The 56404-nt window shown below is 50.7% G+C and carries 58 protein-coding genes (2 of these 58 cut by a window edge); 29 read left to right on the top strand and 29 right to left on the bottom strand.

Features of this window, described 5'->3' with window-relative positions; genetic code table 11:
* On the bottom strand, positions 1-399 hold the start of the coding sequence (locus tag ACO0LD_RS20805; RefSeq protein WP_423010087.1) for a saccharopine dehydrogenase family protein. 624 nt of this gene lie to the left of the window's left edge; only the first 399 of its 1023 coding nucleotides appear in the window; the start codon lies at positions 397-399; its stop codon lies off the left edge, out of view.
* 107 nt (positions 400-506) lie between these two features.
* Between ACO0LD_RS20805 and ACO0LD_RS20800 the strand changes: the two genes are divergently transcribed.
* The 3 genes from ACO0LD_RS20800 to ACO0LD_RS20790 all read left to right on the top strand — a co-directional run bounded on the left by ACO0LD_RS20800 (position 507) and on the right by ACO0LD_RS20790 (position 2186).
* The gene (locus ACO0LD_RS20800) at positions 507-1100 is read left to right on the top strand and encodes a TetR/AcrR family transcriptional regulator (protein ID WP_423010086.1); all 594 of its coding nucleotides are present in this window, start codon (positions 507-509) and stop codon (positions 1098-1100) included.
* A gap of 38 nt (positions 1101-1138) precedes the next feature.
* Positions 1139-1597: a hypothetical protein gene (locus ACO0LD_RS20795; RefSeq protein ID WP_423010085.1), complete on the top strand. Its 459-nt coding sequence runs from the start codon at positions 1139-1141 to the stop codon at positions 1595-1597.
* A 142-nt stretch (positions 1598-1739) separates the two neighbouring features.
* Complete coding sequence (locus ACO0LD_RS20790) at positions 1740-2186, top strand: NIF family HAD-type phosphatase (RefSeq protein ID WP_423010084.1); 447 nt, start codon at positions 1740-1742, stop codon at positions 2184-2186.
* A gap of 27 nt (positions 2187-2213) precedes the next feature.
* On the opposite strand, the gene ACO0LD_RS20785 is transcribed toward ACO0LD_RS20790, so the two are convergent.
* From ACO0LD_RS20785 to ACO0LD_RS20765, 5 genes are all read right to left on the bottom strand, one after another.
* On the bottom strand, positions 2214-2879 hold the full coding sequence (locus ACO0LD_RS20785) for a YdcF family protein (RefSeq protein WP_423010083.1): 666 nt from the start codon (positions 2877-2879) through the stop codon (positions 2214-2216).
* A 6-nt stretch (positions 2880-2885) separates the two neighbouring features.
* The gene (locus tag ACO0LD_RS20780; protein WP_423010082.1) at positions 2886-3584 is read right to left on the bottom strand and encodes a hypothetical protein; all 699 of its coding nucleotides are present in this window, start codon (positions 3582-3584) and stop codon (positions 2886-2888) included.
* A complete protein-coding gene (locus ACO0LD_RS20775; RefSeq protein ID WP_423010081.1) occupies positions 3581-4078 on the bottom strand; it encodes a hypothetical protein in 498 nt (165 codons plus the stop codon). The genes ACO0LD_RS20780 and ACO0LD_RS20775 overlap by 4 nt, the downstream gene beginning before the upstream one ends.
* Before the next feature lie 79 nt (positions 4079-4157).
* Entirely contained in the window at positions 4158-5441 is a 1284-nt protein-coding gene (locus ACO0LD_RS20770; RefSeq protein WP_423010080.1) for a M56 family metallopeptidase, read from the bottom strand.
* Positions 5434-5808 (bottom strand): BlaI/MecI/CopY family transcriptional regulator, encoded by a 375-nt coding sequence (locus ACO0LD_RS20765; protein ID WP_423010079.1) that lies wholly within the window; start codon positions 5806-5808, stop codon positions 5434-5436. The genes ACO0LD_RS20770 and ACO0LD_RS20765 overlap by 8 nt, the downstream gene beginning before the upstream one ends.
* A 231-nt stretch (positions 5809-6039) precedes the next feature.
* Here ACO0LD_RS20765 and ACO0LD_RS20760 point away from each other — a divergent pair, with 231 nt between their 5' ends.
* The 6 genes from ACO0LD_RS20760 (at position 6040) to ACO0LD_RS20735 (ending at position 13643) form a co-directional block, all read left to right on the top strand.
* The gene (locus tag ACO0LD_RS20760; protein ID WP_423010078.1) at positions 6040-7680 is read left to right on the top strand and encodes a glycoside hydrolase 43 family protein; all 1641 of its coding nucleotides are present in this window, start codon (positions 6040-6042) and stop codon (positions 7678-7680) included.
* Positions 7681-8459: 779 nt separating this feature from the next.
* Entirely contained in the window at positions 8460-9191 is a 732-nt protein-coding gene (locus ACO0LD_RS20755) for a response regulator (protein WP_423010077.1), read from the top strand.
* Complete coding sequence (locus tag ACO0LD_RS20750; protein ID WP_423010076.1) at positions 9188-10732, top strand: sensor histidine kinase N-terminal domain-containing protein; 1545 nt, start codon at positions 9188-9190, stop codon at positions 10730-10732. Before ACO0LD_RS20755 ends, ACO0LD_RS20750 begins: the two co-directional genes overlap by 4 nt.
* Positions 10729-10995: a DUF4212 domain-containing protein gene (locus ACO0LD_RS20745; RefSeq protein WP_423010075.1), complete on the top strand. Its 267-nt coding sequence runs from the start codon at positions 10729-10731 to the stop codon at positions 10993-10995. Before ACO0LD_RS20750 ends, ACO0LD_RS20745 begins: the two co-directional genes overlap by 4 nt.
* 4 nt (positions 10996-10999) lie before the next feature.
* Entirely contained in the window at positions 11000-13036 is a 2037-nt protein-coding gene (locus ACO0LD_RS20740; protein ID WP_423010074.1) for a sodium:solute symporter family protein, read from the top strand.
* A gap of 373 nt (positions 13037-13409) precedes the next feature.
* On the top strand, positions 13410-13643 hold the full coding sequence (locus ACO0LD_RS20735; RefSeq protein ID WP_423010073.1) for an SHOCT domain-containing protein: 234 nt from the start codon (positions 13410-13412) through the stop codon (positions 13641-13643).
* Positions 13644-13749: 106 nt separating this feature from the next.
* Here ACO0LD_RS20735 and ACO0LD_RS20730 read toward each other — a convergent pair whose 3' ends face one another.
* Complete coding sequence (locus ACO0LD_RS20730; protein WP_423010072.1) at positions 13750-14751, bottom strand: GlxA family transcriptional regulator; 1002 nt, start codon at positions 14749-14751, stop codon at positions 13750-13752.
* Between the two features lie 94 nt (positions 14752-14845).
* Here ACO0LD_RS20730 and ACO0LD_RS20725 point away from each other — a divergent pair, with 94 nt between their 5' ends.
* Positions 14846-15457 (top strand): LysE family translocator, encoded by a 612-nt coding sequence (locus ACO0LD_RS20725; RefSeq protein WP_423010071.1) that lies wholly within the window; start codon positions 14846-14848, stop codon positions 15455-15457.
* A 96-nt stretch (positions 15458-15553) separates the two neighbouring features.
* Here the strand turns inward: ACO0LD_RS20725 and ACO0LD_RS20720 are convergent, their stop codons facing one another.
* On the bottom strand, positions 15554-16684 hold the full coding sequence (locus ACO0LD_RS20720; RefSeq protein WP_423010070.1) for an MBL fold metallo-hydrolase: 1131 nt from the start codon (positions 16682-16684) through the stop codon (positions 15554-15556).
* A gap of 203 nt (positions 16685-16887) precedes the next feature.
* Between ACO0LD_RS20720 and ACO0LD_RS20715 the strand changes: the two genes are divergently transcribed.
* Positions 16888-17499 (top strand): TetR/AcrR family transcriptional regulator, encoded by a 612-nt coding sequence (locus ACO0LD_RS20715; RefSeq protein WP_423010069.1) that lies wholly within the window; start codon positions 16888-16890, stop codon positions 17497-17499.
* A 226-nt stretch (positions 17500-17725) separates the two neighbouring features.
* Positions 17726-18082, top strand: a complete 357-nt coding sequence (locus ACO0LD_RS20710; protein ID WP_423010068.1) for a carboxypeptidase-like regulatory domain-containing protein — start codon at positions 17726-17728, stop codon at positions 18080-18082.
* A gap of 362 nt (positions 18083-18444) precedes the next feature.
* On the opposite strand, the gene ACO0LD_RS20705 is transcribed toward ACO0LD_RS20710, so the two are convergent.
* Entirely contained in the window at positions 18445-19011 is a 567-nt protein-coding gene (locus tag ACO0LD_RS20705) for an SMI1/KNR4 family protein (RefSeq protein WP_423010067.1), read from the bottom strand.
* 128 nt (positions 19012-19139) lie between these two features.
* Positions 19140-19631, bottom strand: coding sequence for a MarR family winged helix-turn-helix transcriptional regulator (locus ACO0LD_RS20700; protein WP_423010066.1), 492 nt, complete (start codon positions 19629-19631; stop codon positions 19140-19142).
* A gap of 201 nt (positions 19632-19832) precedes the next feature.
* Here ACO0LD_RS20700 and ACO0LD_RS20695 point away from each other — a divergent pair, with 201 nt between their 5' ends.
* A complete protein-coding gene (locus ACO0LD_RS20695) occupies positions 19833-20723 on the top strand; it encodes an EamA family transporter (RefSeq protein WP_423010065.1) in 891 nt (296 codons plus the stop codon).
* A 36-nt stretch (positions 20724-20759) separates the two neighbouring features.
* On the top strand, positions 20760-21377 hold the full coding sequence (locus ACO0LD_RS20690; RefSeq protein WP_423010064.1) for a nitroreductase family protein: 618 nt from the start codon (positions 20760-20762) through the stop codon (positions 21375-21377).
* 17 nt (positions 21378-21394) lie between these two features.
* Here ACO0LD_RS20690 and ACO0LD_RS20685 read toward each other — a convergent pair whose 3' ends face one another.
* From ACO0LD_RS20685 to can, 5 genes are all read right to left on the bottom strand, one after another.
* Positions 21395-22105 (bottom strand): SDR family NAD(P)-dependent oxidoreductase, encoded by a 711-nt coding sequence (locus ACO0LD_RS20685; protein WP_423010063.1) that lies wholly within the window; start codon positions 22103-22105, stop codon positions 21395-21397.
* Positions 22105-22344 (bottom strand): TIGR02450 family Trp-rich protein, encoded by a 240-nt coding sequence (locus ACO0LD_RS20680; RefSeq protein ID WP_423010062.1) that lies wholly within the window; start codon positions 22342-22344, stop codon positions 22105-22107. The genes ACO0LD_RS20685 and ACO0LD_RS20680 overlap by 1 nt, the downstream gene beginning before the upstream one ends.
* A gap of 53 nt (positions 22345-22397) precedes the next feature.
* Complete coding sequence (locus ACO0LD_RS20675) at positions 22398-23972, bottom strand: cryptochrome/photolyase family protein (RefSeq protein WP_423010061.1); 1575 nt, start codon at positions 23970-23972, stop codon at positions 22398-22400.
* 26 nt (positions 23973-23998) lie between these two features.
* Positions 23999-24154 (bottom strand): DUF2256 domain-containing protein, encoded by a 156-nt coding sequence (locus ACO0LD_RS20670; protein ID WP_423010060.1) that lies wholly within the window; start codon positions 24152-24154, stop codon positions 23999-24001.
* 83 nt (positions 24155-24237) lie between these two features.
* Positions 24238-24915, bottom strand: a complete 678-nt coding sequence (gene can, locus ACO0LD_RS20665) for a carbonate dehydratase (RefSeq protein WP_110256100.1) — start codon at positions 24913-24915, stop codon at positions 24238-24240.
* 189 nt (positions 24916-25104) lie between these two features.
* On the opposite strand from can, the gene ACO0LD_RS20660 reads away from it, so the two are divergent.
* A complete protein-coding gene (locus tag ACO0LD_RS20660; protein WP_423010059.1) occupies positions 25105-25800 on the top strand; it encodes a substrate-binding periplasmic protein in 696 nt (231 codons plus the stop codon).
* 268 nt (positions 25801-26068) lie between these two features.
* On the opposite strand, the gene ACO0LD_RS20655 is transcribed toward ACO0LD_RS20660, so the two are convergent.
* The 3 genes from ACO0LD_RS20655 to ACO0LD_RS20645 all read right to left on the bottom strand — a co-directional run bounded on the left by ACO0LD_RS20655 (position 26069) and on the right by ACO0LD_RS20645 (position 28589).
* Positions 26069-27349 (bottom strand): RNA polymerase sigma factor, encoded by a 1281-nt coding sequence (locus tag ACO0LD_RS20655; RefSeq protein WP_423010058.1) that lies wholly within the window; start codon positions 27347-27349, stop codon positions 26069-26071.
* Positions 27331-27714, bottom strand: a complete 384-nt coding sequence (locus ACO0LD_RS20650; protein ID WP_423010057.1) for a YciI family protein — start codon at positions 27712-27714, stop codon at positions 27331-27333. The genes ACO0LD_RS20655 and ACO0LD_RS20650 overlap by 19 nt, the downstream gene beginning before the upstream one ends.
* Positions 27715-27878: 164 nt before the next feature.
* The gene (locus ACO0LD_RS20645) at positions 27879-28589 is read right to left on the bottom strand and encodes a glutathione S-transferase N-terminal domain-containing protein (protein WP_423010056.1); all 711 of its coding nucleotides are present in this window, start codon (positions 28587-28589) and stop codon (positions 27879-27881) included.
* Between the two features lie 238 nt (positions 28590-28827).
* Here ACO0LD_RS20645 and ACO0LD_RS20640 point away from each other — a divergent pair, with 238 nt between their 5' ends.
* The gene (locus tag ACO0LD_RS20640) at positions 28828-30915 is read left to right on the top strand and encodes a gluconolaconase (protein WP_423010055.1); all 2088 of its coding nucleotides are present in this window, start codon (positions 28828-28830) and stop codon (positions 30913-30915) included.
* 250 nt (positions 30916-31165) lie between these two features.
* Complete coding sequence (locus ACO0LD_RS20635; protein ID WP_423010054.1) at positions 31166-31879, top strand: hypothetical protein; 714 nt, start codon at positions 31166-31168, stop codon at positions 31877-31879.
* Between the two features lie 37 nt (positions 31880-31916).
* Here ACO0LD_RS20635 and ACO0LD_RS20630 read toward each other — a convergent pair whose 3' ends face one another.
* The 11 genes from ACO0LD_RS20630 to grpE form a co-directional block, all read right to left on the bottom strand.
* On the bottom strand, positions 31917-32729 hold the full coding sequence (locus ACO0LD_RS20630; protein WP_423010053.1) for a TOBE domain-containing protein: 813 nt from the start codon (positions 32727-32729) through the stop codon (positions 31917-31919).
* Positions 32730-32751: 22 nt separating this feature from the next.
* Complete coding sequence (locus tag ACO0LD_RS20625) at positions 32752-33435, bottom strand: ABC transporter ATP-binding protein (protein ID WP_423010052.1); 684 nt, start codon at positions 33433-33435, stop codon at positions 32752-32754.
* Positions 33436-33459: 24 nt separating this feature from the next.
* A complete protein-coding gene (modB, locus tag ACO0LD_RS20620; RefSeq protein ID WP_423010051.1) occupies positions 33460-34134 on the bottom strand; it encodes a molybdate ABC transporter permease subunit in 675 nt (224 codons plus the stop codon).
* A gap of 18 nt (positions 34135-34152) precedes the next feature.
* The gene (gene modA, locus ACO0LD_RS20615) at positions 34153-34911 is read right to left on the bottom strand and encodes a molybdate ABC transporter substrate-binding protein (RefSeq protein ID WP_423010050.1); all 759 of its coding nucleotides are present in this window, start codon (positions 34909-34911) and stop codon (positions 34153-34155) included.
* Between the two features lie 199 nt (positions 34912-35110).
* On the bottom strand, positions 35111-35458 hold the full coding sequence (locus ACO0LD_RS20610; protein WP_423010049.1) for a hypothetical protein: 348 nt from the start codon (positions 35456-35458) through the stop codon (positions 35111-35113).
* Positions 35459-35861: 403 nt separating this feature from the next.
* Positions 35862-36206, bottom strand: a complete 345-nt coding sequence (locus ACO0LD_RS20605; RefSeq protein WP_423010048.1) for a hypothetical protein — start codon at positions 36204-36206, stop codon at positions 35862-35864.
* A 136-nt stretch (positions 36207-36342) separates the two neighbouring features.
* Complete coding sequence (locus ACO0LD_RS20600) at positions 36343-36945, bottom strand: chalcone isomerase family protein (protein WP_423010047.1); 603 nt, start codon at positions 36943-36945, stop codon at positions 36343-36345.
* Between the two features lie 70 nt (positions 36946-37015).
* Positions 37016-39994, bottom strand: a complete 2979-nt coding sequence (locus ACO0LD_RS20595; protein WP_423010046.1) for an EAL domain-containing protein — start codon at positions 39992-39994, stop codon at positions 37016-37018.
* 286 nt (positions 39995-40280) lie between these two features.
* Positions 40281-41399 carry a molecular chaperone DnaJ gene (dnaJ, locus tag ACO0LD_RS20590; protein ID WP_423010045.1) on the bottom strand — a complete coding sequence of 373 codons (1119 nt, stop codon included), beginning with the start codon at positions 41397-41399 and terminating at the stop codon, positions 40281-40283.
* Between the two features lie 133 nt (positions 41400-41532).
* Positions 41533-43476, bottom strand: a complete 1944-nt coding sequence (gene dnaK, locus ACO0LD_RS20585) for a molecular chaperone DnaK (protein WP_186953290.1) — start codon at positions 43474-43476, stop codon at positions 41533-41535.
* A gap of 150 nt (positions 43477-43626) precedes the next feature.
* On the bottom strand, positions 43627-44226 hold the full coding sequence (gene grpE / locus ACO0LD_RS20580; protein WP_423010044.1) for a nucleotide exchange factor GrpE: 600 nt from the start codon (positions 44224-44226) through the stop codon (positions 43627-43629).
* A gap of 592 nt (positions 44227-44818) precedes the next feature.
* Here grpE and rfbB point away from each other — a divergent pair.
* From rfbB to ACO0LD_RS20520, 12 genes are all read left to right on the top strand, one after another.
* Complete coding sequence (gene rfbB / locus ACO0LD_RS20575; protein ID WP_423010043.1) at positions 44819-45895, top strand: dTDP-glucose 4,6-dehydratase; 1077 nt, start codon at positions 44819-44821, stop codon at positions 45893-45895.
* The gene (gene rfbA, locus ACO0LD_RS20570) at positions 45892-46815 is read left to right on the top strand and encodes a glucose-1-phosphate thymidylyltransferase RfbA (protein WP_423010042.1); all 924 of its coding nucleotides are present in this window, start codon (positions 45892-45894) and stop codon (positions 46813-46815) included. Before rfbB ends, rfbA begins: the two co-directional genes overlap by 4 nt.
* Positions 46816-46832: 17 nt before the next feature.
* Positions 46833-47378 carry a dTDP-4-dehydrorhamnose 3,5-epimerase gene (gene rfbC / locus ACO0LD_RS20565; protein ID WP_423010041.1) on the top strand — a complete coding sequence of 182 codons (546 nt, stop codon included), beginning with the start codon at positions 46833-46835 and terminating at the stop codon, positions 47376-47378.
* Positions 47375-48343, top strand: a complete 969-nt coding sequence (gene rfbD / locus ACO0LD_RS20560) for a dTDP-4-dehydrorhamnose reductase (RefSeq protein ID WP_423010040.1) — start codon at positions 47375-47377, stop codon at positions 48341-48343. Before rfbC ends, rfbD begins: the two co-directional genes overlap by 4 nt.
* Positions 48340-48741, top strand: a complete 402-nt coding sequence (locus ACO0LD_RS20555) for a sugar 3,4-ketoisomerase (RefSeq protein WP_423010039.1) — start codon at positions 48340-48342, stop codon at positions 48739-48741. Before rfbD ends, ACO0LD_RS20555 begins: the two co-directional genes overlap by 4 nt.
* 184 nt (positions 48742-48925) lie before the next feature.
* On the top strand, positions 48926-50050 hold the full coding sequence (locus ACO0LD_RS20550) for a DegT/DnrJ/EryC1/StrS family aminotransferase (protein ID WP_423010038.1): 1125 nt from the start codon (positions 48926-48928) through the stop codon (positions 50048-50050).
* A gap of 2 nt (positions 50051-50052) precedes the next feature.
* On the top strand, positions 50053-51300 hold the full coding sequence (locus ACO0LD_RS20545) for an O-antigen translocase (protein ID WP_423010092.1): 1248 nt from the start codon (positions 50053-50055) through the stop codon (positions 51298-51300).
* Positions 51287-52738: a hypothetical protein gene (locus ACO0LD_RS20540; protein ID WP_423010037.1), complete on the top strand. Its 1452-nt coding sequence runs from the start codon at positions 51287-51289 to the stop codon at positions 52736-52738. The genes ACO0LD_RS20545 and ACO0LD_RS20540 overlap by 14 nt, the downstream gene beginning before the upstream one ends.
* Before the next feature lie 70 nt (positions 52739-52808).
* Positions 52809-53600 carry a hypothetical protein gene (locus ACO0LD_RS20535; RefSeq protein ID WP_423010036.1) on the top strand — a complete coding sequence of 264 codons (792 nt, stop codon included), beginning with the start codon at positions 52809-52811 and terminating at the stop codon, positions 53598-53600.
* 3 nt (positions 53601-53603) lie between these two features.
* Positions 53604-54560 (top strand): UDP-glucose 4-epimerase family protein, encoded by a 957-nt coding sequence (locus ACO0LD_RS20530; RefSeq protein WP_423010035.1) that lies wholly within the window; start codon positions 53604-53606, stop codon positions 54558-54560.
* An 8-nt stretch (positions 54561-54568) separates the two neighbouring features.
* Positions 54569-55129: a sugar transferase gene (locus ACO0LD_RS20525; protein WP_423010091.1), complete on the top strand. Its 561-nt coding sequence runs from the start codon at positions 54569-54571 to the stop codon at positions 55127-55129.
* 18 nt (positions 55130-55147) lie between these two features.
* Positions 55148-56404: the 5' portion of a polysaccharide biosynthesis protein gene (locus ACO0LD_RS20520; protein ID WP_423010090.1), read on the top strand. The gene runs 681 nt beyond the window's last position; 1257 of the gene's 1938 nt are visible here — the first part of the coding sequence; the start codon lies at positions 55148-55150; its stop codon lies off the right edge, out of view.

Raw genomic sequence — 56404 nt, 5'->3', positions numbered from 1 at the left:
CCCCATGGCAGGGAGAATCAGCACGCCCGCTTCGCGTGCCGGGCTGTCAAATTTATTCAAGGTGTCGTGGGCGCTCATCTGTTCTGCGCTGACATCCAGATAATGCACACCATTGCGCACAGCAGCTGCAGCAAGCTGGTCGGCAGTTTCCAGGAAGGGGCCAGCGCAATTGATCAGGGCGACCACACCGTGCAAGGCATGGTCGAGTGCTGCGTTATTGTCTATGGAAACGCACCTGGTCTGGATGCCTCGCTCTACAAAGCCAGCAGCAGCCAGCTTGCCGCTATCGCGGGCCAGGGCTACTGGCACCATGCCGCGTCGTATAAGTTCATCCACCACAAAGCGCCCTGTATGTCCGGTGGCACCAAAAACAGCAACTTTATTTAGCGAGGCATTCATAGTTTGACTCCATTTTATTATTACATCAATACGATACAGACCGGTATGTTTTATAAGATACATACAGGTCTGTAGCATGTCAAGCAATTATGCTATAATTTTTTTCCATGAATACTTCAAAGACCGCTAACGCATCTGCTACCCCAGAGGTAAAGGAGCGCATACTTGAAACAGCATCCCGGCTTTTCTATAGCCAGGGCGTAAGAGCGGTGGGCGTGGATTTGGTGGCTGAGCAAGCTGATGTGGCAAAAACCAGCATCTATCGTCATTTCGGTACCAAAGATGATCTCATTGCCGCTTTTTTGCAGCGCGAAGACGAAGACTTCTGGCAATGCTGGGGGGATGTTCACAATCGCCATGCAGATGATGCTGCCGCCGAACTTGATGCGCATTTCCAGTGGATAGGTGAAAGGGTGGCACGCCCCAACTACCGCGGTTGCCCGCAAATCAATGTCGCGGCTGAATTTCCTGACCAGGATCACCCTGCCCGCAAGGTCGCATACAAGCATAAACATGAACTGCGGCACAGACTCAAAGATATCGCCGTGCGCCTGGACGCAAAACGCCCCGATGAGCTGGCTGGCCAATTGGCGGTGCTGATCAACGGTGCCTTTGTCAGCTCGCAGATGTTTTTTGATGGTGAAGCCACGGCACTATTGACAGTAACGGCACATGCACTGCTTGCAGCGGCTAAAGCGTAAAGCCTGGAAAATATCTGGACATGTGCATTGCAGACGACATGAACCCGACACACAATTCGCCCACACAAGCTGCGATAAAGACTTACCAGAATTTTTATCAGCACTGGATGCAAAACGCCGGGCTGGAAATGTCAGCCCTGCCGGATGCAACCAGCAAATTGCAGGCAGTTGCGCAGCCGCTGCCACTTGCTCTGATAGCCTACTATCATTGCGCTGGCACCAGCCCCATCAACACCGCATATAACGAACTCTTGTTACCCGGAGATTTATATGTGGAGCAAGAACACCTGATCTTCATGCATGAAAACCAGGGCGTTGTCGATTGGGGCATACATCTGCAAGACCTGGATCAAGATGATCCCATCGTCTGGCAAAGAAATAATGATGACGGGGCATGGTACGCAGAAGATCATCATCTCAGCAGTTTCTTGATGGCTTGCTGGTATTGGGCAGAATTTGGCGAAGATAAGACTGAGGATTTTTTTAAACTCGGATAACGCATACTGTAGGGTGCGCCATGCGCACCATCAATGGGCATCGTTGGCCACAGCTACTAATACAACGGTGCGCACGGCGCACCCTACAAAAATTACGCTGACTCATTATCTCACTGTCTCATCATCCATCATCTTGCATCAAATGAAAAAAATACTGCCTACCGTACTCGCACTCGATCTTGAAGGTACCCTGATCTCCAACGCCATGAGCCAGATTCCACGCCCTGGCTTGCATGAATTCTTGACACGCTGCGCTGTACTTTTCCCGCGCCTGGTCATGTTCACGACAGTAAGCGAAGACAAATTCAGGCAAATCGCCCGCTTGCTGGTGGAAGAAGGCATGGCACCGGACTGGTTTGCCGGTATCGAATATGTGAACTGGCAAGGCGAAACCAAGAATCTGGAATTTGTACCTGATGCGGCAGTCAGCGATATTATCCTGGTTGATGACTTTGAAATCTATGTCCATCCTGGCCAGGCCACGCAATGGATGCAGATAGAGTATTTTGATTATCCCTACTCTGAAGACGATAGGGGTTTATTTACTATGCTGGAAAAACTGGAAATGCTGATCAGTGACTCAATATAACAAATCATTCAACACCACCATTATTCTTTAGGACTTATCAGATCTACACGGGATATTCGCTTCACCAGCTAATTCATGCTTCACATAAAAGAAGCTCTCATACAACAGTGACTGTCCTTTTGCGCGCCAACTGATATAGCGACTGGTCGGCGTGGCGGCAGAAATGGCATTGATGTGCAATTCATCGGCCATCGTCATCGCCCGCTTCATGTGCAAAGGATCACTGACTATCATTACCTTGTGGAGTTGATGCGCCTGCATGAGCTTGCAAGCCTGTACCAGGTTTTGATAGGTATTTGTTGATACCTCTTCTATCAATATCTTTTCTGCGGGAATACCCTGGCCAAGCGCATACTGACGGGCTGCGGCAGATTCTGACAGTATGTCACCCTCACTCAAGCCGCCGGTGAAGATGAGATAATCCACCTGGCCATTTTTGTATAACCGTATGCCATGTTTGATGCGTTCTGCAAATACTGGCGATGGCTTGTCTTTCCAGACCGATGCTCCCAGAACTATCGCTGCATCAGCCCTGATTTTTTCAGGCCTGGGATTTTTCTGGTCGAGCAGTGCTGGATATAAAGCGATGCTCAGCATGGTCCAGACAAACCCTGCCAGCAAGATGGCCAATACCAGCAGCAGAATATATTTAATGCGGAAGTAGCGTCGCACGTCAGAAAAATGAAGCTTCACGCTGGCCTACTGCTTTCTTAACACGCGCCAGGGCTTGCTGGTCTTGGGATCGACGGGTACACGTTTTTCATTACTCGCATAATCGTCTTCAAATATTAACCAGGCATCACCGCGCTTGACCAGGTACCAGAATGGCAGCTTGCGCCCCTCAACGCGTAGCGGGGTGCCATACAAATCCAGTTCAGACAAATCGCGTGACAAACTGGCTTTGGCCAGTTTGCCATCTATGCTGAGTTTGCCACCTTGAAAGCACCATTGCTCTTTTTCTTCGCTAGCAAAGCAGCCTTGTATGATGCGCGCCAGATACAGGTCAGCCTCGTTCCGATCAAGTTTTCCCAGGCGTTGATACGGGCCTTGCTCCATCCTGTTTTTGCCGTCCGCCAGTAGCCAGATTTTATCGCCTTGCTGACGCAGGCAATATTCAGTCTCGTCACCTTCATGCCATGCCAGGTTTTGTTTGATCAGGCCGTCCTTGATGATCAGGGCAACTTGCTGGCTGTCGGTGGCTGTCATGGCACCAGTCCAATTACCATGGATTTTCAACAGTTTCAGGAAATGACTGCTACTCCAGTAACCATCCAGCTTGTGCAAGACGGCATCGCCAGTGCAGACTTTGCCGGATGCAGCCATGGCGGTGGAAGCAGATAACATCAACAAGGCGGCAGCCAGTTTGATACAGGTGGTATGCATGGTAAGCGAATTCATTTCATCTCATTGAGATACTTTATCCAGAGTTCAAAATAACGTTTCAACTCTGCCCTGCGCTGATGTGTATCAGCATGATGCATCAAGAAATCTACCTGATTCTGCAGCTTGTCGGCCATCAGCATCTTGCGCACTTCAGGAAGTATCCAGCCTACATACAAGGCAAGATCAGCCATGTCCCATGCATCAGTATGTGGCTTGCATAAATAGGCGTTGGCAGCACGGCGATATTCCATGACCAGCATCATCACCTCTGCTTGAAAGGCTGACGCCATGGGTGCGTAAACAGCCAGCTCCTGATCTGCCTGGAACAGAGGATGGATGCAAAATGCCTTCAAGGCATCCAGGCTGGCGTTAAGACGGATCATGATTTGCAGACCGTCATCGATATGCTTGATCAGTAATTCCTGGCTGCGTCCGGCACGGCGATCACCGTACACTTTGCTGATCTCCTGATACTCTCTGGTTTCTGCGATTGCCTGCCTGACGACCATGTTCTTTCCTGTTTTTGCTACATGTATTCAACAATTTTAACAGAATGAATAGCCAGGCAGAGACCATCGCCCGTTTCACTTACTCCGCTTTTTTAAGCAAATTGGTCGTCATTGAAATATCAAAGTCTTGCTGTTTATCCGGCGTCTCTTTTTGCAATCTTGCCTTCTGGTTCAAGCCTGCGACGAGTTTGGGTTTGGCTATCACCTCATCACCTTTCTTGACTACCATGTCGATAGTTACAGCATCTTTGTACTGATCTGCAGGTGCAGGAACTAGCGTGAAAGTGAAATTCCAAATGCCGCCTTGTCCATCCAGGCGTCTGACGACACTTGTGGGGTAACCAGGGATAATAGTTAAATCATGGTTTGTCTTTTCTCCACCCAGGTCGACGGTCATTGAAACTTTGTACCTGTCGGAACTAACTCCATCCTCAATAGCTTCGGTGCCTTTCACTTTTGTTTCCATAGTCAGGGTACTGACAGGTGTTGCTGCCCATGCACTATAGGCGCTTACACCACACAGGCAACTCAATACCACATAGGCGCTGATACGCTTCAATTTGCCGGGACTATTCTGTTGCAATTGCATGATTCTCTCCTTTAAGGGATGACGGGAAGGCCAATGACAGGCCAGGGCACTGGGGGTAACACTTAACTGTGTCTTCAGCATGGCTTCAGCATAGACGCGCCTGGCTTGCGGCTCTTGCGCAATCACGCTGGCATCGCAGGCAAGTTCCTGATCGAGACGAAAACATCTGGCGGCAACATGCACGAATGGGTTAAACCAGAACAGGCATTGCAGCAGCGCGAACAAGGTATTGGCGATGACATCGCCACGGCGTTTATGCACCAGTTCGTGGAGAATGATAAGTGCCTGTTCTGCGGCGCTATAGCGTTCAAAAAAATCAGCGGGCACTATGATTTTTGGCCTGAAACAGCCTGCCAAAGCAGGTCCAGTATCCACATCGCTGGCCAGATATATGCCATCAGCCCTGGTGAGTTTGCCCAGCCTGCGCAAGAAATGCAGATGCTGCATCCCAAACAGTGCCAGCATGGCCAGGCTACCGATCAGCCATGCACTGACAAGGATTACTGGCCAAACACTGGCTGACTGAATTTCCAGCAAAGTTGTACCGCCAATGAGTTGATTTACAGGCGTATTCAAATCTACTGTCATGTCCAGATATTGATGATGCGGGAAAAACATCGCAATCAAGCTCAATGGCAAGATGGCCCAAAGCTGATAGCCGATACCGGCACCCACCAGTTTGCGCAAGGGCTGCCTGATCAGCAGGATAAGAACAATAAGGCTGCTGATGACCAGGCAGACCAGCAAGCCTGTCTGCAAAAGAATATTACTCATCACCCAGCTCCTTGATCAGGCGTTTCAGCTCAGCGATATCCTGTTTGGATAATTTCTTTTGTTCGCTGAAGTGCGCTACCAGCGGTGCAATACGGCCATTGAACATGCGGTCGAGAAAGCCCTTGCTCTCTGACATCAGCCATTGTTCGCGCTTGAGTATGGGGGAATATAAAAAGCGCCTGCCATCCTTCTCGGCGGCTATTGCCCCCTTTTTGAGCAGACGGTTTAGCAGGGTTTTGACGGTGGCTTCTTGCCAGTCTTGTTGCTGCGCCAGAGCAGCGCTGACTTCTTCGGCTGCCTGTGGATGTTGTTTCCACAGGGTTTCCATGACTAGCGATTCTGCCTCGCTGATGGCGATGTTTTTCATTATTGGCTCCAGACATAATTTAAGCTTCAATCATTTACACATGTAATCGATGAGGAATGATTACATGCGTAATCAATGAAGTCAACAAAATAATTCATGTAATTTTTACGTGAGCAAGCGCTTGATTTTTATCATTCACCTGAAAACTGCGCTTGCATGCTTTGATATTGCCTTGCATAATTGGCCTTACCAATTTTGCACTGGTCAACCAAGCACTGATTAGGGATGTATATGAAGCGAATACCAGGAATGATGAACCAGCTAGTAGCTGCCTGCCTGTTGCTGTCCAGTCTGAGTGCACACACCCACGCCGCTGATGCTGGCAGTGGCAAGGCGCAATACCAAAATCCCATCATTCATGCCGATTATTCAGATCCCGATGTAATACGCGTTGGCAATCGCTATTACATGACGGCATCCAGCTTCAATAGCGCCCCTGGCCTGCCACTGCTGGAATCAGCAGACATGGTGCACTGGCAATTAACAGGCCATGCCCTGCCCCAGCAATTACCATTGGCGGATTTTGCCAGGCCACAGCACGGCAAGGGCGTGTGGGCACCCTGCCTGCGCTATCACGATAATCGTTTCTGGATTTTTTATCCTGATCCGGATCAGGGCATCTACGTGATGACTGCGGAAAAATTCAGCGGCCCATGGACTGCGCCACATTTGCTGCTGGCAGGCAAAGGCATCATTGACCCTACACCATTGTGGGATGATGATGGCAAGGCTTATCTCTTGCATGCCTGGGCCAAGAGCCGGGCCGGCATCAATAATGTGCTGAGCCTGCGCCGCATGAACAATGAGGCGACGCAATTGCTGGATACTGAAGGCAAGGTCGTCATCGATGGCAACAAGCTGCCTAACTACAAGACGCTGGAAGGACCAAAGATCTACAAACATCAGGGTTATTACTATGTATTCGCCCCTGCGGGTGGTGTTGAAGAAGGCTGGCAATCGGTATTCCGTTCGCGCAATATCGAAGGCCCGTATGAAGACAAGATCGTCATGGCGCAAGGCAAGTCGTCCACCAATGGCCCGCACCAGGGGGCCTGGGTACAGACCCCGCAAGGTACAGACTGGTTTTATCACTTCCAGGACAAGCGCGCCTATGGCCGTATCGTGCACCTGCAACCCATGCAATGGAAAGATGGCTGGCCCGTCATCGGTGACGATACCAACTACGCTGGCACAGGCGAACCGGTACTCAGCCACGCCATGCCAGTACCAGGCAAATTCCCATCAGTACAACCAGCGAGCACGGATGAATTCAAGAGCAACAAACTGGGCCTGCAATGGCAGTGGAATGCCAACTGGAAACCTGCATGGTTTTCACTGACAGCCAGGCCACAGCACCTGCGCCTGCTGACACAATCTGACGCCAGCTATGCCGAACGCAAAAACCTGTGGGATGTGCCTTCGCTGTTATTGCAAAAACTGCCTGCCGAACAATTCACGGTAGATACCAAACTGGATGTCAGTCATCTGAAAGACGGCAGCAGCGCTGGCCTGGTCATGTATGGCTTTAACTATGCCTGGCTGGGTGTACGCCAGCAAGACAAGGAAAAACAATTGCTCTTGTCCACTTGCGACAAGACAGAATCGAAATGCGAAGAAATCACCCGTGCCAGCCTGCCATTGAACAGCAGCATCGTGTACTTGCGCATGGTGGTACAGGCAGGTGGTAAAACCCGTTTCTATTACAGTACGGATAATCGACATTTCACGGTAATTGGTGACATCTTTACCGCCACCATGGGGCGCTGGGTTGGCGCGCAGATGGGCTTGTTCAGCGTACGGTCAGGTGCTCCATCTGCAGTTGGGGATGATTACGTGGATGTGGATTATTTCAGAGTGACGATAAATAATTAATCGCCAAAATCAAAACGCCCCGGTTTGGGTTTGGGTTTGGGTTTGGGTTTGGGTTTGGGTTTTTGCCGTTGTTTTTGCCGTTGCTTTTGACTTTTGCAATTCCCATGTGTCGACGCCGTTTGTGCAGTACAGAAAATGGAAAAAGAAGGACCGCTATTTGAGGTGTAGCAGGGGTTTCGTGCAGCATGCTGCACGCCTGCGTAACGGCATGCGCTTGCAAGCGCATGTTCCTAAAGCAAGGCCGCAGGCGAGTTTCGGGCCTTCCCATTTTTTGTACTGCACAAACGGGAACCCCGCAGGGGCGACGACGCCTGGGTCGCCTTTCTTTGAATACGTTCTTTGGCGACGCAAAGAAAGTATTTCGGCTGCCGGGCCGAGACCCGGCTTGGTTCGACGAAGCGCAATCGTTTTAATCAAAGTACAGCAAAACAACCAGCGCCACTAGAACGCCAGCCCGGTAGCCTCCTGCCAAAAGCACGCAGGAATGACGTTACCAAGATGACGGATTAATTTACAAGCCTGGCTCCGATGACAGCCAGCCAACAAAACTACGTATCAAACTCTCCCTCTTGATGCCCGTCAACGACAATTCCTTGTCCTGGCACAAATATATCCCCGCCCAATTTCAGAAAACCCCCGATATTGGGTTAAAGTTGCTCCTGTATGCAGCGCAAATCTCAGCAGCGTGCCAAAATAGAAAGAGATGCAGTCGGGTAAAGTCAATTCCCTGTATGCTGACATCCGATAACAGAGACAAATCACCGTAAAACGAATTCATCATGCGTATTTTGCTAGCAGAAGACGATAGTGTCCTGGCCGACGGTCTGACCCGTTCGCTCAGGCAATCCGGCTATGCCACTGACTGTGTCAATGACGGGGAAGCGGCTGATACTGCGCTGACCACCCAGGATTTTGATTTGCTGATCCTCGACCTGGGCCTGCCCAAATTGAGTGGGCCAGAAGTCTTGCGTCGCCTGCGGGCGCGTAATTCGCGTTTGCCGGTCTTGATTTTGACAGCGGCAGATTCTGTCGAACAAAGGGTCAAGGGCCTGGATCTGGGAGCCGATGATTACATGGCCAAACCCTTTGCCCTGTCCGAACTGGAAGCGCGTGTGCGGGCGCTGACACGACGTGGTGCTGGTGGCGGGCCGACAGTGATCAAGCATGGGCCACTGACGTATGACCAGGTCGGGCGCATCGCCTATATCCATGAACAGATGCTGGATTTGTCAGCACGTGAACTGGGCTTGCTGGAAGTACTGTTGCAGCGTACCGGGCGGCTGGTATCGAAAGAACAGTTGGTCGATCACCTGTGCGAATGGGGTGAAGAAGTCAGCAACAATGCCATTGAAGTGTATGTACACCGCTTGCGCAAAAAAATAGAAATTGATGGTGTGCGCATCGCTACTGTGCGCGGACTGGGTTATTGCCTGGAAAAATTCTTTGTTCCAGTGGTACCTGTAGCGCCAGCGGCAACGACTGCAAACCCCGCAAACCCTGAACAAAAATGAGTCAACAGCCAGGCAGTGCCGACAGCGACGCAACAGCGCCTGACAGCACGGCAGGCAAGCAGCCTGAAGAAAAAGTTCAGCGCTCATTGTTTGGTGAGATCCTTGACTGGATGCTTGCCCCACTCTTGCTCTTATGGCCGATGAGCATTGCCATTACTTATCTGGTGGCCAAGTCGATTGCCAACCAGCCGTTTGACCGGGCACTGGAAGACAATGTGCTGGTGCTGTCGCAGCAAGTCAAAGAAGTAGACGGCAAAGTCATCACCCAGCTAAGTAACCCGGCACGCGATATTTTGCGTGCTGATGATCTCGACAATATCTATTTCCAGATAAAAATAGGCAAGGACCAGGTGATAGACGGTGACCGTGATTTGCCCATGCCTGTGGATGAAGAAAGGCCGCCAATCGGCACCGTGCAATTCAGAAATGCGGTCTTGCGTGGCATCGACATACGCATTGCCTACAGTTATATCGATCTCAACAAAACTGGTAAGCGCAGCCCCGATAAATATCAGCACCAAGACCCGCACCTGGCGCTGGTGCAGGTAGCCGAGACGCTGGAAAAACGCGCCCTGCTGGCGAATGAAATCATCAAGGGTGTGATCCTGCCCCAATTCATCATCTTGCCTATTGCCCTGGCACTGGTCTGGTTTGCCCTGACCCGTGGCTTGTCCCCATTGGTGGAACTGCAGCAAAGAATACGCGCACGCAGGCCAGATGATCTTAGCCCCATCGATTCGCGCCATGTGCCGGAAGAAATCACGCCCCTGGTTAAATCACTCAATGAAATGCTGGAGCGACTGGCGCAAACCATCGCCATCCAGAAACGCTTTATCGCCGATGCTGCGCACCAGATGAAGACACCCCTGGCTGGTATGCGCATGCAGTCAGAACTGGCCTTGCGCCAGACTGACCAGAAAGAGATACATCAATCATTGACGCAACTGGCCACCAGTTCAGAAGCAGCCACGCACCTGGTCAACCAGTTGCTGACACTGGCCCGCGCAGAAAACCTGGCACCGGCCAATCAACCACGTGAACAGATAGACTTGAACATATTGGCACGCAATGTGATGCAAGACTGGATACAGGCTTCCTTCAGTAAAAAAATAGACCTGGGGTTTGAGCAGGATAAAAATGCCGTACTGATTTTTGGCAGCCCGCTGATGCTGCGCGAAATGCTCAGCAACCTGATCGACAATGCCTTGCGCTACACCCCGCAAGACCATAGCGTGACGGTGCGAGTGCGCATAGACTACGACCAGGCACTGGCAATACTGGAAGTGGAAGACAATGGCCCCGGCATACCAAAGGCAGAAAGAGAGCGCGTGTTTGAACGCTTTTACCGCATACTGGGCACTAATGTGCAGGGTAGTGGCCTGGGTCTGGCCATCGTGCGTGAAATCGCCAGCCAGCATGACGCCAGGATAGACATACTCGACAATCCACAACCGCAAGACCCGGCTTATGCTGGCTGCGTATTCCGCATTTCTTTCCAGCTAAATCCTTTTGATGAGCTTGCCATGGAGGATTTGTCATGAACAATGCACCTGAGTTGGCTGGCAGTGTCAGCAAACAATACTGGCGTCATACCAAAAGACTGACAGTGAGCCTGCTCTGTTGCTGGGGTGCGCTGTGTTTCAGTATGCTGTTCTTTGCACGTGAATTGTCGACCCTGGTTTTTTTTGGCTGGCCATTTTCTTTCTACATGGCAGCGCAAGGCCTGACGCTGAGCTTTGTCCTGATACTGGCCATCTATTCTTTAGGCATGCGCTGGATAAGCCGCAAGCAGACAGGGAGCTGATCACATGCCACAAAAACGCTTTACCCAAAAACTGACGGTGTACTACCTGTGGTACACCCTGCTGTTTTTCATCTTCCTGATCAGCCTGGCGATACTGGAAAAAGAAGGTGTGCCACGCGTCTGGATAGGTTATCTGTTCATGTTCGCCACCATCGTGCTGTATGCAGGCATAGGTGTGGTCAGCCGCACCTCAGATATCAGCGAATACTATGTCGCAGGGCGACGCGTACCGGCCGTCTTCAATGGTATGGCAACCGCTGCAGACTGGATGTCTGCAGCCAGCTTTTTAAGCCTGGCGGGTGGTCTGTATTTACAAGGCTTTGACGGTCTTGCCTACATCATAGGCTGGACCGGTGGCTTTTGCCTGGTGGCCATGCTGATTGCACCCTATCTGCGCAAGTTTGGTCAATACACGATTCCTGATTTTTTGGGCGCACGCTTTGCCGGCGCACCAGAGAATAATGCAGTCAGGATATTGGCCGTCATTGCCACCGTCTTCATCTCTTTCATTTATGTGGTGGCACAAATTTATGGCGTGGGCCTGATCACTTCTCGCTTCACTGGCGTGGATTTTTCTGTTGGCATCTTCCTGGGCCTGGCCAGCATATTGGTATGTTCTTTCCTTGGCGGCATGCGTGCGGTGACCTGGACCCAGGTGGCACAATACATCATTATCATCATCGCGTTTTTGATTCCTGTGGCATGGTTGTCTGTCAAACATACCAATAACCCGATTGCGCCACTGTCGTATGGTTCAGTATTGCCTGAGCTGGTCAACAAGGAAAAAAGTTTTGAGTCAGATCCAAGAGAAAAAGAAGTCCGGGCAATTTACCGCCAGCGTGCCGACGAGTTGCAAAAGAAAATACAGCAATTGCCACTATCATGGGAAGAAGGCCGTTTTGAATTGCAGCAAAAGCTGGAAGAATTAAAGTCAGGTAATGCCTCGCTGCTGGATATCAAAGCCGCCAGCCGGGTGCTGGCGAATTATCCCAAAACGCCGCAAGAGGCACAAAACCGCTGGAACGACATACGCAATAACTACCTGAGTAAATCGCAACCCGGCTTCTCCAAGTACACACCCTACGCTGCCAAAGACAAGAATGAGTCGGACAACAAGCGCAATAATTTCATGGCACTGGTACTGTGCCTGATGATGGGCACCGCAGCCCTGCCCCATGTGCTGGTGCGTTATTACACCACGCCCTCGGTCAAGGAAAGCCGCGATTCAGTATTCTGGTCGCTGTTCTTTATCATGCTGCTCTACATCACGATCCCGGCGCTGGCGATACTGGTCAAGTACGATATTTATAATTCCCTGGTCGGCACAGAATTCTCCAAGCTACCTGCCTGGGTCACTTATTGGGCAAACATAGACCGCAATAATCCTCTGGTAAATATCACCGACATCAACCATGACGGCATAGTCCAGTTGGCCGAGATCGTGCTGGATGGTGATATCGTAGTCCTGGCTACACCAGAGATTGCCGGGCTGCCTTACGTGGTATCGGCCCTGGTGGCCGCTGGCGGCCTGGCGGCAGCGCTTTCCACCGCTGACGGCTTGCTGCTGACAATTTCCAATTCACTGTCGCACGACATCTATTACAAAATCATAGACCCGCAAGCTTCCACGCAAAAACGGGTGACCATATCCAAGTTATTATTACTAGTAGTGGCGCTGGTGGCGGCCTACGTGGCTTCACTCAAGCCTGCCGATATCTTGTCACTGGTGGGTGCCGCGTTTTCAGTCGCAGCATCAGCTTTGTTCCCCTGCCTGGTGCTGGGCATATTCTGGAAGCGAGCCAACCGCCAGGGAGCCATCTGCGGCATGATCACCGGCTTTGTGGTTTGCGTGTTTTACATGTTGTCTACCCACCCCTTATTCGGCGGCAACCCTGCTAACCAGTGGTTCAACATCGCCCCTATATCCGCAGGTGTATTCGGCGTACCGGCAGGTTTTATTACCATGCTGGTGGTGAGCTTTTTTACACCTAAGCCGGATCAGAAGACACTCGAACTGGTGGATTTTATACGGCAACCGTGAGAACAGGGAATGCTTGGCGATGGGAGAAAACAGATCATGTAGTGCGCCGCATGCAAACGATGCGCACGGCACAGATTATTTTTCCGGCATGCAATGCCTCCACACGGCGCAACAAGAATTATCGGTTTCAAAAAATATTTATCGAATTAGGTTTGCCGACTCCGATACAATACCTGGGTTGCGATATATATTCTAATCCAGATACATTTCGATCATTATCATCACCATCTTGAATACAACAATGAGAAAAATTACACCTCTAATTTCTGCCTTGGCTTTCTTGCTGTCAGCTTGCGTTGGCGCACCCAAAGTTGATTTTGCAAACATTGATAGTACGTGTGCGCAGCAATGCTCGGCCAATCACACGACTTGTATGAGCGGCTTCAAGCTGTTTCCTTTGGCGAATGAAGCATCTTGCAAGACAGCGATGGAAACCTGCGCGCAAGCCTGCCCGTCGAAGATGGAAGCAGCAAATTCTGCCAAGGCAAAACTTGCACCGGTATCGACTGCTGATAAACTGAAAGAAATTGATGCGCTTCTTAAGGATGGATTGATCAGCAAAACTGAATACGAAGCAAAGAGACAGGAAATTCTCAAGGCGATGTAAACCAGGTCAGGGATTGGGAAAGTGCTTAATGTAGGGCGCATTACAATGCGCCCTACGTCACGGTTCCCTTGGACATGTATCTGTTAATCATCATCCACCCGCATGCTTAGCGAGTTGGAAGAACACTTGGTAATGTTTTTCGAAATTGAGCTGGCGTTTCCCCAAAACGTTTACGAAATATCTTCCCCAAATAACTGACATCTGCAATCCCTGCCTCATCTGCAATTGTGGCAAGGCTGTGATCAGAATTCAGCAGACGCCATTTCACATGCTCCAGACGTACTTCGTTCCAGTAATTTTTCGCAGTCATGCCGTGGCTGGCCAGAAACAGGCGATCCAGTTGCCGCCTGCTGATTCCAACCATGCTGGCAAGTTCATCTGTCGTTTTGCTGGAGCTGAGCAGGCTGCGCATCAGGGCTATGGCGCGACCTGTGTGGCGGCCAGTGGTTACCTCAATATCCAGTGAACGCAGTTGATGGCCGCTGCTGCGCGCCTCATCGACCAGCATGTCAGCCAGTCCTTTCAGGGCGCGGGTGCGACCACAGACGCGTGCCAGTATTTCTACGGCAAGATCTATCGCTGCCGTGCCACCGGCACATGAAATGCGGTCACCATCAAAACAATACATCTGGTCGCTCACGACTTCTATGCGAGGGAATGAAGCGCGAAATTCTGCTTCATGCCGCCAGTGCAGTGCGACCTTGCGGCCAGACAGCAAGCCACAGGCTGCCAGCAGAAAACATGCGTTGTCGATACAAACCAGCTTCACTCCATGCCCTGCCGCCTTGCGCAGAATGTTTTTATAGCGTGGTGCCAGTGCCTGTGTCGCCTTGGCATTTCTCCCGCCAAATGCCACCAGATAATCAAAATCAGCATAATTAATTTCTGCAGGTGTGATCTGGACTTGTATATCAATTCCGCTGCTTGATTTGATACTGCCAGCATCAAGGCCCAGGACATGCCATGTGCAATACCGCTGGCGGCTATAGTCTGCTTCGTCTGCGGTAAAACGCAACTTGTCCAGAAATCCACCAAAAGGCAGTAGTGCAAATTCTGGTAATGGCATTAACAGTATGCGTATGTCTGCCACGGTGGTTTCAGTCTGCATATCAATGTCCAGAATTTATCTATAAACGTCTAAATCATACCATTGAAGAGTCATCGATTTCTTTAGACTATGTCGAAAGAACTGGAGGAAGCACATGGCTTTGCACACCTGGATTATTTACGCTATTGCGGTATTGGGGTTATCGATTACGCCGGGACCTAATGGTTTGCTCGCCATGACGCATGGGGCATTGTATGGGGTAAAGAAAGCAGTATGGACAGTGACAGGTGGCGTCATAGGCTTTACCTGCCTGATTGCCTTGTCCATGTTTGGCCTGGGTGCCTTGTTGCAAGCCTCGTCACATGCTTTGCTGGTATTGAAAATAGCGGGAGGAATTTACCTGGTGTGGCTGGGGATACAATTATGGCGAGCACCTGCGCTTCGTCTTACGCTCAACAGCAGTACAGAAGCGCCGCATGGCCTCAACCTGTTCCGCATTGGTTTGTTGACTGCTATCGCAAACCCAAAGGTGCTGTTATTTTACGGTGCTTTCCTGCCGCAGTTTATTGACATGCAGCAGCCATTGTTCCCACAGTTCGTGATCATGACCGCGACATTTGCCATCATGGAATTTGTGGTCGAATATCTTTTGGCAAGGCTGGCACATCAGATCCGCCCCTGGCTAGAACGTGGTGAGAAACGTTTCAATCGTGCTTGCGGGACGCTGTTTGTCTTTATTGGCGCGGCCTTGCCACTGGTGAAGTAAGGCCGAGCGCCCCACAAACTGACTATCCAAAGACCAGGTCATAAGGGCGGAACTGCATGCCGAAAAACCTGGCCAAATGTCTCTCATTTCACCAACTCAGTCAGCAAGCACAGACTGCAAAGACACGGGCTTGCTGGCCTGCGCCATGGGGAACAACCACCAGCGCTTGCCGGTTTGCGGTTCAGCGATATCAACCTCTTCACCCATCTGCGGCGTACTGATACGCACATCATGCTGTTTGGCCAGCGCGACGATGCGCTCAAACGGCTCGAACCAGCTATGCAGGGACAAATCAAAAGTACCGTTATGGATGGGCAGCATGGTCTTGCCACGTAAATCGATGTGTGCCTGCAGCGATTGCTCTGGCTGCATGTGGACGTCAGGCCACATCTTGTTATAGGCACCGGTTTCTATCATGGTCAGATCAAAGGGACCGTATTTGTCGCCTATCTCTTTAAAGCCCTTGAAGTAACCAGTGTCACCACTGAAAAAGATTTTCAGTTCAGGCGTCAGTATGCTCCACGATGCCCACAAGGTCTGGTCACGGTCATGCAAGCCACGGCCAGAAAAATGCTGGGCAGGCGTGGCGACAAACTGCGTGCCATTGATCCAGGTACTTTGCCACCAGCCAAGTTGCTGGATTTTGTCTGCATCTATACCCCATTTGATGAGGCGATCACCAACACCTGTCGGCGTCAGGATATGCTCAGTCTTTTTCGCCAATTGCAGGATAGCGGCGTAATCAAGGTGATCATAATGATCATGCGAAAGGATGATGCCCTTGAGAGGCGGCAGGTCCGCAATGCTGATCGGTGGCTGGTGAAAGCGCTTGGGGCCCATCCACTGGAATGGAGACGCACGTTCAGAAAATACCGGGTCAGTCAGCCAGAATTCACCTTGCAATTTCATCAGCATGGTCGAATGACCAAGGCGGTAGAGGCTATTGTCTGGCGCGGCCATCAACTGCTCTTTCGTCAATTCAAATACGGGAATACTGCCACCAGGCACCGTGTCCTTAGGCTTGTCGAAGAAGAACTTCCACATGATTTTCAGGTTGCCCAAGAAACCGGGCTCGCGCATCTCCTTGTCATTGACAAAACCACCTGCTGAAGTGGGCGCTTGCATATCAGTCTGAGCTGCAGGCACAACAGTAGATATAACTACAGGCAAATTCTGGGTATTGCCGGGGTAAGAAACATAGGCCATGATGATCAACACTCCTGTCATGAAGAGACTGAATACAAACCGCGAAAGTCGGGGCATAGGGTTATAAACTGCATACAAAACTGATTACTGCGTTGAAGTACTGTGCAGCATTATTACACTACACAGTGTAGTTTCTAATTCTGAAAAAGTAAACTACTTAGTGTAAAATTCTTTTATCGCAGCCAGACAGGCTCAACCAGCACATCAGATAATAAAATTACAAAATGTCAGAACCCGTACGCCAGACCGACCGCAAGCGCGAAGCCATATTGCAGGCAGCTATCCATGAATTCCGCCTCAATGGTTTCGATGCAACCAGCATGGACAAGATCGCCGCCACAGCCATCGTCTCCAAACGCACGGTGTACAACCACTTCCCTAGTAAAGACGATTTGTTCGCCGCAATATTGTTAAAATTGTGGCAAAGCGCAGTTTCTCAGGATGATTTTCGCTATCAGGCCGATAAAAACCTGCGCGAGCAGCTGGAAACTTTCCTTGGCAACAAGATGCGCCTGATGTCCGACACCAATTTCATCGACCTCGTCCGCGTCGCCGTCGCCGCCACCATCCACACCCCGGACCGCGCCCGTGACATGGTCGAACGCATGAGCAAGCGCGAAGAAGGCATCGTCGCCTGGATCAGGGCGGCACAGGCCGATGGCAAGTTAAAAGCTGGTGACCCCTATTTCATGGGCGACATGCTGCAAGGACAACTCAAGTCCCTGGCTTTCTGGCCGCAGGTGGCGATGGGACAGCCTATGCTGGAAGAGTCGCAGCAAAAGGTATTGATAGCACTGACGGCGGGGATGTTTTTGGGGTATTACGGGGTGGCTTGATGCAAGGAACAACCGCCTGTGCAGAAACGTAGGCCCGATTAGCTGTGCGTGATCGGACGCATGTAAATCGCTGCTGACAATTCAATAAAACATCATATCAAGCTAAGACAAATGCATTTTTTTGAGCTTGCGTTTAGCGATGTGAGGTACTTATCTGACTTTATATTATTATTTTGATGCAACATTCGTACGATTACGCGTCGCATCTACTGGTTAAATATCTCATATGAAATTAATCAAACAACTCATCGTCTGTCCGATATTTTTCTTTACCTTATCCGCCTGCGATTCGCATATGAGGGTATCTGGAAAAGTCGTGGATGAGAATGGAGCACCCGTTGAAGGAGCAAAGGTATGGCTGATCTTTGTAAATTGGGTTAGTGATTCTGTAACTGACAAAAACGGAGAATTCTTCAATGCAAGAACGCATGGCGGCAGTCAAAATGTCAGCTTGCTCGTCTCAAAAGAAGGTAAGCAGTTGTACTATGAATCGCTAGACAGCGACAAATCAAAAGTGAACAAAACCATAGTCTTAATCAAAGGAAAGCAAGACATCCTAAATACACCTGATCACAAACCTTAGGTAGGTACATAACTGCAAGCTCATTGTGCGTCCTCAAGCGACCATCAAAGTAGGCCCGATTAGCTGCGCATGATCGGGCGCATGTAAATCACTGCTGACAATTCAATAAAACATCATATCAAGCTAAGACAAATGCATTTTTTTGAGCTTGCGTGTAGCGATGTGAGGTACTTATCTGACTTTATATTATTATTTTGATGCACAACATGCGTACGATTACGCGTCGCTAATCGTACCTACTGGCTGAACTTGAGTATCCAATCAGAAGCGCAACGTGCTTGCCATTATTTTTATTTACACGGGCTTCGAACTGCTTTAGTCAGCAATAGTACAAATGCGTATGCGGTTACCCGTCAACACACTTATTCCATTGAATCAAAGTCCGGCGGCCAATATTCTCTTGTTGGTGGGCGCACTGAAAAGCGAGTACCTAAGCGCGTCTCATATTGATTCAGAATGAATGCATGCGCAATCAGGCGAGCAAGGAATTGCTCCAGAAAATCAGTAACACTGTCGGCAACCGGTGTTATGGCAGGTTCATCACCAGGAATATAGTAGAGCCTGCAGCCATCTTTATTTTGGCGAAAACAAAGAAAGTCCGTACCATTGTATTGAAATATTGGCACAAGTGATTTACACTCTTCTCCTAGGCAAGCAGATTCAAGAGATATTTGCAGTTCTTCCACACAGTTCTCAATCAAATTCAGCTCAAGCCATACCCAACCACCAAAAATCCCGTCCTCTTGGCTACATCCATCTGCCAATCCATAAAGTTCGCGTATGGAATCAGGCAATTGTATTTGTGTTTCTTGTTCAAACTTCTCAATCTTTTCTGCGCTTGCTGCACTGTTCAATCGCCCTGGCAGGTCAGGATGAAGTAGTACAAGCGCCAGTTTAACCGCTGCAAAGGTCTGTTCTAATTTTCTCATTATGTATGTTGTTAGCTCAAGAGTTCAGGTAATCATGCGGATGATTTGACTACTATTTTAAAGGGGCTCTAACAGCCTGTCCTACTGAATTCCTGAAATGATTTTGAGATCAGGAACACGTCATTTTTTCATTCTGTATTTTCCAACACCGCCAACATCGCCCTCAACCCCTCATTCAAACGCTTCAAATCCCCAGCGTTCAAACCTGACATGATGCGTCTCTCATTCTCTACGTGAGCAACCACCGCACGGTCTACCAGGTCTTTGCCGACGTCCGTCAATTGCACCAGCATGCTGCGGGCGTCGTCGGGGTTTTGCAGGCGTAGTATCCAGCCGCTGGCTTCGAGTTTTTGCAATCGATGGGTCATGGTGCCTGAGGTAACCATGAGTTTGGAGAACAGGTCGGTCGGGCTCATGCAGAAGGTGGCGCTGGAGCGTCGCAATGTGGCCAGCATGTCGAATTCCCAGGCGCTCATGCCGAAGCTGTTGAAGGTAGCCTCAAGTTCGCGCCCCAGCAGGTCACTGCAACGGCGCAGGCGGCCTATGTTTTCCATGGGGCTGCAATCGAGGTCTGGCCTGGCATTGCGCCACTGTTCCATGATCTTGTCGACTGCATCCATCGTCTTTTCCCCCATCTCGCTCACTCCCTGATTATTTATTCTTTGCAAGTTTCCATTATATGCGCTGTCTCTGACGATTCAGGCATTTGGCTGCTGCGGCTCTCGTTCACACCTTGAAAGGCCACACGACACATGTGGAATTTATCTTGATATCAAGACAGTTTGTGATACCATTATTTATCTTGAACTCAAGACATTATCATGAAAACCGCAAATACCCCTCCCAGCCTCGCCCGCCTCAGCTTTTGGCTGGATACTTTACTGACCGCCCTGGCACCTGCTATCTGGGGTTCGACTTATATCGTCACTACGCAATTCTTGCCGCCAGACCGCCCATTTACTGCCGCCCTGCTGCGCTGCCTGCCCAGCGGGATTTTGCTGGTGCTGTTTTGCAAGCGTCTGCCTTTATCACGCGAATGGGGTCGTTTGCTGGTCTTGGCTGCTTTAAACATAGGGTTCTTCCAGGCGTTGTTATTCATTGCGGCTTACCGCCTGCCGGGTGGCATGGCAGCTGTGATTGGCTCCATACAGCCTTTGCTGATCATGTCTATGGTCTGGTTAATGGATAGACGCAGGCCAGCAACAGTGGCGATCACAGCCAGTGTCTTTGCGGTACTGGGCATGGCGGCTTTGCTGCTGTCGGCGACTGCAGTCATGGATGCCGTGGGCCTGGCTGCCGCTGCCGCAGGAGCGATTTGCATGGCGGGCGGCACGTATTTATCACGACGCTGGCAAAGCAGTTTGCCGGTATTGGCTTTCACTGGCTGGCAACTGCTATTGGGTGGTTTGATCCTGCTGCCTTTGAGCCTGTTGATGGATGCCCCGCTGCCTGCACTGAACCTGACGCAAATATTGGCTTATGCCTACCTGTCCATCGTCGGCGCCTTGCTGGCCTACAGTCTGTGGTTTCGCGGCATAGCGCGGTTATCGCCAGTTGCAGTGTCTTCACTCGGTTTGTTAAGCCCCATCACTGCCGTCATCCTGGGCTGGATAGTACTGGACCAAAGCATGCGGGGACTCTCGCTGGCAGGTTTATTGATCGTCCTGGCCAGTGTCATCGTCGTGCAAAAAAGCATGCGTAGCCAGGCCTGAATTTTTATCACCCACACCTTCGTCAAGGAAAACAAAATGCACGCATCCATACAAGAAATTATTGAATCCCGCGTCTCTGCGAATAACTATGACAGCAGCCGCAAACTTAGCCACACCGAGATCAGCGAACTGGTGCGACTGGCGACGCTGGCACCCTCTGCCTATAACTTCCAAAACTGGAAATTTTTGGCTGTCGTCAGCGACGAGGCCAAGCAACGTTTGCAGGCGACAGCGTTTAATCAGCAAAAAGTCAGCGATGCTGCCGTGACTTTCATTATTTGCGGCACGCTCAATGCCCACACGCAACTGGAACCCGCTTTGCGCCCCGCTGTTGATGCCGGGATCATCGATGACAAGATGCTGACCACCTGGGTAGGCATGGCAGAACAGAGCCACACTAATAATGCGGTGCTGCAAAGGGATGAAGCCTTGCGCTCAGCTTCACTGGCAGCAATGACGCTGATGCTGGCTGCACAGGGCATGGGGCTGGCATCATGCGCCATGAGTGGCTTTGATGCAGATGCGGTGTCACGTGAGTTTGATTTGCACGAAACAGAAATCCCGGTCATGCTGATCACGGTGGGCTATGCAGCGGCAGGCAACTGGCCACAAAAACCGCGCAAGCAGGTGCACGAAGTGATGCAACTGGTCTGAGAGCCAGTTCTGGGAGCTTACCAGGGCAGCGTCTCACCTGCATAGGTATAAAACTCGCCCGATTGTGCAGGCTGCATGCTGTTGATCACAGCCAGCATTTCACTGGCTGCCTGCGTTACAGGGCGGCCTATGCTGGCACCGCGAAAGGGTTGTGACAATGCAGTGTTGACCGTGCCGGGGTGGAGGGCAAATAAAACTGCATTTGGCTGGGTACGTTTGAGTTCTATGGCTGCAGTCTTGATCATCATATTCAACGCTGCCTTGGATGCGCGATAGCTATACCAGCCACCCAATCGATTATCTTGTATACTACCGACCTTGGCAGATAGCATGGCCATGACACCACGTTGTTTGTCGAGCAGGGGTGAGAAGTGACGCAAAAGCACGGCCGGACCAAAGGTATTGACGAGAAAAGTCGCCTGCATTTGTGCATACTGCAAATCGGCCAGTTTTTTCTCTGGCATGAAATCTCCAGTATGCAGCAGGCCGGTGGCGTTGATGATGAGATGAAAAGGACCGCGCTGTTTCATTACAGAAGCCGCTTCAGCGATGCTGTCTTCATGGGCAAAGTCCAGTGCTGGCTGGCTTTGGCGATGCAGGCATTCAACGACAGCGCAATTACTTTGCTCACGCAATACTCCGACAAACGCTGCACCTATGCCGCCAGATGCACCGATGACAAGCGCCCTGAAATCCTGCGGGAAAGAACTTAGTAGCAGATCTGGCATCACAGCCACCCTTGCTTCCACAATGTCGTGTCAGCCAGTTCCCGCCAGGCGATCTTGCGTTTGGCCTTGGTATACACGGCTTCAAGCTCTACAAATTCTACCTGGGCATTAATGACGACCTGCCCTTCTTGCAGCTCAGGCATATAGACTTTACTGACCAGAAAATGCTTTTGTTTGGCAACGACCTGCACCGCAGTCCATTTGGATAGCATGAGCTTGTTTGGCTGAATGGGATTCATTTTCTGGCTTTCAAATGCAAGGTACTAAGTACAAGGTAGTAAATAAAAGGTACTTACAGCTCATCCAGTCTGGCGCGTATATCTGTAGCCCTGTCGCGCAAAGCCTGCAAGACATCTTTATCCATTTTCCTGAGTTGCGGGTACACCATGCCTATGCGCGGGTTGCTGGATAATTTGTCTTCGTTACGGGCAAAAAAGTCCCAGTACAGGGCATTGTAGGGGCAAGCACTATCACCTGTGCGTTGCTTTTTATCGTAGTGGCAGCCCTTGCAGTAATCGCTCATCTTGTCGATATAGGCAGCGGCTGACACATAAGGCTTGGTCGCCAGCTTGCCTCCATCAGCAAACTGGCTCATGCCGAGAGTGTTGGGTAGTTCTACCCATTCAAATGCATCGATATAAATACCCAGATACCAGCGATGTACCTGTTGTGGCTGCAAGCCAGCCAGCAAGGCAAAATTACCTATGACCATCAGTCTTTGTATGTGGTGGGCGTGGGCATGTTCCAGTGATTGCGTGATGGCGCTGGAGAGGCAGCGCATTTTTGTTTTACCGGTCCAGAACCATGCTGGCAATTCTGCCTCATGCGCAAAGAAATTATGTTCTTCATAGCCGGGCATTTGCGCCCAGTAGATGCCGCGTACATATTCGCGCCAACCAAGTATCTGCCGTATGTAGCCTTCTACCGCTGGCAATGCGGCATGACCTGCCCAGAGTGCCGCCTCAACCTTGCTGACCACTTCTTGTGGTCGCAGCATTTTGACATTCAGGGCAAAAGAAATCAGCGAGTGAAACAAGCGCCATGACTTGCTGCTCATGGCATCCTGGAATTCGCCAAAATGCGGCAAGGCATGCTGGATGAAGGCGTCAAGTTGCGCCAGTGCTTCTGCCCGGTTCAGCGGCCAGGAAAAATTAGCCGCATTTGCCTCGCCAAAACTATTGATGCCTGCCTGTTGTATGGTTTTCCACAAGGCTGAATGATCATGCCGTGGCCGGAAGTCTGCAGGTTCCCAGGGTATGCCTGGCCAGGCTTTGCGATTGTCGTGATCATAATTCCATTGCCCGCCGACTGGTTTGTTGGCCTCTTCCAGCAAGACCTGGTGCTTGACGCGCATGTGGCGATAGAAATTTTCCATCAGCCATTTCTTGCGACCTTCAAACAAGATGGCGGCTTCATCACGGCGGGTAAAAAAATGTTCACTGCTGCGCATGCAGCAGTTGATCTTGCTGGCGTCGCTGTAAGCTGCAAGTTGTGCATCAAGCCTGAATTCGTCAGGCTCCTGGTATTCAAACTGGCTAGCCTCATAGTGTGCCAGCAGCCAGTCAAGATTGCCTGTTAGTGATTGCGTATTGTCGGCATCATCTATCGCCAGGTAATGCAGGCGATGGCCAGCAGCCCGGAGTTGCGCAGCCAGTTCACGCATGGCGGCAAAGATGGCGATAATTTTTTGCGCATGATGGAGGACGTAATCTGTCTCCTGCCGGATTTCCATCATGACGTAAATTACATCGTCAGATGTTTGGCTAAACCAGCTATGCGCAGGATTGAGCTGATCACCCAGGATCAGACGCAAAGTCGTCGCGGCTGTAGTGGGGGTATTGGGTGCGGTGGGTGCAGTGGATTGCATGGCGTATTCCAATTTGGTAGTAGCGTTCAAGCCTCAGGCTTGCTATTACCATTGCTGCGGCAACGCTGGGAGCAATACTTGACCTCGTCCCAGACTTTTTCCCATTTCTTGCGCCAGTTGAAAGGCAGGCCGCAAGTCTGGCAAAGCTTGCTGGGCAAGTCTGATTTTTTTCGCATTTTCATTTGGATAGCCTCAGCAAGAAGATACCTTGATCATGCAAATGTACAGATGGTTGCATTATGCAGCCATCTGTACTGCTTACCGCTTATTTTGCCACTTCATCATAACGCGCCAGGCTGGATTCCAGGTGCGGGGCCAGTTCGTCAGCAGAACTGACCGTCATACCCAACTCGCTGAGCAAACCGTCACGCAAGCCATATACCCAGCCATGTACGGTGACTGGCTGGCCACGGTCCCAGGCATCTTGCACGATGGTGGTCTGGCACAGGTTGACAACTTGTTCTATGACATTCAATTCGCACAGGCGTTCGCTTTGTTGTTGCAAAGACAGGGCTTCACCCAGGTATTTTTCATGCTTTTGATGCACGTCCTGCACATGGCGCAACCAGTTGTCAGCCAGGCCGACACGGCGTTTGGTCAATGCAGCATGTACACCAGAGCAACCATAATGGCCGCAGATAATGATATGTTTGACTTGCAGCACTTCTATCGCGAATTGCAATACCGACAGGCAATTCAGGTCAGAGTGAACAACGACATTGGCGATATTACGGTGGACGAATAATTCACCAGGCAAGAGACCCAGTAATTCATTCGCTGGAACGCGGCTGTCAGAGCAACCTATCCATAAGTATTCAGGGCTTTGCTGTGCTGCCAGTTTCTTGAAGAAATCAGCATCCTTTGCCGTAATGGCAGCAGCCCAATTGCGGTTGTTTTCAAATAATTGCTGTGGAGTCAATCCAGTATTGCTTGTTGCGTTCATGCTCTCGCCCATTTATTTTAGACAGGCGAGATTCTAACCGTATTGGCGATTGCCTGCATAATATATCCTGACATGGTCGATCTGACATGAGCAAAATTATCATATTGCGTAGTAAGTCTGTATAAGCAATACTTGATAGAAATAAACATCTGGAAATAAACATCCAACAGCGGATATGGAGCATCAGGCATGATCACGGGCACGTATGGCAAGACGGTGATGACCTGGCTGAGCGCATTCAGCATTTTTTGCCTCAGCGTAAACAGTCATGCCCAGACGCCGCAAGAAAGCATACGCATTGCCACTTTTGGCCAGGGCGGCCCCATGGAAAAAGCAGCAGCCGCGTATTTGACTGAGAATTATAAAAAGCTGGGCGTACAAGTAGAGTTCGTCAACCTGCCTGGTAACCGTGCCTTGCAGGAATCGAATAGCGGGCGCCTGGATGGCGAACTCATGCGCAAGGCGGGTTTGAGTGTGGAATATCCCAACCTCTTGCAAATCATGGCACCGCTGGCGACCACCAATACCGTGGCATTTGCACTGGATAAAAATATAGATCTCGATAAAGGCTGGGAAAGCCTGCGTGCACACACGTTTTCATATGAAACTGGCACCAAGATCATAGAGCAACATACCCTGGGCTTTACTACCGGCCATGCCGAGCACAATATCAAGGCAGCATTCCGGCAAATGCTGAACAAACGGGTAGAACTGATCATCATTGATGAACAAGCCGGTTTGCAACTGGTGAAGGAAATGGGACTGGAAGGCACTGTACATATGCTGACACCGCCTATCAGCACCATCCCGCTTTACCATTACCTGCATAAAAAACATACGGATCTGGCAAACAGGCTGGAAGCCTTGTTACGCAAGAATCATTAGAACTCATTTCATAAATAGGGATGAGATGCGTTTGCCTCATAACGTGGGGGTGGCCAATGGTAAAACTATGGACGAGGCAGTCAATAGCGGTGATGCAGTCCAGCGCGCGTTATGAGGCAAACCCTCCGGGAACTGACGATTTGGGCGCATTGCTGCGCTTAGTATGCCACCCCTCCCTTGCTAAGGCACCAGCCTTAGCTGCGCGTCACGCCTTGCACTGCATCCCAAATCGTCTTGTTCGCACTCACCCCTATTTATGAAATGAGTTCTAATCCAGACTGGCACGCTGCTTTTGTAAAAAACGCCGTACCGCAGCATCCGGTTCCAGCCCTATCGCAACATCATAAGCCTGACGTGCTTGCGCCCATTCACCTGCACTCTTCAACAAATACGCGCGTGCGGCCCAGTAAGCCTGGTAGTTTTGCAAGCGAGGCTGTGCCTGCACTGTAGGCAGTATCCGCAAAGCAGCTTGCGGGCCGGCAGTCTCTGCCACGGCAATAGCATGATTAATCGCGACCACAGGTGAATCGGTGATACGCATCAACTGCGCATAGAGGCGTACTATGGCTGGCCAATCAGTCTGGCCGCTGATGCGCCTTGCCACATGGGCAGATTGTATGGCGGCTTCCAACTGGTAGCGCCCGGCTTGTTGCAAGGCACTTGCGCGCCTCAGGATTTTTTCAGCGACATGGATGAGTTTGCCATCCCATAAGCTGGTGTCTTGCTGGGCCAGCGGCACATAGTCACCACTGGCATCACGCCGCGCTGGCCGTCGCGATTCTGTGTACAGCATGAGTGCCAGCAAACCCAGGGACTCGGCCTCATCAGGTTTGAGGGCGGCCAATAAATCGGCCAGCCATATCGCTTCATCTGCGAGATTGGGCCTTTTCCCTTCTGTGCTAATAGTATCAGCCCAGCCTGCGGTATAAATGGCATAGATGGCGTCGGTGATGGCATCCAGTCTTTCACCGATGACGCTCTGGTCGGGTATCAACAAGGGAATACCGGAATCACGTATCTTGGCTTTCGCCCGCACCAGCCTTTGCGCCATGGTGGCAGGCGACACCAGAAAGGCCGAGGCAATTGCCGCCGCATCCAAGCCAAGGATAGTTTGCAAAATCAGCGGCGCACGCATGCTGGTATCTATGGCTGGATGCGCGCAGGCAAACATCAGGGCAAGGCGCTGATCGGGGATGGTCACACTTTCTGCACTGTCCATTTCCTCCATCAACTCATCACTGAGCAAGAGCAAATCCGGCAAGGCTGCTGCCTGGGTTTGCCGCTGGCGTGCACCATCTATCATCGCGCGCCTGGCCACGGTTAATAACCAGGCTTCAGGTTTGGCCGGTATGCCGCTTTGCGGCCAGTGTAGTAAGGCACTTTCAAAAGCGGTAGACAGGGCATCTTCTGCCCAGGCCACGTCGTGAGAACGTGCAGACAAAATGGCGACCAGACGCCCATAGCTATTACGGGCGGCGGTCTCTGTTGCCTTTGCTGTTGCGGCTACACTGACAATGCTCGCAATGCTTGCTAGACTGCTGCCGTGCATTCGTCGCCAGACATTTTTTCTGTAGGCCAGATCGGTCTGACTTCGATAGAACCATAAGCTGCACCGGGGCAACGCGCCGCCCAGTGCAAGGCAGCATCCAGGTCGGCCACATCGATGATGTAAAAACCACCCAGTTGCTCCTTGGCCTCGGCATAAGGGCCATCCAGCACCGTGGTCTTGCCTTCACGCACGCGCACCGTGGTTGCCTTGGTCGACTCACGCAAACGCTCGCCAGATACCAGGGCACCAGCCTGTATCAGCGCCTCAGTATAGGCACCATAGGCAGCAATCATCTGCACCATGTCGGCATCCGGGATTTGTTGCTCTTCGGCTTCATTTGCTGCGATCAATAACATGTATTGCATGACTTTCTCCTCTTCAACATATAACGGGCAGGATGCGCCGTCATGACAATGACGTTTGGGATACAGACAAATCGACAAAGCGCTAAAAATATTTTATAGGCTTAATCAGGTAACAATACAAGCAATACAAGTAACGACGCCAGGAAATATGCAGGAAGCTTTTTCTACCCACGCCCGGGTATCAACAGCCCTCTTTGCACCGCTGGACGCCCGACAAACTCAGCCAGGGCACGTTGTACATGCGGGAAATCATTGATACCCACCAGATCGCCTGCTTCATAGAAACCGATGAGGTTGCGTATCCATGGGAAGGTCGCGATATCGGCGATGGTATAGGTATCGCCCATGATCCATTTGCGGTCGGCCAGGCGTTCATTGACTACCCCCAGCAGGCGCTTGGATTCTGCCACATAGCGGTCACGCGGGCGTTTGTCTTCATAGGCCTTGCCTGCGAATTTATTGAAAAAACCCAATTGTCCGAACATGGGGCCTATGCCACCCATCTGGAACATCAGCCATTGTATGCATTCATAACGCTCTGCTGCATCAGTGGGGATGCACAGTCCGGTTTTGTCAGCCAGATACAGCAGGATGGCACCGGATTCAAACAGGGCCAGTGGTTTGTTGCCCGGGCCTTGCGGGTCGATGATGGCAGGAATTTTATTATTCGGGTTCAGCGACAAGAATTCTGGCGACATCTGGTCATTGGTCTCAAAATTGACCAGATGCGGCTCATATGGCAGGCCGGTTTCTTCCAGCATGATGGAGACTTTCACTCCATTCGGTGTCGGCAACGAATACAGTTGCAGGCGTTCAGGATGCCGTGCAGGCCATTTTTTGTTGATTGGGAAATTGCTGATGACAGAGCTGGACATGTTGTTTCCTTCCTGGTTGATCTGATAGCGGCCTTTCAGGCGCAGAAACCAGATGCTAATCCATTTATGAATTTTCTGCGCAAGGCCGCGATATCTATGATGGCAAGTGCGCAGCATTTGGGCTAAGCTGCACGACTTGTGCCGTAATCCAATTATTTGCCCCATGCTCAGGACCATTTTTATACGACTGCTGTTTGTTATCGCATTGATCGCCATAACCCTGGGACTGGCACGCTACTTGAGCAAAAGCAGCAGCAATATTGCGCCTGAAGACCTGCTGGCGAAAGCGGGCGTGATCAACAAGCCCGCTCCTACCTCCTTTGACTGGCAAGCCGAGCTGGATGTGTATGCAGGCTTGCCTGATGTCGACAGCAGTTATTTCTCTGATCCTTATGCGGTCGCTATAGACAAGCAGGGTAATATTTTTGTCAGCGATGCTGGTGAGCATAACCAGATCATGAAGATAAGTGTTGATGGTGCAGTCGTGCCCTATGCCGGTTCTGTTGAAGGTTTTGCCGACGGCAAGGCTGATCTGGCCGCCTTCAATACACCGTCTGGCATTGTGCTGGATGGCAAGGGCAATTTGCTGGTGGCTGATACCGGCAATCACGCGATACGCAGCATCAGCCACGAAGGCATGGTGACAACAGTAGCAGGCAATGGCAAACCCGGCTATCGTGATGGTGCGGGTGCTGAGGCACAATTCAATGGCCCGGTAGGCATAGCCGTGGATGCGGCTGGCAATGTCTACGTGGCCGATACCTACAATGACCGCATACGCAAGATCAGCCCTGATGGTCAGGTCAGCACAATCGCCGGTGGCAATGGATCTGGTTATCTGGATGGCGAGGCGGCCGCTGCGCTGTTTGATACGCCAACAGGACTGGCAATCAATAGCAAGGGCGACATCCTCATCGCCGACAGCAAGAACGACACCATACGCAGGCTGAGCAAGGATGGACAAGTCACCACCGTAGCCCGCGCTCTGGATGATGAAGAGAAACCCCTGATGCGCCGTCCGCTGAGTATCGTTGCCACCTATGACGATCATTTGTACATAGGCGAAGGCGGCAAGGGGCGCATCATACAAATTTCTCCCACAGGTGAAATGCGTGGCGTGACTGGAGTAGGTATCAATTTTGAAGCAGGGGATGAAAAGGCCATACGCTTCTTGCAGCCTACAGGCATAGCGCTGAATGACAAAGGTGGTCTGCTGGTCAGCGATTCCGCCCGCCTGCAATTGGTGAACCTGCATGCCAAAGGCATGCCTGACAGCATGGCCGGACAAAAACCGGTAGCGCCAGCCCATATGCAGGAAATAAAGAATACCCGCCTTGATGATGAAATCAAATCCTACCCCTGGCCCATCAAACCACAAAAGTCGCCGCATGAAGTAGTTGGTACCATGGGTGAAGTACGGGGCAATTATGATGGCGAAAGCCGTGATCATTTTCACGGTGGCCTCGATGTGCAGGCAAACATGGGCACGACCGTGTATGCCATCGCCAATGAAAAAGTGCGCGGCACCAGCAGTAGCTGGGGCTACAATGGCCTCAGCGAGGGCATCAAGCTTGACAGCATGGCTTATATCCACATGAAGGTGGGACGCACCGCCAAAGATGCGCTGATCGATGAAGACAAATTCCAGCTACAGACGCTGGCAGATGGCAAACCCTATGCAGTGCGTGTCAGGCGCGGCACCCGCTTCAAGACTGGCGAAGCACTGGGCAGCATCAATCGCATGTTCCATGTGCATCTGGAACACAATCACGCTGGCTTGAAAATCAACCCCTTGAAATTGAACTTCCCTGGCCTGGTCGATACCGTTGCACCACAAATAGAAGACATCACGATCGTTGATGGCAGTGGCAAGGAGATCAAAGAAAAACAAAAAGGCCGTCTGCTTTTGTCCAGCCAGGTCAAAGACTACGGTATCGTCGTTGATGCCTATGACCAGGTCGACGGCAACGCCAAGCGCCGCCGTTTGGGCCTGTACCAACTGGGCTATCAACTCCTGTACACCGATGGCAGCCCTGTGCCGGGTTATGAAAACCCGCGCATGACCATGGAATTCAACGCCCTGCCACCTGACCGTGAAATGGTCAAATTATTGTATGCAGAAGAAAGCGGCATCACGGTGCATGGTGCAAAGAAAACCCGTTTTTTGTACATGGCCAGCAATACGGTCAAGGATGGTATTGCGAAAAAAGGCAGCTGGGATGTCAGCAAACTCGCGCCTGGTAATTATGTCTTGCGCATTCATGCGGCGGATTTTGCGGGGAATGTGGCGAAGAGTAATCGGGATTTGGGGTTCAGGGTAGAGTAAGGCCAAACTTGTTTCAATGAGCCCTGCTTTTGAGAATGCGATTTTCACGCATGCTAAAATAACGACAGTACTTATGGCACTTAGCCAGCACACCATTTACCTGAACAATTTGTATCCGTATGAAATTCTACAAGTCCTTGCTCAAGCTGATCAATAACAAATCCCTGACATTCAGCATCAACTTGATCTGTGTTTCACTATTGTCGGCTTACACACCGCCCAGGTGTTGATCCCCCTCGCGCAAGTCAGAATGATTACTCACTTAGCCCGTTCGCTGCTTGTCTTTTTTCTGATTCAACAAGCTTGCCCTGTGTTTGCAGAAATTGTTCCAGAATCAGCTGGACATGGTCTGGTTTCGTTCGGTGGCTATCAAACGAAACAAACAAAATCACTGGCAGATCTCCCCCAGCCCGTAGTAGCGCGATTGACCGGGCATCTTAAAAACCGCCTGGGTGAAACACAATACGCTCATTTGAAATTTGTCGATGCTCAGTTGCTGGAAGCAGATTTTAAAAACGAACATGTAAAAGTTCCGGCCTATATATTGCAGTTCGATTTTGAATTACCTGGAACGCCTAAAGTCATTTTCCCTGCTGAAATCTGGCTCCGCTCTGATGCGAGTGTGCTCAGGGAAATCAACCTTCCTGCTTATGCCAGTTCACCTGACAAGCAAGTGTTCCATGCATTTAAAGAATTCATCCCGCTGATCGCCAAAAGAGGTTTCCTCGAAAAAAACATGGCTTACATCATCGAACACGATGAAGATAGTGGCCTCCTCAAGAAGGGCATGTTTGAAAGAAACATGACTGTCAGGCTTGAATACAATGAGAAATTTGATGCCTTGATCTGGACATTCATCAAGACCTTATCGGATGATGGCTATACCGCAGAGATGAAATCCATTGTGGTCAATGCTCACTCAGGACAAATCATACGTACCAAGAAGTCGCATACGTTTCGTTGAACTGAGGTGCCAGGCCCGGCACCTCTTGCATAGATTATCAACCCGCCACACCCAGTATCACACTGGAAGCCTTGAACAATCCTGTCACCGTACCACCTACGACCAGGCCCATGCTGGTCGCGCTTTCATTGGTGATGATCGCGGCCAGAGTCGCGCCGCCTGGCAATTCGACCACCACTTCAGTATTGACGGCACCAGGCAAAATGCGGCTGATATTGCCTGTGAGCTGGTTGCGGGCTGAGAGCCTGGCTTTGCGGTCTTCTTCCATGAGGATGATGGAAGAAGCTTTGATGAGTGCAAAGGCTTCTGCGCCAATTTGCAAACCCAGCTCCAGCGTACTCTCATGGGTGATGATGGCGACTATCTTTTGGCCGCCGACTATTTCGAGTTCTATTTCGTCATTGATGGCACCCGGTTTGACCTGGCTGACCTTGCCGAGGAACTGGTTGCGTGCACTGGTTTTCATATTCATTTTCCTGATCAATAGAAAATCGTCGGCAATGCCCTCGGCTTGCCTGTCTAGCTGGGCGATGAAGTCGCGGTGTTCTTTTTCTATGATCCTGAAATTGCTGACCAGTTGTTCACCGCGCCTGGTCAGCCTTGTACCACCACCACCCTTGCCACCTGTCAGACGTTCCACCAGGGGTTCGCCCGCGAGATTGTTCATGGTGTCGATAGCATCCCAGGCGGCTTTATAGCTCATCTTGACGGCCTTGGCGGCCTGGGTGATGGAACCGCTTTCGGCAAGCTGGGCCAACAGGGCGATGCGGCTTTGACCGCCAAGATTTTCTCCATCGACGGTCATCCAGACTGAGCCTTGCAGGGTAATTTCTTTATTCTTTGCATTCATCTGCTGCAGTCCTCATTAGCTTTCATGCTGCATATTTTGTGCTTTCGACGAGTCTACCATCCTGCAAGTTCAGCACTTGCTCACCAAACACCTGGGCATCTTCTGCATCGTGGGTGATCAGTATCATGGGGATATTCAATTGTCTTTGCAGACTGTCGAGTTCCTTGCGCATGCTGATGCGCAAGGGCTGATCGAGAGCAGCAAAAGGTTCATCGAGCAATAAGGCACGCGGCTCGGCAATCAGCGCGCGTGCCAGCGCGGTTCTCTGCTTTTGCCCACCCGATAATTCATGCGGCATTTGCCTGGCCAGCGCTTTTATGTGCAGGGCTTCGAGCCAGTAATCGACCTTTTCATCCTGTACTCTGGCGGATGGATTACGCCAGCCATGGGCCAGACCAAAGGCGATGTTCTGCGCTACGTTCAGATGCGGGAACAGGGCATAGTCCTGGAACAGGTAAGCCAGCTGACGGCGCTGTGGCGGCAGGTTGATACGCGCAGTATGGTCAAACAAGGTATTGCCTGCCACATGGATATAACCAGTATCGGGTGTCATCAAGCCAGCAATAGCCTTCAGTACCAGGCTTTTACCCGCGCCAGATGGGCCGAGTATGACGAGGCGCTGGCTATCGCTGCGGACGACAACATCAAGCTCGAAACTGCGCTGGCCGGATCGCAGGGTCTTGTGTATGTGCAGGTCAAATTGCATTTTATTTGCTCATATTCAAAGGCGTCACATGCGATTCGCTATGCGGCCAGGTGCGAGCTTGCCAGCAAGCAGCAGCACCGCAATACAGACTGCCGAAGTCAGCAAGACCAGGGTATTGGCGACATCGTCCTGCCCTGCCTGCACTGCCTCATAGACGGCAATCGACAAAGTCTGGGTCTTGCCTGGTATGCTGCCAGCCACCATCAGGGTGGCACCAAACTCACCGAGGGCGCGCGCAAAGGCCAGCAAGACACCCGCCAAGATACCTCGCCATGCCAGCGGCAAAGTCACGCGAAAAAAAACGGCCATTTCAGAAACACCCAAAACCCTGGCCGCCTGCTCCAGTTGACCGTCTACCGCTTCAAAAGCCGCCCGTGCTGGTTTAAATACCAGCGGAAAGGCAACGATGGCCGCCGCAATGACCGCACCCTGCCAGGTAAAAATGAAGCTGAAGCCAAAATGATCTTGCAGCCACGCACCGAGTGCGCTACGTCGCCCCAGCAAGACCAGCAAATAATAACCCAGCACAGTCGGTGGCATGACCATGGGCAAGGTCAATAGAGTGTCGAGCAAGTCACGGCCAGGGAAGCGCTTGCGGGCCAGCAAATAGCCCACGCCTATACCCAAAATCAAATTCAGCAGCGTGGCCCAGCCCGCAACTTTCAATGACAATAGCAGGGCTGTCCATGCCGGATTCATCTGTGACCTTAAAAGCTTTTACGGCTTCTGGAAACCGTACTTGGTCAGGATAGCCTGACTTTGCGGCAAGAACAGAAAGGCGATAAAGCGTTTGGCTTCTTCAGCATTAGTGCTCGCCTTGATCTTGGCGACGGGGTAAGTGATAGGCATGTCCAGCGCTACGTCCATGACGACTTTGACCTTGTCTTTCATGATGGCAGCATCGGTGGCATATACAAAGCCACTCTCTACTTCGCCACGGGCAACATAGTCCAGCGACTGGCGCACATTCTGGGTATAGATGGCTTTGGCTTCCAGCGCAGGCCAGAGCTTGGCTGCCGTCAGTGCATGCTGGGTATAACGCCCGACTGGTACGCTGGCAGGGTTGCCGATGGCAATGCGCTTGACGCCAGCCTGGTTCAAATCTTCCAGACGCTTGATGGACAAGATGCTGTCTACCGGCGCAATCAGCACCAGGGTATTTTTAACGAAATCACGGCGGTCTGCAGCGACGACCAGGCCCTGCTTTTGTGCTTCATCCATGCTTTCCTGATCTGCCGAGGCAAATACATCCACTGGTGCACCTTTGGCAATTTGCTGCAGCAGCGCACCGGACGCACCAAAGTTCAGCGACACCTTGGCTTCAGGATATTGTGTCTGATAATTTTGCGCGATTTCCTTGAAGGCATTGGTCAGGCTGGCAGCGGCAGAGACTGTCACTTCTGCGGCAAGGCTTGAAGCTGAGATTGTGCAGAGAGCAATACTGGCAATAAGTTTGCCAAGAGTCTTGATTTGCATACGATATCCAGGAGAGAGGGAGATAAGTAGAATAAAGACCGTAATATACACTTATATATAGCGACTGAGAAATAAGCAGGTTTGAATACTTGATATGCGCTATGAAAATACCCGCTTCCCGGTATTTCTGCGCAAAAGAATCATGTAATTTTTACAGGAGTGAACAATTAAAAATGCATAGGTCTGCACCTACCTGAGCCTAAGCTATCATTAGTTCCAATCCATTATCAATTGCATAGCTTATTCCATCCATCAGTTCATTTATGCGCTGAAAAAAATCTTCAGGTACACCTACTCTGGGGTCGCCATCAGTCCAATATTTTTCTAATTGCTCTACTTCATTTCTAAAAAGAACTAAATTATCAGAAGAGAGTATCAATCCTTGTTCAAAATCTGCGTTTTCTGTCAATGTAGAAATAATTGGTAAATTTAATTTGCGCCCGACAGATTCCCAGTAAATATCAATAGTCCCTGCTGTTCCTAAGAAAAAATCAAGTATTGGTTCATCAGATGGAGAATCACCAAAAATAAATATGTTGTATGCCATTTTTTGATAGTCTTTATCTGGAAAACTTGGATCAGGTCTTACACTGCAACATACTTAAGCAGTTCATTGTCTCTGATGTTTATACATAGTGAACCCAAAAAACAGCGCCTTCTTCCATAACATACGTACCTGAGCGATACGGCTGGAAAATTCCTACGTTATCGTCAGCACATTTTTCCTCTAGCTACGATTAGTGCTTACGTAATCGTACGCATGGCTAACCATTACCCGTCATAATGAATTAAAGATAGCATCAGATATTCACGCAGCTCATTTTGGGATGGATAAAGAGCGGTCAGGGAGAAGCTGAGACCATTTGTTATTTGCGGCTCATCATGCGTACGATTACGTTTCACTAATCGTACCTACATGGGCTGAATACCTGAGACGGCAGCAGAAAAAATTATGAGAATTGCCCCTTTGCATTATCCAACTCAGCTATCAAGTCGTCTGCGCTTATCCTGACATCATCCAAATTTGCTATATTTCCCCATGACTCGTCATAAGCTATCTCAGCAACGAAGATGGGCAAACCAAGTTTTTCAAGCCCATTAATCAGCAGCCTGATATTTCGATCTATCTCCACATGATCATTTAAAAATAATTCTGCTATATAGAATGAGCCTGCTTTACCAGTAGCAAGCTTTTTCTCTATCGATATTAAAGCAATACCTGTCACTTCCCTTATTAACTTAACAGCATTAATATTGTGACATGGTTCGGCAACTGCAATTGATATCTTGGACATAAATATTCCTGGAACGTTTTAAAACCGGAGTAGTTGTTCAAGCACTCCATGACAATGAAGCAAACGAGTGGTACAGGCGTAAAAAAACGCAAGGACTCGCATCCCTGCGCTTTTCTTTTTTACCGAAGCTGACAAATCAACGACCGCGTGTATCTTCTTCAGCCAGCATGGCTTTCTTGAGGCTGCGATCTACCGGGGATTCTCCCAGCCAGATACGCAGCAAGGCATTGTAGAAACCGAGGTCCGGATAAGGATCGCCCATTTTCTTGCCATTCAGTGAAACGACGGTGCCTACACCAGGTATCCAGTCATTGGTCATGACATCACCTTTTTTGAGTTCAGGCACGGAGGCAAACAATTCACCGAAACGGATGAATTGCGAAGTCATTTTGGACTTTTCTGCCTTGTCGGTATTTTGTTGAATGCCGGACATGAAGCCACGACCGAATTCTTCATTGCTGAGGTCGCGCAACATGACGATAGTCACACGGCGTGGCCCGGCTGATGCCAGTACTTCTGGTACTGTGGTCTTTTTCTCTTTCAAATACAGTCCCGCTGCATAGACTTTGAAAATGGCCTTGTAGCGTATGCCTGCGCCATTGAGCTTGAGCTCTGTGCCGCCTACTTGTACGCTTTCATCAAATTTAACACCAGCAACTTCTGTGGCACCAGCCTGTACACTTATACACATAGCCAGCGCCAGACCTGCCAGGCGCATTACTGTTTTGTTCAATCGCATTTGTCTCCCCTTTATTTTAATACCACTTGTAAACTACTCGCCATCGCTTTGGGATACGATAATCGCGACTCTAGCTTACCTGAATTTCAACTTTTGGGCTGTCGGCTTTTTGTAGCATGTGGCGGCTGCTGATAAAGCGATCAAATTCATCTATGGGAATAGGCTTGCAGAACAGATAGCCTTGATAGGCCTGGCAACCGGCTTGCAGTAAAAATTCTCTCTGCTGTTCGGTTTCCACACCTTCGGCAATGACATTCAAATCCAGGCTGGCACCCAGGCTGATGATGGTGCGGACGATGTTCGCATTATTCACATCATCCGGCAGGTTGTGCACAAAACTGCGGTCTATCTTGAGCTGTGTTAGCGGCAAACGTTGCAGGTAAGAAAGAGATGAATAGCCAGTGCCAAAATCATCCATGGAAAATCCCACACCCAGTTTTTTGATGGCATGCATTTTTTCTATGACGATGGTGACGTCTTCGAGCACCACGCTTTCAGTCAGTTCCAGTTTCAACAAAACCGGGTTGGTATTAGTCTCATGCAAAATGCGTTTCACATCATCCACAAAACCCGGATGACGGAACTGGCGCGCGCTGACATTCACCGCCAGTTGCATGCCGGATTTGACCGGGTCGTCAGCCCAGATGGCGATTTGCTTGCAGGCGGTTTCCAGCACCCATAGCCCTATCGGTAAAATAAGACCAGTTTCTTCTGCCAGCGGAATAAAGTCCAAAGGAGATACCAGTCCGCGGTTGGGGTGGTGCCAGCGCAATAAAACTTCCGCACCAATTGGGTCGCCCAGGGCGCTGACTTGCAGTTGATAATGCAAGACAAACTGATCATGCATGAGAGCATGACGCAAGTCGGTTTCCATTGCGGTGCGGAACTCCAGCGCTGCCTGCATGCTGGGGTCAAAGAAACGCACACTGTTTTTACCCAATGCCTTGGCCTGGTACATGGCCATGTCGGCACGGCGCAATAATTCATCAATACCGACCGCCTCGGCCCCAAACATGGTGATACCTATGCTGCCTGAACTTTCATAATCGATATGACCAAGATTAATGGTCTGGCTCAGGGTCAGGCGGATTTTTTCTGCGACGGTTTCAGCCAGGCTGGCGGCATATTGCAGCTCTTCATGCAGGCCTTCGAGCAAGACCACAAATTCGTCGCCACCAGTGCGCGAGACCGTATCATCGGCTCTTACGCAGGCATGGATGCGCTTGCCTATCTGGGTCAACAGCAAGTCGCCCATATTGTGACCCTGGGTATCATTCAGGGTTTTGAAGTTATCCAGGTCTATCATCAAAATCGCACCATAACGCAGATGCCTGCGGCTCAGCGACAAGGCGCGCGCCAGCCTGTCCAGCAAAAGACGGCGATTCGGCAAACTGGTGAGCGGATCAAAAAAAGCCAGTTGATGAATTTTTTCTTCTGATACTTTATGCTCGGTAATGTCATTGAAAGAGCCGACATAATTACTGACCTTGCCATCTTCATCCAGCACGGCAGAAATCACCAATCTTTCCGAGTAGATTTCACCATTCTTGCGACGGTTCCACAATTCACCTTGCCAGCGATGATTGCGGCGTATTTCCTCCCACATCTGGCTGTAGAAAGACTCATCATGGCGACCAGATTGCATCAATCGCGTACCCTGCCCTATCGCTTCGCTGGCTTCGTAACCAGTGATGCGGGTAAACGCCTTGTTGACGCGCAAGATAATGAGATTGGCATCGGTGATCAGGATGCCTTCTTCAGTTTCAAAGGCCATGGCAGCGATTTCCAGCTCTTTGTCAGCCAGTTTTTTGTCGGTGATGTCGCGCAACAAGGCAACGTATTGCTGTAATTTGGCTTGCTGGTCGTAGACGGGAGTGAGCAATAACTCCAGCCACAGTAACTGCCCATTTTCACCCGGCCTGCTGTATTCCAGTGTCAGTGGTTTCTGCTCTTCATTATGCTGCGCCAACATGCTGGCAACGGCAGGCGCAAATAAATCACCGAGTTTTTTTTCATGCAAGGCATCTTGTGGATACCCACTCAAATGGCAGGCGGCCTGGTTGACATAGTTGATGTGGCCATCGCTGGTAGCGATCATCACGCCTTGTGAAGTAGCGCTCAGGGCTTCATTGCGCAAACGCAGCAGAGCTTCGCTTTCGCGCAATTCTTCTGCATTCAGTTCACGCTGCCGGCGTTTGATGGTCGATTGATAGCTGAGCATCCAGGCCATCAGGCAGACGATGAGACCAAAAACTTCGATGAATCTCGATAATCGGGTGGTGCCCTGCCAGCCGCCATGCGGCAATGCGGCCAGCTCCCAGCTACCGCCTGGCAGTATGATGCTCTGCCTGACCGCATCGCCAGTAAACAAACTGCCGTCACCCAGAAACACTTCTCCTTTGCTGCCCTTGGCATCACGGCCACGTATGGACAGGTTGATTTCATTTTGCATCTGGGCGACGCCGGCCTGTTCCAGCAACTGATCATAATTGACCACCATTGCAATCGAACCAAGGAATTCATCGCGGTTTTCATGTTGATAGACTGGGATGCGCACCACCAGTCCGACCCCTCCCTGCACCAGAGTCAGTGGCCCGGCAATTTGTATGGTGTGCTCTTCTATCATGCGTTGATAAACTGGCCATTGCTTGGGTAACTGGCGATAATCGGCACCGAGGATTTTTTCATTCCCTTTATAAGGGTAGACATAGCTGGCTACCGTGCCTTTGACGAGCACCAGATTGCGGATACTGGGATTGGCGCTGGCCACTTCAGCCGCCAGCACTTTGAATTCCTGCTCAGATAAATCCGGCTTGGTGGCGAAGGTGACAGCCAGTACGCGGGCGGCAGAAATATTTGAAGTCATGCCAGTACCCAGCTTGGTACGCAAGACCACCAGTTTTTCTATGATGTCGACTTTTTGCTTCTGGATGGCCAGTTCGCGCTCATTATTGTCGATGGCCCACAAACCTAGGAACACAATCAGAGCTACACCCAGAGCAAAAAGCTTGGGATATCTGGATGACAAGCCTATATATGATTTATCCATCAAGGCGGTATGAGTCCTGAAAACAGGTTTGAATGAACTGTTTTTTTATTTTTTGCTGCTGGCCTCTGGTTAGTCTCTGGTTTATTTTTTAACTCAGGAGCAACAGTATTCTGCTCTTATCATAGTAGCAGAATGCCATATCAGTGACAGGCAGAATTGCTGCACTGATATGCAAGAAATGGTTTCGCGGTGTGCCAGCAACAAAAAGCCTGCCTAAAACAAGTTTTGGGCAGGCTTTTGGAATGTTTTGCAGGTCTTTTTACAAAACTATTGGTGCTGATCAGATCTATTCGAAGAACTTCTTGACCTTGTCCATCCAGGTTTTGCTTTGCGGATTGTGCTTGGGGCCACCTTCTACGGTCAGCTTTTCAAAATCACGCAAAAGTTCTTTTTGCTTTTCTGTCAGCTTCACCGGTGTTTCGATGACAACATGACAGAACAAATCACCCGCATAACCAGAACGCACACCCTTCACGCCCTTGCTGCGCAGGCGGAAAGTCTTGCCGGATTGCGTACCTTCAGGCACGGTGAAAGAAGCCTTGCCACTCAGGGTTGGCACTTCGATGTCGCCACCCAGTGCTGCCTTGACAAAGGAAATCGGGATTTCGCAATGCAGGTCATCACCATCACGCTGGAATACCGGATGCTGCTTGATATGGATTTCCACATACAAGTCACCTGGCGGGCCGCCATTCACGCCTGGTTCACCATTTCCAGATGAACGGATGCGCATGCCGTCATCAATACCGGCAGGGATTTTGACTTCCAGTGTCTTGTTACGTTTGATGCGGCCAACGCCAGAACAGGTCGGGCATGGGTCGGGAATCATCTTGCCTGTGCCATGACATTTAGGACAAGCCTGCTGTATGCTGAACAAACCTTGCTGCATGCGCACCTGGCCATGGCCACCGCAAGTAGTACAGGTGACTGGCGAAGTGCCGGGTTTGGCACCGGAGCCGTGACAGGTATCGCAAGAGTCCCAGCTAGGTACGCGGATGGTGGTATCAAAACCGTTGGCCGCCTGTTCCAGCGAGATTTCCAGGTTATAGCGCAAGTCGGCACCGCGATATATTTGCGGGCCTGCATTGCGACGGCCACCGCCAAAAATATCACCAAAAATATCGCCAAAGGCGTCAGCAAAACCACCTGCACCGCCACCACCGCCGCCACCCATATTCGGGTCGACACCGGCGTGACCGTAACGGTCATAGGCATCGCGCTTCTGGCTGTCGGAAAGCATCTCGTAAGCCTCTTTGGCTTCCTTGAATTTTTCTTCCGCGACCTTGTTATCCGGATTGCGGTCCGGATGGTACTTCATCGCCATTTTGCGATAGGCCTTTTTGATTTCGTCTTCGGTGGCGTTTTTGCCTAGCCCAAGAATCTCGTAAAAATCACGCTTCGCCATCTCTTGTTAACCTCAGTATTGTTCTTGAACTTAAGTCTAGGACTTAAGCATCAAACTTAAGCGCAAACGCCGGGCAGGCACCGCAAAGCGAGCCACCCGGCGCGTCATGACGGGCAAGCCCGTCACACTAGTATTACTTGCTGTCTTTGACTTCTTTGAAGTCAGCGTCAACTACATCATCATCTTTAGGTTTGGCATCTGCACCGGCAGCGCCTGCACCACCAGCAGCTGCGCCTGCAGCAGCCTGTTGTGCCTGCATGTCGGCGTAGACTTTTTCACCCAGCTTTTGAGATGCTGTGGACAATGCGCCCAGCTTGGTATCGATCTCAGCCTTGTCACCGGATTTCAATACATCTTCCAGTTCCTTGATGGCGGCTTCGATTTTCTCTTTTTCGCCAGCTTCCAGTTTCTCGCCATGTTCAGCCAGCGCTTTTTTGGTGGAGTGCACCAAAGCGTCGCCCTGATTGCGGGACTCAGCCAATTCCTTGACCTTTTTGTCTTCTTCCGCGTTCAGTTCAGCGTCTTTCACCATTTTCTGGATTTCATCTTCGGTCAAACCAGAGTTTGCCTTGATGGTGATCTTGTTTTCCTTGCCTGTGGCTTTGTCTTTTGCACCTACGTGCAAAATACCATTAGCGTCGATATCAAAAGTCACTTCAATCTGTGGCGTGCCACGGGCTGATGGTGGAATACCTTCCAGGTTGAATTCGCCCAGGCCTTTATTGCCGGCAGCGATTTCACGTTCACCCTGGTACACCTTGATGGTTACCGCAGGCTGGTTGTCGTCTGCAGTAGAGAATACCTGGCTGAACTTGGTCGGGATAGTCGTGTTCTTCTGGATCATCTTGGTCATGACGCCGCCCAAGGTTTCGATACCCAGGGACAAAGGTGTCACGTCCAGCAACAACAGATCTTTACGGTCACCAGACAAAACGGAACCTTGAATCGCTGCACCAACGGCAACGGCTTCATCAGGGTTCACGTCTTTACGTGGTTCTTTGCCGAAGAATTCTTTGACAATTTCCTGCACCTTAGGCATACGTGTCATACCACCGACGAGGATGATGTCATCGATGTCTGTGGTTTTCACGCCTGCATCCTTGATCGCCATGCGGCAAGGATCGATGGTTTTCTGGATCAGTTCTTCTACCAGGGCTTCCAGCTTGGCACGTGTGATTTTCAGGTTCAAATGCACAGGTGCGCCGTTTGCCATGGCGATGTAAGGCTCGTTGATCTCGGTTTGTTGCGAGCTCGACAATTCGATTTTTGCACGTTCGGCAGAAGCCTTGATACGTTGCAAAGCGATAGGATCTTTGGACAGGTCCAGGCCATTGATCTTTTTGAATTCATCAATGATGTAATCGATGATGCGTTGATCGAAATCTTCACCGCCGAGGAAAGTATCGCCGTTTGTCGACAATACTTCGAATTGCATTTCGCCATCTACGTCAGCGATTTCAATGATGGAAACGTCGAAAGTACCGCCACCCAGGTCATACACAGCAATCTTGCGATCGCCTTTTTCTTTTTTGTCCAGACCAAAGGCCAGCGCAGCAGCTGTTGGCTCATTGATGATACGTTTGACATCCAGACCGGCGATACGGCCCGCATCTTTGGTTGCCTGACGTTGTGCATCGTTAAAGTAAGCAGGAACAGTGATGACTGCCTCTGTCACTTCTTCACCGAGGTAGTCCTCAGCAGTTTTTTTCATTTTGCGCAAAACTTCAGCAGAAATTTGCGGTGGAGCCAGACGCTTGTCGCGCACGGATACCCATGCATCGCCATTGTCTGCTTTGGAAATGGTGTAAGGCATCAGACCGATGTCTTTTTGCACTTCTTTTTCTTCGAACTTGCGACCGATCAAGCGTTTTACCGCGAACAGTGTGTTCTTGGGATTTGTAACAGCCTGGCGTTTGGCGGATGCGCCAACCAGGATTTCGCCGTCTTCTTGATACGCAATGATGGAAGGCGTAGTACGCGCACCTTCTGCATTTTCGATCACTTTTGGCTGGCCGCCTTCCATGATAGCAACGCAAGAATTGGTTGTACCCAAATCAATACCAATCATTTTTCCCATGATAATTCCCTCAGAATGTAGATTTTTTTGTCAATGTTGGTGAATCAGTCTGCTTTATTTTTGAATTAGCAGAATCTGATTCGTCTGTTTCGGATATATGGTAAAAAACACGCTTTTCAAGCCATTTTTGCGTGTTTTTTTACGTTTTTCTTACTTTCCTTGCGCTACTGTCACTAAAGCCGGACGCAATAAACGGTCGGCAATGGTATAACCTTTTTGCAATACAGTCACGACTGTATTGGCCTCTTGCTCAGCAGGCACCATGGAGATGGCCTGATGCTTCATGGGATCAAGCTTGTCGCCTTGCACAGGACTGACTTCATTCAAACGATTCTTTTCAAAAGCAGCACTAAGTTGCTTCAATGTCATTTCCACGCCTTCTTTCAGCGCTTCTATGGATGGTGTATCAATCTTCAGGGCCATTTCCAGGCTGTCCTTGACTGGCACCATGGCTTCGGCAAAGCCTTCAATCGCAAACTTGTGTGCCTTGCTGATATCTTCCTGAGCGCGGCGGCGGATGTTTTCACCCTCAGCCTTGGCACGCATGAAAGAATCTTGCAACTCTTGCACTTTCGCTTCGAGCTTGGCAATCACTTGCTCGGCAGTATCTTGTGCAGGTGCTGCAGCCTGGGCAGCTTCTGGTGCAGATGTCTGCACTGTTTCACCTTGAACAACACCATCCAATTGAACTTCCGGCGCGGCTTCTTTTATTTCTACCTTTTCCGCTTGCTGGTTTTCTTGCTCTTGCATACTTACTCTCCCGATCAAAAACATACATTACCCCTGCATTTGGGGATATACCCTTACGATTTCAAGGCTTTATCTTGAAATTTTCCTGAACTTCTCTTATTTGCCCCGACCTGCTCCAACATTGGGGTTATCCAGCCCTATGCAAGCTCTCTCAAACTCTATCTCAAGCTACATTTGATGTACAAATAAACACATTTCGTAACAAAGTAAGAACAATTCATTACTGGAATATGCTGCGGCGCATCCTAAAATGATGAGTAAGAAATATCTTCATTGGAGGTATAAGCATGAAACTCTCACTCATCTCCCTGCTCTTGCTGGCCTACACCGTCGCCACTGTCGCCTGGATCTGCCTGTCCCAGACAAATCCTCTTGCTTCATAGCTGATACGGCATACCAGCATTTCAATAGTGGCAAGTTTATAAACTCGCCAGCAGCTTTGCCGTCTGCTACTTCTATAAAACAATTGCCAAAACATATTAAATAAACGCATAGATTAGTAGTCCCCTTCAACGAAAACAGCCTCATCTCAAGTAAAATCGCCTGTTGCAAGCAATTCAGCAGATTTCAGCGATTATTAGAGGAGTGAGGCATGATTTTTGTCACGGGAGGTGCGGGTTTCATCGGTGCCAATTTTGTTCTGGACTGGCTGGCCCAGTCGGATGAGTCTGTCCTCAATTACGACAAACTGACCTACGCTGGTAATTTGAACAATCTGACCAGTCTCAACAATGATGCGCGTCATGTGTTTGTCAAAGGTGACATCATAGACAGCGCACATCTGTGCGGCTTGTTTTTCGAATATCAACCAAGAGCGATCGTCCATTTCGCAGCAGAAAGCCATGTAGACCGCTCCATCCTTGGTCCGGCCGCCTTTGTCACGACCAATGTAAATGGTACCTTCAACCTGCTGGAGGCGGCGCGCACTTACTGGCAAAGCCTGGAAGGCGAAGACAAGGCCAACTTCCGCTTCCTGCATATTTCCACGGACGAAGTGTATGGCACCCTGGCGGCAGACGATGCCGCGTTCACCGAAACCACGGCCTATGCACCGAACAGCCCTTACTCTGCGACCAAGGCTGCATCCGATCATCTGGTGCGTGCATATCACCATACTTATGGTTTACCGGTACTGACGACCAATTGCTCAAACAATTACGGCCCCTACCATTTCCCTGAAAAATTGATCCCGCTGATGATCGCCAATGCCCGTGCCGGCAAAGACTTGCCAGTTTATGGCGATGGCTTGCAGGTGCGTGACTGGCTGTACGTGAAAGACCATTGCGCGGCAATCCGCCGGGTACTGGAAGCTGGCAAACCCGGTGAAACCTATAACGTCGGTGGCTGGAATGAGCAAACCAATTTAAGTGTGGTACATACCCTGTGTGCATTGCTGGACGAGTTGCAACCCAAGGCAGAAGGCAGTTACAAAGACCAGATCAAACACGTCACTGACAGACCCGGGCATGACCGCCGTTATGCGATCGATGCCAGGAAAATAGAAAAAGAACTGGGCTGGAAACCAGAAGAGACTTTCACTACCGGCCTTAAAAAAACCGTGGAATGGTATCTCGCCAATGATGACTGGACCAGGCAGGTACAGTCAGGCGATTACCTGAATTGGGTCGCTTTGCAATATGAAGATGATGAAGATGGGGACGTGGTATGAGTGGTGGTAGCGATGTGAATAATAGTATGGCCAATACGTCTGCACGCAAGGGCATCATCCTGGCGGGTGGTTCAGGCACGCGTCTGTATCCGGTGACCCAGGCCATTTCCAAGCAGTTGCTGCCGGTGTATGACAAGCCCATGATTTATTACCCGCTGACATCGTTGATGCTGGCGGGGATACGTGACATCCTCATCATTTCCACGCCACAGGATACGCCGCGCTTTGCCGAGTTGCTGGGCAATGGCAATCAATGGGGCATACAACTGAGTTATGCAGTCCAGCCTTCACCTGATGGATTGGCGCAAGCCTTTATCATAGGCAAGGATTTTGTCGGCAATGCCAATACCGCCCTTATCCTGGGTGACAATATTTATTATGGCCATGATTTTGAACCGCAATTGCGCCAGGCTGATGCGCAACAAAGCGGTGCAACCGTGTTTGCCTACCATGTGCAAGATCCTGAGCGCTATGGTGTTGTTGAATTCAATGAGCAACGCCAGGCCATCAGCATAGAAGAGAAACCGAAACATCCAAAATCCAATTACGCCGTCACTGGCCTGTATTTCTATGACAACCAGGTCTGTGATATCGCTGCCAGTATCAAGCCGTCTGCACGTGGCGAACTGGAAATCACAGATGTCAACAATGAATACCTGAAGCACGGCATCCTGAATGTAGAGCTGATGGGCAGGGGCATGGCCTGGCTGGATACTGGCACCCATGAATCACTGCTGGAAGCCGGGCAATTCATCGCCACCATAGAAAAACGTCAAGGCCTGAAAGTTGCCTGCCCAGAAGAAATTGCCTACCGCCGCCATTACATCAGTGACGCCGACCTCGAAAAACTCGCGCAACCGCTGAAGAAAAATGAGTATGGCCAGTATCTGTTGAAATTATTGGACAAGAAAGCGTATTGATAGATGAAAGTTTTACGATGAAAGTGGTAGAGACCAGCCTGCCCGGCGTTCTGATACTGGAACCCCGTGTCTTTGGCGATGACCGTGGCTTTTTCTATGAAAGCTTCAACGCCCGCACTTTTGCTGAACTCACTGGCTTGGATGTCAATTTTGTGCAAGACAATCATTCCAAATCGGCCAGGAACGTCTTGCGCGGACTGCATTACCAGATACAGCAAAGCCAGGGCAAACTGGTGCGTGTCATTGCCGGTGAAGTCTTTGATGTAGTCGTTGACATGCGCAAGTCTTCGCCGACTTTTGGCAAGTCAGAGGCTGTCATCCTGTCTGGAGAAAACAAGCGCCAGTTATGGATACCGGCGGGCTTTGCTCATGGTTTCCTGGTCACCAGTGATAGCGCAGAATTTTTGTACAAGACCACCGATTACTGGGCACCTGAACATGAGCGCTGCCTGCTGTGGAACGACCCTGTACTGGACATCAACTGGCCCTTGCAGGATGCCCCACTGTTATCTGGCAAAGACCAGTTGGGCAAACCCCTGGCAGATGCCGAGGTCTTTGCATGAGGATATTATTGACAGGCACGAGTGGGCAATTGGGCCATGCTCTCTTGCCACGCTTGCCTGCAACAGCAATAGTGCATGCGCCGCAAAGAGCAGAACTGGATTTGAGCAATGCCACACAATTGCGCCAGTGCATCACTGACTTCAAGCCTGACCTGATCATCAATCCTGCTGCTTATACAGCGGTAGATTTGGCTGAGAGCGACGAAGACACAGTCCATGCCATTAATACCCTGGCCCCTGCCATCCTGGCAGAAGAAGCGCGCAAGCTCGGCGCAGGCCTGATCCATTATTCAACGGATTATGTTTTTGCTGGTGACAAAAAAGATGCTGAAGGTAACTGGTTGCCTTATGTAGAAAACGATGCCACAGCACCTCTGAATTTGTATGGCTGGACCAAACTGGCAGGTGAAGAGGCCATTATCGCCAGTGGCTGCCAGCATCTGATCTTGCGTACCAGTTGGGTGTATTCAAACTTTGGCAAGAATTTTTTCCTGACCATGTTGAAGCTGGCGCGTGAACGCGATCAATTGCGTGTCGTCAATGACCAGTGGGGTACACCCAATTCGGCTGACTGGCTGGCTACAACTACTTGCGAGATACTGGCACAATTGCAGCAATCCAAAGATGCGATGAGCTGGTGGCAGGAATTGGGTGGCGTCTATCATCTGAGTGTCACAGGCGCGACCAACTGGTTTGACTTTGCTACCGCCATCATAGAACTGGCAGACCAGCAAAACAAACTCGGCAAGTTTGCACCGCAGATCAGCGGCATACCAGCCAGTGAATATCCTGTGCCAGCGCGCCGCCCTCACAACTCTTTATTGAGTACTGGGAAATTGCAGGCTGCTTTTGGATTGTCCATACCGGACTGGCGCATCCCCCTGGATGCGTGCATGCAAAGCGTGCAAGCGCCTGCTTTTGCATCACCCCACACAACAACTCAAGCTCAAGGTCAGACCACGTGAAACTGCAAATGATACCTATGCGCGTGCTCGGTGATGAGCGCGGCAGCCTGGTTGCCGTCGAGGCCAACCAGGACATCCCTTTTCCCATTGCCAGGGTCTACTATATTTTCGGCACACTTGAAGGTGTAGAGCGCGGATTTCATGCGCACAAGACTTTGCAGCAGGTGGCAGTCGCCGTGCGCGGTTCCTGTACCATGGTGTTTGATGACGGCAAGGAACGCTTAGAACTGGAACTCGATTCCCCGGCAAAGGGTGTCTACATAGGCACTGGCATCTGGCATGAAATGAAAAATTTCACCGAAGATTGCGTCTTGCTGGTGTTTGCTGACCAGCACTATGACGAGGCAGATTATTTGCGCAAGTATGATGAGTTTTTGAAGTTCATAGAAACCACTTGAATTAGTAAACCACAAAAAAACCTCTCACCACAGAGGCACAGAGGAAGGAATAAACTTTTGCAAAAGTTTATCGTTGCGCAAGCAAGCGACATGTCGCTTGAATTCCTTGCTTCACCACAGAGAATCAAGAGAAAATCTATATGAGTTCACTCAGTAGTCTTCATTCTTTAGACGAATGGATAATATGAAACCTATACCTTATCTGGAACTCAAGCCTCAGCATCAGGATTTGCGTGCGGAGTTGAATCAGGCTTTTAATGAAGTATTGGATAGCGGCTGGTTTATCCAGGGCAAGCAACTGGACGCGTTTGAAGCTGAGTATGCGGCTTATTGCGGCAGCCAGCATTGCGTTGGTGTCGGCAATGGCATGGATGCCCTGCACCTGATCTTGCGTGCCTATGGCATAGGCGAAGGTGATGAAGTCATCGTGCCTTCCAATACTTACATCGCCAGTTGGCTGGCGGTGTCGTATGCGGGTGCGACGCCGGTTGCGGTGGAACCGGATCTGCCTACTTACAATATCGATCCTGCAAAAATCGCGGCGGCTATTACTCCAAAAACCAAGGCCATCATGGTCGTACATCTGTATGGGCAGTTGGCGGATATGGACCCGATTATCGCCATCGCACGTGAGCATGGCTTGAAAGTCATAGAAGATGCAGCACAGTCGCATGGCGCAACATATAAAGGGCGTGTCTCTGGCGGCCTGGGTGATGCCGCTGCCCACAGTTTTTATCCCGGCAAGAACCTCGGTGCCCTGGGCGATGCGGGCGGCGTCACCACCAATGATGCAGAACTGGCCAAGCAATTAAAAGTCTTGCGCAATTATGGTTCGCAAATCAAATACCACAATGAAGTCAAGGGCTATAACTCGCGCCTTGATGAATTACAGGCTGCGCTGTTAAGGGTAAAACTGAGCAGACTCGATGACTGGAATGTGCAGCGTCGTGCACTGGCGCAGCAATATCATGAAGGCTTGAAAGACTTGCCTGGCCTGGTCATTCCCTTTGTGCCAGAATGGTCTGAGCCAGTCTGGCATATTTATGCTGTGCGCCATGCCAAGCGTGATGCACTGCAAAAACACTTGCAAGACGCTGGCATAGGCAGCCTGGTGCATTACCCTATCCCGCCGCACCTGCAACCGGCTTATGCTGAATTGCAACTGGGTGTGGGCAGCTTCCCGCTATCTGAACAAATCCATGCAGAAGAACTGAGCCTGCCGCTCGACCCTTATATTGCAACAGAAGATGTCAGCCGTGTCATCGCTGCCGTGCGCGATTTCGTCCTGCAAGCTGCCTCAGTTTCTTGACAATGACACTGGTACGCACCAGCCTGTTAAATGCAATTGCAGTCATGGTCAGAATGCTGACCATGCTGGGCCTCAATAAATTGCTGGCAGTGTATGTGGGTCCAGGTGGCTATGCAGTCATAGGGCAATTCCAGAATGCTGTGACCATGATTTTGTCATTTGCCAGTGGTGCGATTTCCACAGGTGTGACCAAGTACACGGCTGAGCATGGCGATGACGTCATTGCTCAGCAAAAGGTCTGGGCCAGCGCAGCACGTATCTCGCTTTACTGCTCACTGGCCGCTTCGGCTGTCATTGCCGTATTTCACCAGCAACTGGCGGTGCTGCTATTAAAAGATGCGCAGTATGGCAGTGTGTTTTTATGGCTGGCAGCCAGCCTGGTACTGTTTGTGTTGAATACCTTGCTGCTGGCTATCCTGAATGGAAAAAAAGCGGTTGCCGCTTATGTAGCTGCCAATATTGCGACCAGCATAGTCACCCTGCTGGCGACCTGGTTGCTGGCCAGCGTCTGGGGCCTGTATGGCGCACTGGTGGCGCTGGCGGTAAATCAATCTTTCGTGGCCATCATCACACTCGCGCTATGTCTGCGCAGCACATGGTTTAGCTTTGGCATGTTGTTTGCCAGTGCCGATCGTGCCATGCTGCGCAAACTGGGCGCGTATGCGTTGATGGCAATAGTCACGGCCACGGTCGTGCCGCTGAGCCAGATGCTGATACGCAATCATCTGGTGCAAGACTTTGGCTGGCAAGAGGCTGGTTATTGGCAGGCGGTGACACGCATCAGTGATATTTACCTCATGCTGATCACTACCACGCTGACGGTGTATTACCTGCCGCGCCTGGCAGAAATCAAGGCAGCCGCAGAACTGAAAAAAGAAATCGCCCGCGTATATCGCTTCGTTTTACCTTTGACTGCACTGGGTGCCGTCATGGTCTATCTCTTGCGCGACCTCATGTTGTGGCTGGTATTCACAGAAGAATTTCGCCCCATGTTGCAGCTTCTGGCCTGGCAACTGGTGGGCGACTTTATCAAGATAGGCAGTTGGGTGCTAGGCTTTGTCATGCTGGGCCGGGCGCTCACGAAACCGTACGTGATTACTGAGATAGTCTTCAGCCTGTCGCTGGTAGCCCTGACTTATCTGCTAACACCAGCATTTGGCTTGCAGGGTGCGGTCATTGCTTTTTGCATTAATTATGTATTGTATTGGGCATGTATCGCCTGGATTTTGAAAAAATATGCCTACCGCTGAACGCCCCCTCAAGCTCGCCAAGTTCATACAAAAATCCACAGACCGTGTGTTGGCAGCGGGCGAACTGGATAGTTGCGTACGGCGTGCCCGCGCCTTGGGCGAACTGCTATGGAAAAACAACCTGGGTCAGTATGCTCTGCCTGAGCTGGAACAAGCTTTGCTACAACGCTACCAGCATTTGTTCAAGCTGCCTGAGCAACAGGCAATCAAGGCAACTTATCTGCATGTGCTGAGCCAGGCTTACACCAGTAGCGGTCATACCCGCGTGGTAGAACACCTGATCGCCAGCCAGGCTTTGCAGGATTCTGCGGTATTGGTGACAGAAAAAGCACCACCTGCTACCTGGGAGAAGCTGAGTACACCCGGCCATCCCTGCATCTGCCTGCCCAAATACAGCGACAGGCAAGAAAAGATACAGGCACTGCTGAATCATTTTGCACAATACAAGATTCTAGTGCTGCACATCCACCCGTATGACATCGACGCTGTCATCGCGGCGGGATTATCCAGACAATTGTGCGGCACCCGCATCCATATGTACAATCATGCCGACCATGTATTCTCTTATGGGCATGGCATGGCAGATGTGGTGCTGGAACTCAGTTATTTTGGCTGGGAACTCAGCAAACTGCGTGGCACGCATGAAAAATGCGTGTTTGCCGGTATCCCGTTAAAGTTGCCGGACACCACTGCCGAACGCGTAGAAAATGCCACGGGCCATATCGCCAGTGCTGGCTCGGCCTATAAATACAAGCCAGGTGGCGAGTATTCCTTCCCAGACTTTGCAGTACGCCTGCAAGCCAGGACAGGCCGCAAACTGATGCTGATAGGCCCCAACCTGAAAACCAACTGGTGGTGGTGGAAGCCTGCGCGGCAAATGGGCAAGCAAGCGATTTTCCACCAGCGCATGGCTTATGAGGATTATCTGGTCTGCATGCGCGACGCCAGCATGTATGTAGACAGCTTCCCACTGACCGGTGGCACGGCCTTCCCGGAAATGGTGGTCAAGGGCTTGCCTTGCTTTGGCATATTGACCGGGGCGCATGGTTATTCCCCGGCGGATCAACTCAAATCAGGCAGTCAGGATACCTTGCTTGATGACATGAGCTATTATTTGCAGCAAACCCGGCAGCCAGCGCAACAGAAAACGCAGCAACAACGCACTGGCATAGACCAGGCTGCGATACTGCTAGAAATCAGGGAAGCGCACGATATAGAACAAGTAGCAAGACGTATCAGCAAGGCAGAAACAGCGAATGCGCAAGAAAAACAACCACCATGGTTAAATCCGGCACCTATAAATTGTGATTTCTATGAGAAAATCTGGTACACAAGAAAATTGTTCACGCCGCCCATCCATAACTTCCCTGACTGGAAATTGGGCGTATTATTTTTAAAGTATTGGATACAAAGTCGCCAGCTTGGTCGCCGGGCTTAGTTGCCCACTTAATTGCCAGCTTAGTTGTCGGCTCAGTTACTAGACCTAATGCAGCATCACTTAGCAAACTATGATACATGTCGCAATCGTCAGTCACGGCCATGAAGATCTGCTTATTGCAAGCGGCATGGGTGGCTTGCGCGATGCCGCTGCGAACATGCACGTGTGGATCAAGGATAACCACCCTTCTCCGGCGTTAAAGGCCTATTGCCTGCAACATGGCGTCTCTTACATAGACGATAAACCCGGCCTGGGTTTTGGTGAAAACAATAATTACCTGTTTGACCTGATCAGCAGCAGCATAGGTTTTGCTGAAGGTGACAGTTTTATCGTCATGAACCCTGACATCACTATCAGTGCTGACACCATCGTCACGCTTGTTGAGAATATGCAGCGCGACGCTTTTCCGGTCGCGACTATCAATCTCTACCGCGACGACCAGCATCTGTATGTGGATGCGAATGTACGCCGCTTCCCGAATGTGATTTCATTATTGCGCATGGTGGCAGTACGGTCCTTGTCCGAACCCTACGACAAGAAAACCATGACAGAAACCTGCCATGTAGATTGGGCTTCTGGTGCCTTCCTGGCGTTTGATGCGTCGCACTATAGCGCGCTGCAAGGCTTTGATACCCGTTATTTCATGTATTTTGAAGATGTGGATATCTGTTACCGTTCCAAGCAATTGCTGGGCAAGGGCATACGCTTCTATCCACAACTCGACGCCACCCATACAGCCGCGCATAAAAACCGCAACCTGGTATCACGCCACGCCAGCTGGTTTTTCCGCAGCTTCCTGAAATTCCTCTCGCGCCGCTATTTTGTATATGACAGACGGTCGAATTTGCCTGCTGCCAAATAAAGTATGAAGCAGCAAATCTTGTTGACCGGTGCCAGCGGCTTTGTCGGCCAGGCTATTGCGCGGGCCTGCCTGGCGACTGATGCAAGCCTGATTTGCCCGAGCCGTCGCCCTTTGGGCTGGCAAGACGCCGACATGATCAATCCCCTTGTCAGCGATATGACGGCTGATACAGACTGGTCTGCGCATCTGCAAGGTGCCGATATCGTCATCCATAGCGCAGCGCGGGTACATGTCATGCAAGAGACTGCCAGCGACCCTTTGGCACAGTTCCGTGCTGTGAATGTAGACGCCAGCCTGCAACTGGCGCGCCAGGCGGCCGCAGCAAGTGTAAAGCAATTTATTTACCTGAGTTCAGTCAAGGTGAATGGTGAAGCGACCGAGCCAGGCCATCCGTTTACTGCAGATGACACGCCCAAGCCGCAAGACGCCTATGGCATTTCCAAGCAAGAAGCAGAGCAGGCTTTGCTGCAGCTGGCGAGTGAAACCGGCATGGCAGTCACCATCATCCGCCCGCCGCTAGTCTATGGACCGGGTGTCAAAGCCAATTTTTTGAGCATGTTACGCATGGTGCGTCGCGGCCTGCCTTTGCCACTGGGCAGCATCCATAACCAACGCAGCTTTGTGTACCTGGGCAATCTGGTCGATCTTGTCCTGCATTGCCGTTTGCATGAAGCAGCACGTAATCAGGTATTTTTGGTATCTGACGGCAGGGATTTATCGACTACAGAATTATTGCACCTGTGCGCGCAGGCTTTGCAAGTCAAATCCCGCTTGCTCCCTTTCCCGGCGGGCGTGCTGACACTTGCTGCCAGCATACTGGGCAAAAAAAATGTCGCTGACCGTTTATGCCAGTCACTGCAAGTCGATATCAGCAAGACCAGGAAGCAGCTGGCCTGGTCACCACCTTATACTGTAGAACAAGGCTTGCAAGCGACTGCCGCAGCCATACCTGTTGAATGAAGAACATGTTGAAACGCCTTTTTGATCTCGCCCTTGCACTGACGGCCAGTCTTTTTCTGATCATCCCTTTGATCATCGTCGCCATCTGCGTCAGGTTGACCTCTCGCGGGCCTATTGTTTACTGGTCAGACCGGGTCGGGCGCAATAATGCCATCTTCAAGATGCCCAAGTTCCGCAGCATGCTGATTGATACTCCAGCAGTTGCCACTCATCTGCTGAGCAATCCTGATCAATACCTGACGCCCATCGGTTCTTTCCTGCGCAAATCCAGCCTGGATGAATTGCCGCAATTGTGGAGCATACTCTGTGGTGACATGAGCTTTGTGGGACCACGCCCTGCCCTGTACAATCAAGATGACCTGATCGCCCTGCGCACAGAAAAGCAAGTGCATACTATCCCACCTGGCTTGACAGGCTGGGCACAAATCAATGGCAGGGATGAATTACCTATTCCTGTCAAAGTAGATCTGGATGCGTATTACCTGCAGCATCAATCCTTCATGCTGGATATCCGCATCTTGTTCCTGACCTTCTACAAGGTGGTGCGCCGTGATGGTGTTACACATTAATAAGGCTGCGCTATCATGATGCAATCCCTGCTCAATCTGCCACGTCTGCAAAAACAGGTGATTGCTGCCCTGGCTGATGCTGTCTGCCTGCCAATGATGTTTATCCTGGCGATCTGGCTGCGTTATGAAACCTTTAATGTCAGCCTGTTCAATCATTACTTCTGGCTCATAGTTTCTTCTTCCCTGATAGCCATACCGGTATTCATACGCATAGGTTTATATCGTGCCGTGATTCGTTTCATCGACCAGAAAATCATCAGCGTAGTCGTCTTTGGCGTCACCCTGTCGGTGCTGTTCATGGCATTTGTTGCGGTGATGCTGCATATCACGCCATTGTCGCGCGCAGTGTTTGGCTTTTTCTGGGCAGGCTCCATCCTGTATGTGGGCGCCAGCCGTTTCCTGGCCAGGGCCTGGCTGTTACAGGCCGACATGGCTGAAAACGCCACCCGCATTGCCATCTATGGTGCGGGCAAGGCAGGCGCACAGCTCGCAACAGCACTGCGTGCTGGTGGTGAATATGTGTGCGCCGCCTTCATCGACGACAACAAGTCTGTGCAAGGCTCGACCATAGGCGGCGTCAAGGTATTTGCACCTGAGCTATTGAAGGACCTGGCCGACCGCCACGACATACGCGAAATCCTGCTGGCAATGCCCAGCATCAGCAAGACCAGGCAAAAGCAGATACTTGATCAGCTTGAGCCGCTGAAACTGAAGATCAAAGTCACGCCATCGATACAAAGCCTGGTCAACGGCGAATTGCGCGTGCAGGACATACGCGAAGTCGAGATAGAAGATTTGCTGGGCCGCGATCAGGTCGAACCCGATGCCCGCCTGCTGAGTATCTGCATCACTGGCAAGCGCGTCATGGTCACCGGGGCTGGTGGCTCCATAGGTTCTGAGCTATGCCGCCAAATTTTGCGCCAGCGCCCGGCTAAACTGGTCTTGCTGGAAATGTCGGAATACGCCCTGTATGCCATAGAACAGGAATTGACTGGCCTGCGCCAGCAATTGAAGCTGGATGTAGAGATATTACCTTTCCTCGGTTCCATACTCGACAGCGCCAAGCTGGACCGCATCTTCACCACCTGCGAAGTAGAAACCCTGTACCACGCTGCTGCCTACAAGCATGTGCCGCTGGTAGAGCATAATCCGGCTGAAGGCATACGTAATAATGTATTTGGTACGCTCTCGGTGGCACAAGCCGCCATGGCTGCCAGGGTCAAGAATTTTGTGTTGATTTCTACCGACAAGGCAGTGCGCCCGACCAATGTCATG

Origin of the sequence: Undibacterium sp. Ji83W, assembly GCF_049340385.1 — a bacterium.
Classification (GTDB): Bacteria; Pseudomonadota; Gammaproteobacteria; order Burkholderiales; family Burkholderiaceae_D; genus Undibacterium.
This window is presented reverse-complemented; position numbering and strand designations above follow the sequence as displayed.

What these genes read in the sequence shown, in the direction of transcription:
- ACO0LD_RS20690 (WP_423010064.1), top strand. Translation starts at nt 20,760, where the DNA reads ATGCACGCATCCATACAAGAAATTATTGAATCCCGCGTCTCTGCGAAT.
- ACO0LD_RS20790 (WP_423010084.1), top strand. Translation starts at nt 1,740, where the DNA reads ATGAAAAAAATACTGCCTACCGTACTCGCACTCGATCTTGAAGGTACC.
- rfbB (WP_423010043.1), top strand. Translation starts at nt 44,819, where the DNA reads ATGATTTTTGTCACGGGAGGTGCGGGTTTCATCGGTGCCAATTTTGTT.
- rfbC (WP_423010041.1), top strand. Translation starts at nt 46,833, where the DNA reads ATGAAAGTGGTAGAGACCAGCCTGCCCGGCGTTCTGATACTGGAACCC.
- ACO0LD_RS20750 (WP_423010076.1), top strand. Translation starts at nt 9,188, where the DNA reads ATGAGTCAACAGCCAGGCAGTGCCGACAGCGACGCAACAGCGCCTGAC.
- ACO0LD_RS20540 (WP_423010037.1), top strand. Translation starts at nt 51,287, where the DNA reads ATGCCTACCGCTGAACGCCCCCTCAAGCTCGCCAAGTTCATACAAAAA.
- modA (WP_423010050.1), bottom strand. Translation starts at nt 34,911, where the DNA reads ATGCAAATCAAGACTCTTGGCAAACTTATTGCCAGTATTGCTCTCTGC.
- ACO0LD_RS20625 (WP_423010052.1), bottom strand. Translation starts at nt 33,435, where the DNA reads ATGCAATTTGACCTGCACATACACAAGACCCTGCGATCCGGCCAGCGC.
- ACO0LD_RS20630 (WP_423010053.1), bottom strand. Translation starts at nt 32,729, where the DNA reads ATGAATGCAAAGAATAAAGAAATTACCCTGCAAGGCTCAGTCTGGATG.
- ACO0LD_RS20710 (WP_423010068.1), top strand. Translation starts at nt 17,726, where the DNA reads ATGAAATTAATCAAACAACTCATCGTCTGTCCGATATTTTTCTTTACC.
- ACO0LD_RS20605 (WP_423010048.1), bottom strand. Translation starts at nt 36,206, where the DNA reads ATGTCCAAGATATCAATTGCAGTTGCCGAACCATGTCACAATATTAAT.
- rfbA (WP_423010042.1), top strand. Translation starts at nt 45,892, where the DNA reads ATGAGTGGTGGTAGCGATGTGAATAATAGTATGGCCAATACGTCTGCA.
- ACO0LD_RS20765 (WP_423010079.1), bottom strand. Translation starts at nt 5,808, where the DNA reads ATGAAAAACATCGCCATCAGCGAGGCAGAATCGCTAGTCATGGAAACC.
- ACO0LD_RS20725 (WP_423010071.1), top strand. Translation starts at nt 14,846, where the DNA reads ATGGCTTTGCACACCTGGATTATTTACGCTATTGCGGTATTGGGGTTA.
- ACO0LD_RS20775 (WP_423010081.1), bottom strand. Translation starts at nt 4,078, where the DNA reads ATGGTCGTCAGGCAGGCAATCGCAGAAACCAGAGAGTATCAGGAGATC.
- ACO0LD_RS20655 (WP_423010058.1), bottom strand. Translation starts at nt 27,349, where the DNA reads ATGCACGGCAGCAGTCTAGCAAGCATTGCGAGCATTGTCAGTGTAGCC.
- ACO0LD_RS20715 (WP_423010069.1), top strand. Translation starts at nt 16,888, where the DNA reads ATGTCAGAACCCGTACGCCAGACCGACCGCAAGCGCGAAGCCATATTG.
- dnaJ (WP_423010045.1), bottom strand. Translation starts at nt 41,399, where the DNA reads ATGGCGAAGCGTGATTTTTACGAGATTCTTGGGCTAGGCAAAAACGCC.
- ACO0LD_RS20545 (WP_423010092.1), top strand. Translation starts at nt 50,053, where the DNA reads ATGACACTGGTACGCACCAGCCTGTTAAATGCAATTGCAGTCATGGTC.
- dnaK (WP_186953290.1), bottom strand. Translation starts at nt 43,476, where the DNA reads ATGGGAAAAATGATTGGTATTGATTTGGGTACAACCAATTCTTGCGTT.
- ACO0LD_RS20740 (WP_423010074.1), top strand. Translation starts at nt 11,000, where the DNA reads ATGCCACAAAAACGCTTTACCCAAAAACTGACGGTGTACTACCTGTGG.
- ACO0LD_RS20650 (WP_423010057.1), bottom strand. Translation starts at nt 27,714, where the DNA reads ATGCAATACATGTTATTGATCGCAGCAAATGAAGCCGAAGAGCAACAA.
- ACO0LD_RS20745 (WP_423010075.1), top strand. Translation starts at nt 10,729, where the DNA reads ATGAACAATGCACCTGAGTTGGCTGGCAGTGTCAGCAAACAATACTGG.
- ACO0LD_RS20735 (WP_423010073.1), top strand. Translation starts at nt 13,410, where the DNA reads ATGAGCGGCTTCAAGCTGTTTCCTTTGGCGAATGAAGCATCTTGCAAG.
- ACO0LD_RS20680 (WP_423010062.1), bottom strand. Translation starts at nt 22,344, where the DNA reads ATGAATCCCATTCAGCCAAACAAGCTCATGCTATCCAAATGGACTGCG.
- modB (WP_423010051.1), bottom strand. Translation starts at nt 34,134, where the DNA reads ATGAATCCGGCATGGACAGCCCTGCTATTGTCATTGAAAGTTGCGGGC.
- ACO0LD_RS20730 (WP_423010072.1), bottom strand. Translation starts at nt 14,751, where the DNA reads ATGCAGACTGAAACCACCGTGGCAGACATACGCATACTGTTAATGCCA.
- ACO0LD_RS20600 (WP_423010047.1), bottom strand. Translation starts at nt 36,945, where the DNA reads ATGCGATTGAACAAAACAGTAATGCGCCTGGCAGGTCTGGCGCTGGCT.
- ACO0LD_RS20530 (WP_423010035.1), top strand. Translation starts at nt 53,604, where the DNA reads ATGAAGCAGCAAATCTTGTTGACCGGTGCCAGCGGCTTTGTCGGCCAG.
- ACO0LD_RS20695 (WP_423010065.1), top strand. Translation starts at nt 19,833, where the DNA reads ATGAAAACCGCAAATACCCCTCCCAGCCTCGCCCGCCTCAGCTTTTGG.
- ACO0LD_RS20595 (WP_423010046.1), bottom strand. Translation starts at nt 39,994, where the DNA reads ATGGATAAATCATATATAGGCTTGTCATCCAGATATCCCAAGCTTTTT.
- ACO0LD_RS20660 (WP_423010059.1), top strand. Translation starts at nt 25,105, where the DNA reads ATGATCACGGGCACGTATGGCAAGACGGTGATGACCTGGCTGAGCGCA.
- ACO0LD_RS20700 (WP_423010066.1), bottom strand. Translation starts at nt 19,631, where the DNA reads ATGGATGCAGTCGACAAGATCATGGAACAGTGGCGCAATGCCAGGCCA.
- ACO0LD_RS20685 (WP_423010063.1), bottom strand. Translation starts at nt 22,105, where the DNA reads ATGCCAGATCTGCTACTAAGTTCTTTCCCGCAGGATTTCAGGGCGCTT.
- ACO0LD_RS20675 (WP_423010061.1), bottom strand. Translation starts at nt 23,972, where the DNA reads ATGCAATCCACTGCACCCACCGCACCCAATACCCCCACTACAGCCGCG.
- ACO0LD_RS20635 (WP_423010054.1), top strand. Translation starts at nt 31,166, where the DNA reads ATGATTACTCACTTAGCCCGTTCGCTGCTTGTCTTTTTTCTGATTCAA.
- ACO0LD_RS20645 (WP_423010056.1), bottom strand. Translation starts at nt 28,589, where the DNA reads ATGTCCAGCTCTGTCATCAGCAATTTCCCAATCAACAAAAAATGGCCT.
- rfbD (WP_423010040.1), top strand. Translation starts at nt 47,375, where the DNA reads ATGAGGATATTATTGACAGGCACGAGTGGGCAATTGGGCCATGCTCTC.
- ACO0LD_RS20795 (WP_423010085.1), top strand. Translation starts at nt 1,139, where the DNA reads ATGAACCCGACACACAATTCGCCCACACAAGCTGCGATAAAGACTTAC.
- ACO0LD_RS20780 (WP_423010082.1), bottom strand. Translation starts at nt 3,584, where the DNA reads ATGAATTCGCTTACCATGCATACCACCTGTATCAAACTGGCTGCCGCC.
- ACO0LD_RS20535 (WP_423010036.1), top strand. Translation starts at nt 52,809, where the DNA reads ATGATACATGTCGCAATCGTCAGTCACGGCCATGAAGATCTGCTTATT.
- ACO0LD_RS20770 (WP_423010080.1), bottom strand. Translation starts at nt 5,441, where the DNA reads ATGAGTAATATTCTTTTGCAGACAGGCTTGCTGGTCTGCCTGGTCATC.
- ACO0LD_RS20800 (WP_423010086.1), top strand. Translation starts at nt 507, where the DNA reads ATGAATACTTCAAAGACCGCTAACGCATCTGCTACCCCAGAGGTAAAG.
- can (WP_110256100.1), bottom strand. Translation starts at nt 24,915, where the DNA reads ATGAACGCAACAAGCAATACTGGATTGACTCCACAGCAATTATTTGAA.
- ACO0LD_RS20610 (WP_423010049.1), bottom strand. Translation starts at nt 35,458, where the DNA reads ATGGCATACAACATATTTATTTTTGGTGATTCTCCATCTGATGAACCA.
- ACO0LD_RS20760 (WP_423010078.1), top strand. Translation starts at nt 6,040, where the DNA reads ATGAAGCGAATACCAGGAATGATGAACCAGCTAGTAGCTGCCTGCCTG.
- ACO0LD_RS20670 (WP_423010060.1), bottom strand. Translation starts at nt 24,154, where the DNA reads ATGAAAATGCGAAAAAAATCAGACTTGCCCAGCAAGCTTTGCCAGACT.
- ACO0LD_RS20720 (WP_423010070.1), bottom strand. Translation starts at nt 16,684, where the DNA reads ATGACAGGAGTGTTGATCATCATGGCCTATGTTTCTTACCCCGGCAAT.
- ACO0LD_RS20550 (WP_423010038.1), top strand. Translation starts at nt 48,926, where the DNA reads ATGAAACCTATACCTTATCTGGAACTCAAGCCTCAGCATCAGGATTTG.
- ACO0LD_RS20755 (WP_423010077.1), top strand. Translation starts at nt 8,460, where the DNA reads ATGCGTATTTTGCTAGCAGAAGACGATAGTGTCCTGGCCGACGGTCTG.
- ACO0LD_RS20705 (WP_423010067.1), bottom strand. Translation starts at nt 19,011, where the DNA reads ATGAGAAAATTAGAACAGACCTTTGCAGCGGTTAAACTGGCGCTTGTA.
- grpE (WP_423010044.1), bottom strand. Translation starts at nt 44,226, where the DNA reads ATGCAAGAGCAAGAAAACCAGCAAGCGGAAAAGGTAGAAATAAAAGAA.